This is a genomic window from Campylobacter portucalensis (assembly GCF_009690845.1).
Taxonomy (GTDB): Bacteria; Campylobacterota; Campylobacteria; order Campylobacterales; family Campylobacteraceae; genus Campylobacter_B; species Campylobacter_B portucalensis.
On the sequence record NZ_VWSJ01000001.1, the window covers coordinates 1 to 57,671 of the forward strand.

Here is a 57,671-nt window from a genome sequence, read left to right on the forward strand (position 1 = left end):
GATAAAAAGCAAGATAAAAAGCAAGATAACAACTAAAATTATAACGCCTAATTTACTGCGACTATAACCATAAAAGTTATAACAAAAGCTGATATTATTGGAAGTATCTCTTGAATTAAATTTGTAAATTTAGGTAAAAATTTATGAAACAACACACCTAAAATAATAGGCAAAATCACAACCCAAACTATGCTTAAAAACATATTTAATAAATTTATATCTATGCTTTTACTTATTAAAATTTTAGTTAAAAATGGCGATAAAAAAGTAGTACAACTTGTAATAGCAACCAAAAGCCGCATCGCCTCTATTTAAGTAAGTAATAGCATTTAAACTATTTTCAACCAAAATAACGCTAATTGCTAAAGCAAGGGGTAAATAAAAATTTCAATTAAAATAAAACCAAAAAAGGAATTATAATAAACTAATTCCCACAATAACAAATTTTGGTCTAATTAAAAACTCTTTAAAATCATCAATTTTTACAGTAAGCCCCATACCAAACATATAAGTTATGCACAAGGCTAAAAATATCTTTTGCTAAATTTGGATGATATAGAGCAAACAAAGTGCCGCAAATTACCAAAATAGCAATATATCTTACAAATATATCAACTACTTTTTAGCACTTATCTTCTTAAATTTAAATAGCTATTTAAAGCCCCTACATAAGCCTTAGCACTTGCTAACATAGTATCTACATCAAGACCGTGTCCAATAACAGTTTTTTGACCCTCAAATTCAACTTTAACAACAACTCTAGCAACAGCGTCTTTCCCTTTTGTAACAGCTCCAACTTGGTAATCTTTCAAAACACCAGTTATTTTTGTTATCCTGTCTATAGATTTAAAAATTCCATCAACCAAACCATTACCTAAAGCAGAATCACTAATAAATTCATCATTATATTTAATCGTCAAACTTGCACTTGCATGACCTTTATTGCAAGAATTAACGCTTAAAGTTACAATCTCATAAATTTCAGGTATTTTTACTAACTCATCTGAAATCAAAGCCCTAATATCATCATCATAGATATCTTTTTTCTTATCGGCTAAAATTTTAAATTTTTCAAAAGCTGAGTTTAACTCATCTTCGCTAGGCTCAAAACCTAAAAATTTTAACTTATCCTTAAAAGCGTGTCTGCCTGAATGTTTGCCTAAGACAATGTTATCATTTTCAAGCCCAATATCACAAGATTTTATAATCTCATAAGTCTCAGGATGTTTTAAAACACCATCTTGATGAATTCCGCTTTCATGTAAAAATGCATTTTTGCCAACTATTGCCTTATTTGCTTGTGGCTCCATTCCTGTTATATTAGCAACTAATCTTGAAGTAGGATAAATTTCTTTTGTATTTATATCGGTATATAAATTTTTAAAAATATCTTTTCTGGTTTTTATCGCCATTACAACCTCTTCAAGTGCTGCATTTCCAGCCCTTTCACCTATACCATTTATAGTGCATTCTACCTGTCTAGCACCTGCCATCACGCCAAATAAACTATTTGCCGTAGCCAATCCTAAATCGTTGTGATTATGTACAGATATAATCGCTCTATCTCCTACAAATTCCCTCATTTGTTTAATAAAATCATAAATTTCATTTGGAAGTCTATAGCCAACTGTATCTGGTAAATTTATCGTCGTTGCTCCTGCATTGATAGCTACATCAACTACCTCTTTTAAAAAACTTATCTCGCTTCTGCCCGCATCTTCACAGCTAAACTCAACATCATCAACAAAAGTTTTAGCATATTTCACCGCGTTTTCAGCTATTTTTATAACCTCGCTTGGGGATTTTTTAAGCTTAAATTCCATATGTATTGGACTTGTTGCAATAAAAGTGTGAATTCGTCTGTTTTTGGCTGGAGAAATGGCCTCTCCTGCTGCTTTTATATCTTTCTCGACCGCCCTTGCTAATGAACACACATTTATTTTTGAGCTTACCTTTGCTATCTCATTTATGGCCTCAAAATCTCCTGGACTTGCAGCTGCAAAACCTGCTTCTATAACATCAACGCCTAATTTTTCAAGTTGCAATGCAAGCCTTATTTTTTCCCCCGAATTCATAGAAGCTCCTGGGCTTTGCTCACCATCTCTTAATGTTGTATCAAATATTATTATCTTGTTATCCATTTTATATCCTTGTAATTTTGTTTTAAAAAGCTAAATTTAGCAACGAATTTTTAAAATAAACTTAGAATTTACAGCAGGTTTAGGAGAGATAGTTTGTATAATTTTATGTGGTTTTTTATTTTATTTTGCATATTTTCTCCTAAATAATAAATTTTATTGATTCTACTACCTTTTTTTAAATTTTGCAAGGTATATTGTATAAACTGCCCTAAAAATTCCATAAAATATATAAATTGTCGTCAAAACTACAAAAAATTCAATCGGTCTAATATATAAAATCGATAAAATCAAAATTGCAATCACTAAAATTTTACCGAATTTATTGCCCTTAAAATTTATCTTTTTAAAGCTTGGATAGCGTATATTACTAACCATCAAAATTCCTAAAATAAACATCAAAACTATCAAAATCCAATACATATTGATTTTGTGCTCGATATAAAAATTTATCCAAATACAAATAGATATCGCAGCTGTTGGTATGGGAAGTCCTATAAAAACATTTGGCTCATTTTGACTAGTAGTTATATTAAATCTTGCAAGTCTAATAGCTCCAAAAACTACAAAAATACCTGTAGCAAGAGAGCCGATTTTACCAAATTCATTTCCAACAAAAGTATAAAAAAGAACCGCTGGCGCAACCCCAAAAGCAACTATATCAGCAAAAGAGTCAAACTCTACTCCAAATTTAGATGTAGTATTGGTAAGTCTTGCAACCCTACCATCAAGACCATCTAAAAGTAAAGATATAAATACATATATAATCGCTTTTTGATAATTTCCATTCATAGAATTTATCACACTTAAAATTCCAAAAAAACAGCTAGAGGCTGTAAATAAATTAGGAATCACATACATAATGTGGGATTGCTTTTTTTCCATTTTTATGCCTTATGTTTTGCTTGCTCTAAATCTTCGTTCTCTTCTTCATTTATAACTAAACGACTTGTTAGGTTATTTTCAACCTCATACTCTGATATTATATTTCTAACTCTTTGACCATCTATCGTTTCTTCTTCGTAAAGTGCTTTTACCATATTTTCAATAGCACCTTTATAATCTTCAAGAGTTTTAACAACTACATCAAATCTCTCATCAAGTATAGTCTTTACGCTTTCATCTAATTTCTCAGCCATCTTTTCGCTATAATCTTTTATAGTTTGACCTGTCAAAAATGTATTTCTTTGTTTTTCTAAAACCATAAGTCCTGCAACATCACTCATTCCATACATTGAAATCATTGCTTTTATAATATCAGTTGCTCTTTCTAGATCATTGCTTGCACCTGTTGAAATCTCTTTTATAAAAACTTTTTCAGCAGCTCTTCCGCCCAAAAGCACATCAACTTCTGCAATTAATTCGTGATACTGCATTAAAAATTTATTTTCTTCAGGGGCATTAAGGGTATAGCCTAAAGCCGCTAAGCCTCGCGGTATTATAGAGACTTTTGTAACCTTTTTAGCGCCTTTTGTAACTTCAGCTATTAAAGCATGCCCGCACTCGTGATAAGCAACAATCCTCTTTTCTTTTGGATTAACGCGACGCGATTTCTTTTCAAGCCCTGCTATACTTCTTTCAACTGCTTCTATTAAATCTTCTTGCTCTACAAATTCCTTCTCGCCTCGTCCTGCAAGAAGGGCTGCTTCATTTACTACATTTTCTAAATCTGCTCCAGCAAGCCCTGTTGTAAGTCTTGCAATCTCTTCAATATCTACATTTTTTGAAATTTTAACACCCTTCATATGAATCTTTAAAATATCCATCCTGCCCTTAAAATCAGGTCTATCAACTAAAACTTGCCTATCAAAACGCCCTGGTCTTAAAAGTGCTGCATCTAAAATTTCAGGTCTATTAGTTGCTGCCATAACAATAACTGGCGATCTATCCGCATCAAATCCATCCATTTCTGATAAAAGCTGATTTAAGGTTTGTTCTCTCTCATCATTTCCACCCATTGGCGAGCTTGATCTGCTCTTTCCAATCGCATCAATCTCATCTATAAAAACAATGGATGGTGCTTCTTTTTTAGCGTTTTCAAACAAATCTCTAACCCTGCTAGCCCCAACTCCAACAAACATCTCTATAAAACTTGACGCTGCAATACTAAAAAACGGCACACTCGCCTCTCCTGCAACGGCTTTTGCAAGCAAGGTTTTACCAGTGCCTGGAGGTCCAACTAGTAAAATTCCTTTTGGAATTTTAGCTCCAAGACGAAGGTATTTTTCAGGATTTTTTAGATAATCAACTATTTCTTGTACCTCTTCTTTTGCTTCTTCCACACCTGCAACATCGCTAAATTTAACATTTGGTTTTTCGGAATTTACTAATTTTTTGCTACTGCCAATCCCTAAAATTCCACCGCCAACTTTTTTTTGCATTCTACTTACTAAAAGCATCCAAATTCCAAAAAAGATAAAAATTGGAATAACCCAAGTAAATAACATATCGGTTAAAAAATTCGTTTCACTATAAGAAGCATATGGAATTTTTGCCTCATCCAAAATAGCAACCAACCCTGGATCTTGCACCTTTCTAGCAACAAAAACACCATTATTGCTTTGTGCTTTAACTGTAGTTTGACCTATAAAAACTTTTGAGACTTGATTATTTTGCACCAAATTTTTAAATTCAGAATAAGCTATGTTTTTACTACTATTAAAATTACCAAAACTATCATTAGGAGATAACATCCTAAAAATAGCAACTGCTAAAACTACAAAAATAATAAACATCAATACTGGATTTTGATTAAAAAAATTGTTTTTGTTTTGATTTTGATTATTCAAATTTAGTCCTTTCTTTTAAATACAACACTTACCCACTCGTTTTGTTGCATAACTTCAAGTAAGGTAAGATCTTTAAATTCACTTTTTATCCTATCTAAATATTTATCTAAAATACCAGATAATATTAAAATTCCACCTAAATTTAGAGAATTTATCAGCTCCTTTTTTAGCATAAAAATAATATCTGCTATCAAATTTGCCACTACTAAATCATATTTTTTTTCTAATTTTGCTATACTTCCAACCCAAATTTCATCTAAATTTACATCGTTTTTTAGAGCGTTTTGTTTTGTTGAAGAAATCGCTATTTCATCGGTATCGCAAGCACTTACATTTAAGCCAAATTTAGCCATAGAAATACTTAAAATTCCACTTCCGCAACCAACATCAAGAGCTGTTTTGCAACCTTTTTTATGCTTTTGAATTAGCTCTAAACACATATTTGTGCTTTCATGATGACCTGAGCCAAAAGCAAGTCCTGGATCTATAATGATATTTAAAAATCCATCTTTTTTTTCTTGCCAGCTTGGATGTATATATAAATCACCTACATTTATAGGTTTCACTCCTTTTTTATACTCATCTATCCAATCGATATTTTTTTTAGTTTCTGAGTGTAAATTTAAATCGATATCTAAATTTAGTGTTTTTTGGAGAGCATTTTTATATTCTATTAATGCAAATTCTAAATTTTTTAAATCCTCACCATCTCTTACTATAAAAAATCCATCACCCATTTCAACTGCACTTACGCCAATTTCAAAAGCAAATTCTCTAAAAAATTCCAAAGCATTTTTGCTACTAACTTTTAACTCAAAATAAATATCATCCATAAAAATAATTTTACCTTTAAATTTTAAACAATAAAAATCTTATTTTACAAAAATTTTTATCAAATTTCAATTAGTTTAAAAACTTCTTGTAAATTTATATGACCCTCATAATACGCCTTGCCAATTATCACACCATAAATTTCATCTATTTTTTGCAAATTTATAATATCATTTATATCTTTTACTCCGCCACTTGCGATAGTTTTTTTACCGCTTTTTAAAGCTATATTTTTTGCAAACTCGCTATTTACGCCACTTAGCATTCCATCTTTTGAAATATCGGTACAAATTATCGCATCAACATCACTATCTTTATAAATTCTAGCCAATTCTAAAGCACTAATTTTACTTACATCTGCCCAACCCTGAACTGCAACAAATCCATCTCTTGCATCAATTCCAACAGCAATTTTATAAACTTTAGCTAAATTTTTAGTCAATTCAATATCATTTAAAGCAGTCGAGCCTAAAATAAAGCGTTTTACTCCTAAATTTTGATACTTCTTTATATCATTTTCATCTCTTATACCGCCGCCAACTTCTATTTTTAAATTTGTAGATTTTGCAATCTCTTCTATAACCTTAAAATTTACTGCCATACCTTTAAATGCACCATCTAAATCAACTATATGTAACCATTTAGCACCAAAATCTTCAAATTTTTTAGCCAAATCACTTGGGTTTTTTGAGTAAATTTTAGCCGTATTCATATCCCCTTTGCTAAGCCTAACAGCAAAACCATCTTTTAAATCAATTGCTGGTAAAATTTCCATTTAAATCTCCATAAAATTTTTAATAATCCTAAGCCCTGCTTCGTGGCTTTTTTCGGGATGAGGTTGAAAAGCAAAAACATTATCTTTACTGACTGCACTTACAAAATCATAACCATAAAAAGTAGTAGCTAAAATATCATTTTCATCACAATTTTTAACGTGAAATGAGTGAGTGAAATACAAATAAGTGGGTGATTTTATTTCGTTTAAAATATCAGAATTTTTCTTAAAATTTAAGGTATTCCAACCAACATGAGGAATTTTTAAATTTTGACAATCAAATTTCACGATATCACCTTTTAAAACTCCAAGCCCATCAACTACGCCAAATTCAAATCCTCTCTCAAATAAAAGCTGCATTCCTAAACATATCCCTAAAAATGGCTTTTTTTGAGATATAAACTCTTTAATAGCTAAATCTAAATCATCTTTTCTTAAAAGCTCTATAGCTTTTTTAAAAGCTCCAACACCTGGAAGAACGATTTTATCGCATTTTAACAACAAAGAGCCATCTTTTATAATCTCTACTTTTACGCCACAAAACTCAAAAGCATTTACCACGCTTTTTAAATTTCCAGCTCCATAATCAATAACTCCTATCTTCAAATAAAGCCTTTCTTGTAATATAAATATACCCACCAAGACATATCACTAAAAATGCCACAACAGCAATCAAAAGCACTGGATATACTATTTTTTCAGGTGAAGTCATAGCAAATTTAAACACAAGCATCAATGCTTCTATTGCAAGAGCAATTATGATTGATGAGAGAAATTTTATCATCGTTTTTGAATTTGTGCTATTTTTTTCATTTTTGCCTAAAATTTCCTCTTCAAAATACGCCTTTATTAGATCTAAAATGGCAAGAGATAGGGTTAAAAGTATGGTTGATTCAAAAATTTTAGATGTATCATTGAGATTAAAATTTGTAAAAATTATACTCTTAACACCAAAATAAAATAAAATTCCAGCAACAATAAAAAGAGTAAGGCTTATCAAAAAATAAGAAATTCTAGATACTTTTCCAAAAATACTATCCACAGAACTTGGATTGATAAGCTTTAATACATCTTCTAATAAAATATCACAACAAATAACAAACTTAAGCTCTTTTTTATCAGAATAAATAGGCATTGCCATACTCACACAAAGCTTGCTATCATAAGAATTTGGGTATGGTTGTGAAAGATAGGCTTTTTTTCTTTGGACTGATTTTTTATAGTAACTTTTATGGCTTTGATTTTCGCCCCTTTTGCTTAAATTTATATTTAAACTTCGAGAAGAAATTTCATCTGTGATTTGATATCCATTTTTATCTAATACATAAAGACAATGGCGACAAACTAGTTCATTTGATATATTTTTGCAAGAGTTTATAAGCATTTCTTCGCTAATATCTGCTTTTAAATTTACTAAATTTTGAGAAAATATATAACTCAAATAAGCTATAAGCTTAGATTTCATTATTTTAAATTCTTCTATCTCTTTTATTATCAACTTTTATCCTTTAGTAAAGCAACTATCTTTTTAATCTATAAATTTTGACATCATCATCGAGTATAACTGGTTCAAAAAGCTCACTATCATATCTTTCTAACATAAACATTTGAACGTATGATGAATTTAACGCCACATCATCACAAATAACAAAAACTCCGCTACCTTTCATATATATAATATTTATAACACCGCTATTATTAAAATTATATTCGCTAACTTTTAGCTTAGAATTCTCATATTCTGTAACAAATAAATTTTTAACAGCAATTTTTTGAGAGTTTATTTTTATATTTTTCATATCATAACTAATTCTAAAACCATTATTTAAAAGCACCTCATTGCCTTGTTTTTCTAAAGCATAAGCGTAACTAAAAAACGGTTCTGGGTATGATTTTCCAGTTTTTAAATCTATATTTGAAAAATATGTTATAACATTAAAAATATTCATCATTCTTTTTGGTAAATAATAATAAACTTCTCTTGTTTTTCTAGGTGGCTTAAAATCTTTTGAAGATACCATATTTAAAAAATCATCAATATTGCTTGCATTATAATCTTTCATCATCTTATCAATCAAAAGCCCTTTTCCAACCCAAGAGTAATCATCGTGAGAATTATACTCTCTTTCTGTATATTCAACAGCTAATCTTGCTAAATTTGCTGATGTGATTTGATCTTTAAATAAAGATGAGCTAACTAAAAAATTATAATCTCCTGGATGCTTTGAGCCATCTACTAAGGTTTTTACATCAGCATAGTATCTAATTGGATATCCATAATCCCACCAAGATACAAAATAATCCTCTACATTTGCCATTGTTTTAAATTTATCTAAAATTTTAACTTCATTATTAAAAAATACGCTATAAGTTTTATATTCGTAGATGTGTTTTAGTGATGGATATATAGCCAAAGCAGTAACAATACTCAAAAAAGCAAATTTAAACCACTTTTTGATATTAAAAAAATCACATAAATAAACGATAAAAAATCCAAATCCAAGTCCCATTATAGGAACAGCATAAATAGTAAATCTAAGTCCTGCAAATAACGAAATAAATCCAAGCCCTAAAAATGGAAGAGATAAAATGAAGGTTTTGTTTTTTATAAATACCCAAAAAACGCCGATTAAAGATAGAAAAAATACTATAGTATGAGAGCTAATCCTTGCCATAAAAAGATCAAAATCATCAATCAATTTACCAGCTTCTTGAATTGTGTTGCTTATATTAAAAAACATAAGTTGAGTGGTTGTAGCTACAACTGAATTTCTGGTTGCATAAAATTTTAACTCAGAAAGTACAGGGCTTAATCCACCATTGAAAGCAAAAATTAAAAAACAAATAGCAAATATAGAAGCGATAATTTTTTTGTTATCTGTTTTTAAAAATATATAAAAGCATAAAAATAATAGTATAAATTTTATATAAGCACTTAAAATCATAAGCGATATAAAAAGCAAAACAAAGGCTTTATAAAGAGTTAAATTTTTTCTATCAAATATAAAAATATATAGCAAAAACATAAATGTTAAGGCTAAATTTAAACTATAAGATGACCCATACCACCAAAAATATATAATCATAAAAATTGGAGCAATTAATGCAAATTTAAGCTCTTTTTTAATCACTGCTAAAATAAGACCATACAAAATAAAGCAAGGAAGAGTTATATTCAACATATCTGTATCATAATATCCAGCCATCGTTCTATTATAATAACTATGTGCAACTACGCTTATTAAAGCAGCAATAAATCCAGCTTCTGTTTTTTTAAATTCTTTTGCTATTAAAATTAAAGGTATAACAACTAAAGAGCTAAAAACAGAACTCATATGCAAAATGATAGTTTCTAATTTAAAAGGAGTTATAAAATATAATAAAGCCGTAACCTTAGATAATAACTGATCTACATAACTCAAATCATGTGGCTGATGAAAACCAGCTATTAGATCTCTAGCTCCTTCTGCAAAAACATAGCCATCATTTGTGTTTATCATAATTTGATCATTAAAAATCATCTCATCATATCCACCTGCCCAATATACCCAATAATACCTAGCCAAAATTCCAAATACAAAAGAAATAATCATAAAAATAATCGCCCATGATTTTGTATTAAAATCAATGCTATCTCTCATTTTAATCCTTTATAAATTTTCAAAGTTTATTTAAATTTTCAATTATACTAATTGAGATTTAAACAAACCTAAAACCATTATATTTTTTATGATTGTTTTAAATTTGTTCAAACTCTATAATATTAATGCCTAAATTTTTCATTATTTCGTATAGATTTTTAAAGCATCTAATCTCGCTTTGATTATCTATATAAATGGCATTTAAATTTAAACAATTCATATTTGACAAAATAAATAAAGACGTAGAAAAAAATCCATAAATTTCATATTTTATAGAACTATCTTTTTTAATTTCATTAATAATATAATCTTCTATAATCAAATCAGTTTTTATGTAATTTACATTTTTGATTTTATACTCTTCTCTAGGATGCGGCATATAAAAATCAATTTTAAATTTATCTATTAAATTCTCAATCAAAGCCTTATTTTTAGATAAATTTGATTCATAAATTGGCTGACCCAAAAAAATCTTTACAACTTTTTTATTTTTTGTATCGCTAAAATCATCAAAATCAAAAAGCTTTATAAATTTAGTATTATTAAAAACATTTTTTAAATTTTCAAATATCGTATAGTGCATTTTTGAGTTTTTTGTTATATATTCATTATCAAAATCGCTAAATTTAAAAACAAATTTTTTGATAACATAAACGATTTTTGCCTTGAAGCTTCTATTTTTAAAAGATGAAAAAATCTGATCGTAATTTGTTATATTTGCCGCACCATCATCAAATGTATAAAAATTTTGAAATTTAAGAGTATTTAATACAATCCAAAGTCCAATCGCCGTCCAATTTGCAAAAAAGATATTTTGATATTTTTTATTTTTAGCAAATTTATAAATAGAAAAATTAATTTTCATCCTTTCGATTATATTTGCAAATTGCTTAAATTCTATAACCTTTACGCTTTTTGGTTTTGGATGAAAATTTTTTATATAAAAATCCAACTTTTTGTTTTTATGATCTTTTAAAACCAAAAGTTCAAACTCATCGCTATGATAAGTTTTTATAATTTCTTGAGAGATTAAAATTTGAAGTGGTGTAAAACAGATAAATAAATTCAATTTCTCTCCTTGCAAATTCTAACTTGATAATATAAAAGTGGAAGTATAGCTAAATTTGATACAATCATAGCAAATGGAACAAATTTAATCCCAAATTTAGAAGCAATAAATAAAATTATTAAATAAATAACAGTTGAGATAACAGAACAAACTGAAATAATGCTATTTTTAGAGTAAAAAAACAAATAATTTACTAAAACTAAATACGCTGGAATAAATCCAATTCCTATTAAAAACATTAAAGCAAAATACTTAACACCATCAAACTCATCTCCTAAGAATAAGATAAAAACTGAATTTGGCACAAAACTAACTAAAAGTGCTGGAACAAAAAATAAAATAAAGCAAACAAAAGCTATTTTAATAACCAAATATTTATTTAACTTTTTATTCTTTAAGTTTTCAAAAAAATATGGAATAATTGCTTTATTTGCTGAGTTTATAACCATACTGAAAATAGAAGCTAGCATAAATCCAGCCGCGTAAATTCCAAGCTCTTTTGATGAAAAAAACTGATAAATAAATATCCTATCAAATTGCCCTTTTGTAAATCCACTTAAATGATGAAGCACTAAAGGAAGTCCAAAGCTAAAGATATAAATAAGATTTGATTTAAAAATTTTTTTACTTAGTTTTAATTTAAATCCTTTTTTTCTAAACATTGTATAAGCAAAAATAGCTGTTATAAATGAACCTAAAAAAATAGCAAAAAATCTATAAATTACTAAATTTTCGCTTGCTTTTTCTAAAATTAAAATAGTTAAAATCGTAACCAAAACTGATCCAAAAATTTGTATTTTGATATATTCAAATGGCTCTTTTTGACACTGACGAAGTGCTAATTGCACTGCTAAAAGTGCATTTACAAATGAAATCGTAGCAAGCAGCATAAAAATAATTGATGAATTAAATAAAGCTACTATAAATATAACTCCTGATATAAAAAAAGCATAAATATACCCACTTACTACTAAATTGTTTAAATTTCTTTTTCCATAAAAATAGTAATACCTTGCAACTGCCCCATCTTGACACATCCCAACAACTATGCCAAACAAAGTTAAAAATGCAGTGTAATAAGCCATCTCCCCATACCCACTAGCACCTAATTTTCTAGTTAAATAAGGCATCAATAAAAATGGTGGAATTTGAGCTATAATTTGTCCAAATAGATAGATAAAGCTATCTTTAAAAAGTCTATTCATAAAGGCTCTTTTTGTAAATTTTGCTTTTTAAATTTATACTCATAAAATGCCTTTTTTGTATCATAATTTTCAATTTTCTTGCTCGCATATATGGCTAAATTTGATTTGAGAATTTTTCGTTATATCATTCTTAGCAACTTTGCCTAATAATTTATAATAATCATCTGCATTAAAATCCCCATTTCCAGGGCGTTTTACCCATAAATTTTCTCTACTTAAAATCTCTCCTTTTTTTATATCTCTATCAGCCACAACTGAAGCAAAAGCAAAATCTTTTGTAGGCTTTTCATCCGCTATAATCTCATCTTTCTTGCCACCTCGCATCTGTTTTAAGGCTTTTGAGGCATAATTTAATTCTTTAAAAGCACTCTCATCCATCGAACAAACTATATCAGGACCAACTCTATCTACCGTATCAGTATAATGTCTCTCAACTATACTTGCGCCAATTGCTATCGCTCCAATGCAAGCAAGATTGTTTGTAGTATGATCGCTTAAGCCAATAACCGCATCTGGAAAATTAGCGGCTAACTCTTTCATCGCTCCAAGCCTAACATCTTTATATTTAGTTGGATAGACATTTGTGCAGTGAAGCAGGGCATATGGTACTTTTGCAGCTCTTATAATTTGGACTGATTTTTTGATACTTTCAATGCTATTCATTCCAGTTGATAAAATAATTGGCTTTTTAAACGAAGCAATTAATTCAATTAATGGATAGTTGTTACACTCACCTGAACCGATTTTATAAGCTGGGATATTCATTTTCTCTAACCTTAAAGCTGCAGCTCTTGAAAAAGGAGTTGAGATAAAAATCATTTTTTTACTTTCAACATATTTTTGAAGCTTTATCTCATCATCTTCATTTAAAGCACACCTTTTCATGATCTCATAAATACTAACATCTGCATTGCCTGGTATTACGTTTTTAGCTTCATCGCTCATCTCATCTTCTATGATATGAGTTTGGTGTTTTATGATTTTTGCTCCAGCCCTTGCTGCACTATCAACCATTTCAAAAGCTGTTTTTAAGCTTCCTTCGTGATTTATACCAATTTCACAAATAATTAATGGGTCGTGTTTATATCCAACTTTTAGTCCCGCTATTTCAAATTCGACATTTTCATTCATTTTATTAATCCTTTAATAACCTTTATGATTTTATTTTTTAAAAAAAGCTTTATTTCGCTAAGCCACGAAGATGTGCTGCTCCCCCCCCTCAATAGTTTTTAAGGTATGGATAAATTCTTTTTTATAGCCACTATAGTTTTTATTGAAATTTATAAATTCAAGTGGATCGCTCATTTTAATATCATATTTTTTAAAAATTTCATCAAGTAAAATCAATCTACTAAAAACTATAAATATCCAAGTTTTAGGATAATAATTTGAGTTTTTATTATTTTTAAAATCATAAACTCCAAATCCAAAATCCTTTTTTTGAAATTTCATATGATAATAAGCTGTTAGGCTATTATTTACTTTAAAATTTTCATCGCTATAAAAGGTGTATTTTTTTGGAAAATTTAAATACTCGCAAGTTTTGCCTTTTTTAAATTTTATCTCATCACTCATTTTAAATATGCATAAATCCCCATTAAGCCCACAAAAAATAGATTCACTTAGGCAATAAATTTTTGAATTTTGCATAATTATATTTATCCCGCTTAATTTTATAAACTCATTATCTTTCAATTTTGAAAAGCACTCTTTTATAAGCGGAATTTTTTCTTTATCTAAAATAATATCGCCATCAATCTTTAAAGCCCATTTTTTAGTTGTTTTACTCAGTGTAAAATTATAATAATTTACTAAGCTTTGATAATCATCTTCTTCTAACTCTTTAAAATTATCGCTTCCTTGAGAGAATACTTTTGGCAAATAGTGATAAGCTTTTAATTTTTGTGGATATTTTTTAAATGAATTTGTTAAAATTTCTTCCGTGTTATCGCTAGAGTCATTAAAAACTACTATTAATTCATCAACTAAATCTATCCAACTATCAATTACTTGCTCTAAAAACTCCCCTTCATTTTTGCACCGTATAAAGCCACTAAGCCCATCGCTTCTATCTTTGCAAGGCATAAATTTAACATCTGGATTTTGAATTTCTATAATCATTTTATATCCTTTAAAGCTAAATTTGCTCTTTTTAAATCCTCTAAATTATCAATATCAATGCTTGAGTTTTCATCCATTTCGTAAATATTAATCGGCTCGACAAAAAATCGTTTGTGTTTTAGCAAATCGCTCACCAAATTTATATAAATCGCTCCATTTGGCACAAAAGCAGGAGGTAAATTTTGCCTTGGAGACTCTAAATCTTTTAAATTTCTAATAGCTTTAAATTCGTTATCATCAAAAATTAAGCTTTTTAATGGATGATGAGAGGCTTTTTTAACTGAGATTAAAGAGCCTAATTTATTTTTTTTAAACTCATTAAAAGCTTCTTTTATGTGAAATTCGCTTCTTAAAGGGCTTGTTGGCTGAAGTAAGATACAAATTCCATCATTTAAATTTAACTCATTTAAAGCGTGTATTAAAGCGTCAATTGAAGTTACACTATCGCCTGCTAAATTTAAAGGTCTATTTATAACTTTTGCGCCAAATTTAAGGGCTTCATTTTTTAAATTTTCCCCATCAGTTGAAACTATAATCTCATCAAAAATTTCACTATTTTTTGCTCCTATTATCGCTCTAGCTAAAAGTGAAAACTCTCCAACCCTAGCTAAGTTTTTATCTTTTATCCCTTTTGATCCACTTCTTGCTAAGATAACTGCTATAACTTTACTCATAAAATCTCTTTTGGATATTAGTTTGCCAAATTTCATCATTATTTATAAATTTATCAAATTCACTAACACTGTTGCCGCTTCCAAATTCATTTGTAAATTTAGGATTAAACTTATCTAAACTTTTTATTGCTTTTAAAATCTCATCACTTTTATAGCTCACATTTAAAACTACTCCATCTTTGATTCTGCCATTTTGTCTAGTGCCTACATTTATCGTTTTAACCTTATAAAATGGTGCTTCTCTAATACCTGCACTTGAATTACCGATGATAAATTTAGCATTTTTCAGCAAAGTTAAAAAATATTCAAATCTAATTGAAGGAAAAATTTTAAAATTTGATAACTCTTTTAAATTTGAAATTTCATCTATAATAAATTTTGAACCGCTATCGTTATTTGGATAGATTATAATATAATTTAAATCGCTTTTTTTCAAAGCATCAAAGTAGTTTTTTGTATAAATTTCTAAATTTTTAGTTTCAGTTGTTACTGGATGGAACAAAGAAAGCGCGTAATCTTTAAAATTAATTTCATAATGATTTAGCGCCTCGCTTAAATTTGGCAAATCATCACTTGCCATCACATCTAAATCAGGTGAGCCTATGATAAAAATAGTTTTTTTATCTTCGCCCATTTTTATAAGGCGATTTTTAGCCTCTTTGTTTGCAACTAAATGAAGATGTGAAAACTTACTTACTGCATGGCGAATGCTCTCATCAATCGTTCCTGAAATTTCTCCACCTTCAATATGGCAAACTAAAGTATTAGAAAACGCCCCTGCAATGGCACCTGAGAGTGCTTCTAGCCTATCGCCGTGGATAAAAATCATATCAGGATTTATCTCATCAAAAAATCTTGAAAAAAGATTAATGGTATTAGCAGTAACTGAACTCATTGGCTCGTTTTTAAATTGATTGCTAGCTAGATAGATGTTTTTATAGTTGTGATTTAAAATTTCTCTAAAAGTTCCACCATAAATCTCCATCATATGCATACCAGTAACTATTAAGTAAAGCTCAAATTTAGAGCTTTTTTCAACATAATTTAATAATGGCTTAATCTTACCAAAATCAGCCCTAGTTCCAGTTATGAAAAGAAGTTTTTTCAAAATTTTCCTTTTTTTTGCATTGATTGTTTTTACTGAAATAACAAAAATTATGTTACCAAAAAAGCCCTTAAATAATCATTATCTATTAAACAAATTTACTTTTTTAAATATGTTTCTATAGTTAAAAGCAACAAAAACTAACAAAAATACTAAATTTAAAAATATAAATTTAAAATTTAAATTATAGCAAATATAAGAAGTAGTCAAAAATAATAAAAAATATAAAATATTTATAAATTTAATTTTTATTATAAACTCTTTTTTTATTAAAAACATAATCATTAAACAAGCGACTATATATTCTAAAATAAACCCAAAAATCACAGCCCAAATTCCTATCTTATCTATAAAAAAAGTTATAAAAAAAACATTTATAACAAGATAAATTATACAAATTTTAGGCAGATATTTATTATAATTAATTTTATTTATTATATTTGTTAGAAATTCATAAATTCCTATAAAAACATAAATCAATATGCAAAATGGTATATAAATAAAAGCTTCATAATATTTAATATCTATTAAATATGGAAATATAATTTTAATAGCAATTATTAAAAAACTAGAGCCTAAAAACAGAAATTTTATATATTCATTTATGGCTTTTGTGTAGTAATCACTCATCATATTTTTATCTAAAATTTTAGAAAAATTTACCTCTTGCCAAGCCATTTTAAAACATTGCACAAAAAGAAGAAGTAAGGCTGAAAATTTTAAAGCTATAGCGTAGTATCCATTTTGTGCTAAAGATATACTTTTAGAGATACAAAATTTGCCATAAAATTCAGCAAACCAGTAGCTAAATGCAAGACTAACTAAAGGTAGAGAGTAAAAAAACATCGGTTTTACAAAACTAAAATCTCCAAAACCAAGCCTAAATTTTGAAAAAATTTTTACATTAAAATCTATAATTAAAATAGCAAAAATAGTAGAAATTATAGAAGAATAAATCAAACTAACATATCCAAATTTAAAATATATTAAAAAAATTAAAGTCAAAATAGCACCAATTAAGGCTGAAAATAATCCACTAAAAACAAATACATAGCTAAAATTATAAGCTCTACAAATATATCCATAAATAGTGTGGATATATGTTATAACTCCTAAAAAAATGAGCAAGATTGCAAATTTAACATCAAAAATAGTTAAAAAAATATAAAAACCAAACACATAAAAAACTAAGCAAATTACAAATACAACAAAGCCAGCAAATATGATTTTTTCTTTATAATTTTTTATACTCTTATAACTATCATCAAGTAAAAATTTCATAATAGCCACATAAATATCTATAAAAAATATGCCTATAAAAAAATTTACATAAACTAAACTCAAATCATATTCGCCATAATCGCTTGGACTTAAATACTTAGTATAAAAAGGAAGCATAAAAAAAGCCAATAGCTTATTTAATGCAGTTCCTAAAAAATAAATTCCACTAGATTTTAATAATCTTTTTAGATCAGACATTTTAAATTACTTTATCTTCTCTTCCCATTTTAGTGCTGATTTTATGATTAATCCTAAATCATCATATTTTGGTGTCCAGTTTGTTAAATTTCTAAGCTTTGTTGAATTTGCCACTAAGCACGCAGGATCGCCCTCTCTTCTATCTGAAATTTCAACTTTAAAATCAACTCCGCTTACTTCTTTTGCCTTTTCAATTACTTCTTTTACGCTAAAACCTTTACCATATCCAACATTAAAAATTTCACTCTTTGCACCACTATTTAAATACTCAAGTGCCGATAAATGAGCACTTGCTAAATCTTCTACATGGATATAATCCCTTATGCAAGTGCCATCTTTAGTAGGATAATCATCACCAAAAATACTCATCTTATCTCTTTTTTTTGTAATTGTTTGAGTGGCGATTTTAACTAAATGAGTTGCATTTGGATAGTTTTGCCCTAAAAGCCCGTCCATACTAGCACCTGCAACGTTAAAATACCTTAAAATTACAAATTTAAACTCCTCATCACTGCTAGCTAAATCTCTTAAGAACCATTCACTCATCATTTTACTTCTTCCATATGGATTGATTGGATTAAGTAAGCTATCTTCTTTTATTTCGCCACTATCTGGTTCTCCATAAACAGCTGCAGTTGAACTAAATATAAATTTATTTACGCCATATTTTGCTGATAGAGTTATTAAATTTAAAGTATTTGTTGTGTTATTTAGATAGTATTTTAATGGGTTTTGAGTGCTTTCAAAAACCTCTATAAAAGCAGCAAAGTGGATGATTGCTTCAAATTTATGCTTTTTAAAAAGCTCTTCAAGCTTAGTGATTTCTTCTAAATCTAAATTTATAAACTCAAACTTTTTTATGCCCTTTAAACTCTCAATTGCCTTAAATGAGCCTTTTGAGAGATTATCAATCACAACAACCTCACACCCTTTTTCTAAAAGCTGCTTTACAACGTGACTTCCGATATATCCAGCCCCACCAGTTACTAAAATTTTCATAAATCTCCTTTTTAAAATATATTTTACTATAAACTTAATTTACCATCGCTTCTAACTCTTAAAAACACAGGAAATCTTGGCTTGTTATTATTTGTTAAATTTTGAAATTTATATGTGATAATTTCTCCTATTTTAGGAGGATTTTTACGTATTTCATCGCTAAAGCCTGAGCCTATTTTAAAAATTTCGCCTGTGTTTAAATCCTTACAAGTTAGCGATCCCATCATATTTTTATATTTTCCATTTCCTTTATTTATGGCTATTACTTCACACTCGCTATCTTTAAATTTTTTAAGTTTTAAGATTTTATCGCTTCTTTTATCTTCATAGATTAAATCAGGACTTCTTGCCACGACGCCCTCACCGCCGTTATTTACAACCTCATCTAAAAACTCAAAAACCTCATCATTGTCTTTAGCAATGGTTTGCTTTATGGCCTCTATATTTTTACAATTTTTAGAAATTTCTAACATTTTTTCATATTTAATGCTGAAATTCGCGTCCATTTTTGGTATATCAAAAATATAAAATTTAATCTCTTTCCATCCATCATTTGGGTTTATTTGTGAAGTTATGGATGAAATATTTTCAAAATCACCCCTTTTTGTAAAAAGCTCTCCATCTAAATCAAAATTTGGAAAACACTTTATAAATTCATCTGGATAGCTAAATTTATATCCATTTCTACTTTTTAGCTCCTCACCATCCCAAATTCCCCTAACTCCATCAAGTTTTTCGCTTATAAAATACCCGCTTAAATTTTCATCCCCGTACTCACTTAAAAGCATAACAGCGTTTAAATTTAAGCAAATTAGAAGTAGTAAATTAACTAATTTCAAGCTTTATTCTTTCTAGTTCTTCATCAATAAATTTAGAAAAAACAGGAGTATAGTTTAAATCACTCTTTTCTTTTTCTAAATACTCTTTTGTGTTTAAAAGATAAGAAGCATAATCTTGCAAATTTAAATTTCCTTTTAAAAGCTCATATTTTAAAAAAAGCCAATAAGTATTTAAAACATCACTTTGGCAATAACTTGAAATTTTTTCAAGCTTATTTTGATAGAAAAGCTCCATTACTTGATCTCCTTTTGTATCAAATTTACCTGGTAAATTTAAACTCGCACAAAGAGTATCTAATTTAAGCCCTCTAATAATCCCAAAATCACTAATATGATCCATTAAATCAAGATGAAATTTACCATCATACCTACTTCTATAATTCCCATCCCATTTGCTTTTATTTAAATTTTTATTATCCACTTCAAAATATGCCCGAATGCTTAAATTATATCTCATCGCTCTAGCCATAATCATCGGTAAATCAAAACCTCTTCCATTAAAACTAATCAAACGTATATTATTATTTATTACAGAAAAAAATTTATTAATTATCTCTTTTTCATCACCTAAAATATTTGAAACCCTTAAAAAACTACCAAATTCATCAGCCAACACTACACTTATACAGACTATTTTATGAAAATTTACAGGTAAAAAATTTGAATTTGTAGCTTCAAATTGTCTTTCTTGTGCAAAAACTGATAATTTATAGTCTGGATTATTTTTAAAATCGTCATCCCTAAAACCATCTTTAATAAAATTTTCATATTCATTTGGATAAATTCTTTTTAAACTCTCCACGCAAGGAATTGTTTCACAATCAAATATACAAATGGCTTCTTTCATTTTATTTTTTCCCATTCTAAAATAGTATTTCCATCGATATCTTTATCAATTTGTGCCATACCTAAAGTGTTATATCCACAATCTACATAGTGAATCTCGCCTGTAACCGCACTTGATAGATCACTCAATAGATAAAGTCCGCTTTTACCAACATCATCAATTGTTACATTTCTTTTTAGAGGTGCATTTGTTTCATTCCATTTTAAAATCATTTTAAAATCCCCTATTCCACTCGATGCAAGAGTTTTAATAGGTCCTGCTGAGATAGCATTTACTCTGATGTTTTTCTTTCCTAAATCATATGCTAAATATCTAACACTGCTTTCAAGTGCTGCTTTTGCAACGCCCATTACATTATAATGTGGTACAAATTTAACTCCGCCTAAATAAGAAAGAGTCAAAATAGAAGAGCCATCATTTAAAATCGGTAAAACAGCTTTTGTTAAAGCCAAAAACGAATAAACGCTAGTTTGCATAGCAGTATCAAATGCTTCTCTTGTAGTATCTATAAAATTTCCATCCAAAGCCTCTTTTGGCGCAAAAGCAACTGAATGCAAAACAAAATCAATCTTTCCAAAATCTTTTTCTAAAGAATTTTTTAAATTTGCTAACTCTTCGTCATTATTTACATCAAGTTTATAAATTTTATCGCTTCCAAGCTCAGTTGCTAATGGCTCAACTCTTTTTAATAAAGTATCATTTAAATATGTAAATGCCAGCTCTGCACCTGCTTCTTTGCAAGCTTTTGCAATCCCATAAGCAATTGACATCTTATTTGCAACTCCAACAATTAATCCTTTTTTACCCTCTAAAATCATTTTCTCTCCTTTAAATTTAACATCTTGCAAATTGCCATTTTAATGTGAGTTAGGAGCGAGCTTTGATCACTTTATATCTTTAAGTAAATTTATAAAGCCATCTACTTCATAGCTTGCACTTCCCACTAAAGCACCTCCACAATTTTTAATTTTTAAAATTTCATTAATATTGCTTTCATTAACGCTTCCACCATATAAAAGTGGGGCTTTTGTTAAGGTTCTTAGAAAATCTAAAATTTCATCAATATCGCCCAAATTTGCACTTTTTCCTGTTCCAATAGCCCAAACTGGCTCATAAGCAATAATTAAATTTTCATAGCTTAAATCAACTCCTTGAAGCTGTGCGGCTAAAAATTCCTTTGTTTTTCCGCTATTTTTAATCTCTAAATTTTCGCCAACACAAAAAACTATATTTAAACTCTTATCTTTTGCAAACTCAAATTTAGCCTTTAAAAGGTCATTATCTTCGCCTAAAATTCGCCTCTCGCTATGCCCTATTAAAATGCTATTTATATCAAATTCTTTTAGCATCTCAAAGCCAATTTCACCTGTGAAATTTCCATTTTCACAAGGATAGAAATTTTGAGCTCCTATTTTAAAGCTAAATTTATTTTCCATAAAAGCTGAAGCAGGCGCAAAAACTTTAACTTCTAAATTTGAATTTTTGCAAAATTTATCTAAATTTTTAGCATAATTTTCAAAGCTTTTTCTCGTATGATTACATTTTAAATTTGCATAAATTCTCAATACTCATCCTTTTTTAAAAGAACTTTTATACCAGGTAGCTCTTTGCCTTCAATTAACTCCAAACTAGCCCCTCCACCAGTTGATATAAAAGTCATCTCATCTTGATCACCAGCTCTTGCTACAACATCGGCAGTATCACCACCTCCTATTACAGTCATAGCGTTACTTTCAGCGACTGCGTGGCTTATCCTAAAACTTCCTCTTGCGAATTTATCCATCTCAAAAACACCCATTGGCCCATTCCACCAAATCGTCCCTGCACCATCAAGTGCTTCTTTAAAAAGTGTTACGCTAGCTGGCCCAATGTCAAGACCCATCCAATCTTTTGGAATTTCTTGAGTTGTGACATATTTCATAACCGAATCTTGTGAGAAATGAGGTGCTACGATAGCATCAACAGGTAGGTAAATTTTAACACCAAGTTCTTTACCTTTTTCTAAAATTTTGCTTGCTTCATCTAAAAGCTCTTCCTCTAAAAGAGAATTTCCTATCTCAAACCCTAAAGCTTTTAAAAAAGTAAATGCCATTCCGCCGCCAATTATAAGCTTATCAACTTTTGGTAATAAATTTTTTAGAGCCTGCAACTTTCCGCTAACTTTGCTTCCACCAACGATTGCAACAAAAGGACGAGTTGGACGCTTAATTAAATTTTGAGCAAAATTTATCTCTTTTTGCAGTAAAAATCCTGCCCCTTTGTGCCCATCATCAAAAAATTTAGTAATTGCATGAACAGAGGCATGAGCTCTATGACAAACCCCAAAAGCATCATTTATATAAAAATCAGCATAGCTAGCTAACTTTTTAGCAAATTCTTCGTCATTTTTTGTTTCGCCTTTTTCAAATCTTAAATTCTCTAATAGTAAAATTTCCTCGCCTTTTAGTGAATTTACAGCTTCTTTTGCTACTACTCCAGCAACATCTTTTACAAAAAGCACATCTTTATCTAAAAGGCGAGATAATCTTTTTGCAACAGGCTCTAGGCTAAATTTATCATCCACGCTTTTTGGTCGTCCTAAATGGCTTGCTAAAATAATTGCCATCCCTTCATCCAAACAATACTTTATCGTTGCAAGAGCTGAGCGAATTCTTCTATCGTCTGTTATGTTTTGATACTCATCCATTGGCACATTAAAATCACATCTTATAAAAACCTTTTTTCCTGGTTGAAATTTAATATCTTTTATAAATAAAAGCTCTCTCATCTCCTCGCTCCAAGTGCATAAGTAGCTAATTCAATAAGCCTTTTAGAATATCCCCATTCATTATCATACCAAGCTAATACTTTTACTAAATTTCCATCCACAACCTGAGTCATATCAGTTGCTACAATACTAGAATACTCACATCCTATAAAATCACTTGAAACTCTATACTCTTCATCTACAAGTAAAATTCCGCTCATTTTTGATTTTGAGTACTCTTTAAATTTTAAATTTATCTCATCTTTTGTAACATTTTTATTTAAAACCACACTTAAATCAACCATAGAAACATTAGCAATTGGCACTCTAAGGCTAAGTCCATTTAATTTACCATTTAACTTAGGAATAACCAACCCAATTGCCTTTGCAGCACCTGTTGTAGTCGGGATAATGTTTGAAGCTGCAGCTCTACTTTTTCTAAAATCTTTGCTTTTTACATCAAGTAAATTTTGACTACTCGTATAAGCGTGAGTTGTCGTCATAATGCCTTTTTGTATGCCAAACTCATCATCTAAAACTTTTACAACTGGTGCAAGAGCGTTTGTAGTGCAACTTGCATTAGAGATAATTTTTTCTTTTGCATAAGTTTCGTGATTTACGCCCATTACAAAAGTAGGTGTATCATCTTTAGCTGGAGCACTCATCACAACTAAATCAAGCCCTTTATCAAGATAAGGCTGACACTTTTCTTGAGTTAAGAATGCTCCTGTACATTCAAGCACAACCTCTGCTCCAAATGATTTAAAATCTAACTCATCTAAATTTCTTGTTGAAAAAACTCTAATTTTCTTGCCATTTATGGAGATATAATCATCATTTATAACCTCAACTTTTTGTTTAAATTCTCCATGAACTGAGTCGTATTGCAATAAATATCTTGTTATATCTCTTGAAGCTGTGTCGTTAATCGCAACTAATTGTGCATCATCCATATTTGATAAAATTCTAGTTGCACATCTACCAATCCTGCCAAAGCCGTTAATTGCAAATTTAAATGCCATATAATTTCCTTTTTGGTATAATAGTTGCTATTTTACTAAATTTAAGGTTAAAGTTAATTTAAATGGATATAGCACTATTTGGTGGCAGTTTTGATCCGCCACATATCGGACACGAAGAGATTGTAAGACTAGCTCTAAAAAATCTTGATATTTATAAGTTATTTATAATGCCAACTTTTTTAAATCCATTTAAAAATGAGTATTTTTTAGAGCCAAATTTAAGGCTAAATTTATGCAAAAAACTTTGGCAAAATTTAAATAAAGTTGAAATTTGCGACTATGAAATTTTACAAAACCGCCCAGTTCCTACAATTGAAAGCGTTAAATTTTTATATTCTAAATTTAATATAAAAAATTTTTATTTAATAATTGGGGCTGATAATTTAAATAATTTATATAAATGGTATGAATTTAATGAGTTAAAAAAAATAGTTAAATTTGTAGTTGCAACCAGAAATGATATAAAAATTCCTTCAAATTTGCAAAAATTAAATTTAAATGTTAAAATCTCATCTTCAAATTTGAGAAAAAATTTAGACTTAAATTTTGTGCCTGATTTGATAAAAGATGATGTGTTTAAAATTTATAAAAGGATAAATATGGAAAAAATTATAAAAAAAATAGCTACACTTTTAGATGAAAAAAAAGCTGAAAATATAGAAATAATCGATATGAGTGATAAGGACTATATAGCCAAATTCGTAGTGATTGCTACAACCCTAACTGGAAAACATAGTGCTTCTTTATTAGATGAATTATCAACAACGCTAAAACCAATGGGCGAAAAATTTCTCAATGTAGAAACTAGTGATGAGTGGAGCGTTATAGATATGGGCGATATTTTAATTCATTTAATGAGTGAAAAATATAGAGCAAAATACAATATCGAAGAATTTTTAGATAAATTAAAAAAAGGTGAAAATTAATCACCTTACAAAAAAATAAACTAAAATAAAACTAGCTAAAATCAACCAAATAGCAAGTATTATGGCTAACAAAAAAGGCTTTTTGCTAGAATGCTTTAATATATCTTTTCTAATGCCAAAACCAAGACAAAACATAGCAATACTAAGCAAAATCGTATCTATAAAATTAATAACGGGTATTAAATTTAGCCTTAAATTTTCAGGAATAAATGAGCCTATAACTATCATCAACAAAAACAAAAATGCAAAATATGGAATTTCAAATTTTGCACTATTTTGACCATTTGGTATAAAAAATTTTATAAAAATTCCAAGCATAATCAAAAACGGAACGAGCATTAAAACTCTAAGCATTTTTATAATAACACTAATATCTCCTGCGCCAACCCCTGCACCCGCTGCTACTGCATGAGCTACTTCGTGTATTGAAAGCCCTACCATATAGCCCATTTTTTCTTGACTTAAAGGAATTAAACCAGCATTAAAAAGAATAGGATAAGCAAACATAAAAATACTTCCAAAAACAACTACAGTGCAAATAGCAATTGCTATTTGCTCACTTTTTGCTTTTATAGTGCTACTTGTTGCTAAAACTGCCGCTGCTCCACAAATTGAACTTCCTGCACTAACTAAAACGGATGTTTTTTTATCAATACCCAATAATTTTCCAACAAAACATCCCAAGAAAAATGTCGAAAATACTATAAAAAATGCAAATAAAATTCCATTCAATCCAACAACGGCTATATCATTTAAAGTTATTTTAAAGCCATAAAGTATAATTCCAAGTCTTAAAATTTGTTTTGTTGAAAACGATAAAACACCTGTTTTTCCTAAAAACTTATGAGATTTTTTAAATAAATTTCCAATAATAACACCAATCACAACAGAAATAATCAAAGAGCTAATAGCAAAAGTTTTAAAAGGCTCTATTATAGAGATTAAATAAGCACAAAATGAGCTTAAAAAAACAAACATCCACGCCTTTATTTTTCTTTTTATATAAAGATTTTTATTATTTATTTCTCCAAAATCAACTATTTTTTTAAATTTATTTTTCATTTTATATATTTATCCTTTTAAATTAAAAAATGTATTTTATCAAATAAAATTAAATAATTGAAAAATATTTAATATTTTTGATTATAATATAAAAATTTATATATAAAGGATAAAAAAATGACCATTAAACAAGTTGAGTATTTTTTAAAAGTATGTGAATTAAAGCAAATAAGCGAGTGTTCAAAATTTTTTGGTATTTCACAATCTGCAATGTCAATTTCTATAAAAAATCTTGAGAATTCTTTAGGAGGAAATTTGTTTGATAGGCGTGGAAAAACCCTTATCATAAACGAACGCGGTAAATCTTTTGCTAAAGCTATAACGCCAATTTACAACAAAGTTTTAGAAATAGAAAAAAATATGAAAGATAAAAATATGTTTGAAATCAACATAATGTCTTCACAAAATATCGGAAACTATCTCTTGCCATATATTTTAACCAATCTTTTAGATAGCAATCAACAAAATATCCAAATAAAAACTGATATAGCAAACACAAGTGTGATTTTGGATAAAATTTTAAACAATGAGTGCGATTTGGCTGTAGTCGAGGGAGAATTTCGTAACAAGGATTTAAATTTAGTCAAAATTTGTGATGATGAGCTTATAGTAGTAACTGGGGATAAGACTTATTTAGATAGAATTTGTAATACAAATGAATTATCTAGCAAAGAGTGGATTATGAGAGAAAACGGCTCTGGTGCTAGAGATACTTTTTTCAAAAATTTACCTAAGAGTGTGGATATTAAAATTTTATTAGAATTAACTAGCACAGAAGCCATAAAAAGATGCATTATGAATAAAAATTATTTTGCTTGCGTGCCTAAAATTAGCGTTAAAAATGAACTTGGTAAAGGAATTTATGAGGTTAAATTTAAAACATTGAAATTTAAAAGAGTTCTAAATGTAGTGTATCTAAAAGACAAAGAAACTAGCGAAAATTTCATAAAAATAATAGAAAAAATCATAAATCAATTAATTATTTGTCATGAAAATTTAACTAAATAGCTTTTAAATATTTGCAGAAATTTGATCATAAAGGTGCATAATTTGAGTCTTGTTTGATATAAGGCTATTTTTATTCGCTATCAAATAAGCTGAGCTATGCATTATAACCTCAGCCACTTTTAATCCATTTTGTTTCATCGTAGTGCCAGTTTCTACATTATCAACTATGGCATCTGATAAATTTATTAAAGGTGCTAATTCAATCGAGCCGTAAAGCTTGATAATATTGACAGAAATTGCCTTTGATGCAAAATATTCTCTGGTTATGTTTGGCATTTTTGTAGCCACTCTTATGCTTGGTAAATTATAATTTAACTCATCTTCGCTTTTTATTCCAACACAAACCCTACACTTTCCAATACCTAAATCCAAAAGTCTAAAAACATTAGGCTTTCTCTCTTCTAAAACATCAAGTCCAACAACGCCCAAATCAGCTCCACCATTTTCTACATATGTTGGTATATCTTGATTTCTTACAGATAAAAATTTAAATCCATTAGAATGCATAATTAATTTTCTATCTTCAAAAACAAATTTATCATTAAAAATTTTTTCAAAAATTTTTAAAGTATCATCAGCAATCCTGCCCTTAGGAAGTGCTATTGTTATCATAATACCCCTTTTTGGATTAAGGCTTTTTTCATACCCTTAAAAATCAAATTTTTATCAAAAATTGAATTTTCAAAATATCTAGAAAAAATTTCACCATTACCGCCAGTAAAATATATTTTTTTATTTTTACTTAAATTTTTTATGTTTAAAATTATAGACGTAATTACGCCATAACTCATTGCATTTTGAGTATTCTTAGGAAGACTATCAAGATGAATATCAAAATTAAAAGAGAAATTCAAAGCGGGCGAAATATCTCTAAAAGCTTTTAAATAAGCACCTATGCCTGGTAAAATATACCCGCCCTTATGAATTTCATCTTCCATAATATCAACTGTAATTGCACTTCCAGCATCAACAACAATACCATTATCTATTCCATAACAACCTGCAATTCTATCGATGCCAAGACCTATATATTTGGTTTTAAATTCAAAAAATCCACTTATATCTATAAATTTAGAATTTTGTGGCTTAAATTTAGAATTAACACTTATATAATACGCATTTTGAGTCGGCTGATAATTTTTTAATTCATCAAAATTTAAGCTAAAAAATTTGCCATCTTCTAAAAATTTAGCACTAAAATTTCCTACATCGCAAAGCAACATTTAAATCCATTTTCCTCCATTAATTTTAGTGCTTTTGAGCAAATTTCACTATTGTAAAAAAATATTTTTTTTCTACTAATTATGTCTAAATCTTTTAAGATCATATTACTAAATTCTGCAACTTCTATGCCATTTTTTTGTAAAAACCTACTTTTAGCATCACGAAATACAAGCAATAAGTTATTGCTTTGCATATCTACACCAACAATAACCTTATAGCTCTTAGCTCTAGTATAGAGTTTTAAATTTATAGTTTTAGTTTTTTTTAGAAAAATCTTATGTTTTAATAAAATTTCTTCCATTATTTTAGCTCGAAAAATTTATTATCATAATAAAATTTATCAAATCCAATAAAACTTCTTTCGTCTAATTCATCGCTTAATCTATAAATTTGTGTATTTTTAAAATCTAAATCAATCTTAATTAAATAGCCTGTTTTTTCAAAAATATAAATATAATTATTATAAATTGTCATTGCACTAAAAATTGCAAATTTAAATTTGTTTTGAAAAATTTCATTTAAATTTAAATCAAAAACCTTAAATATCCCATCTTTTCTTAAAACATAAATTCTATCGCCATGAATTAATATATCTTTTATATTTTCGCTAAGTCTTTTGTTGCCATTTGGTGAGATTAATACCAAATTAGTATTTGTAGCAGCATATATATTTCCTCCTATGTTTTCTAAAAATATAATATTATTAAAGAAAAATTCCGTGCTAACAAACACATCTTGAGTAATTGAGTTTTTATTTACTATAACAACCCTGCCATCTAGCGTTGGATATACTATTGTATCATATAAAAATAAAGGAGTAGCAACTCTTGAGTCTATAGCATATATATTATCAAATTTTTGAGTTAAAAGAATTTGTTTTGAGTAAATGTCTATCAAAAATATAGAGTTATCGGCACTAACAAGAGCCAATAAATTTGACTTTAAGGCAGCACTTACTATTTGTGTTGGAAATTGTTGTGAAAAAATTTCATTAGAATTTTTATCTCTTATTTTTAAATTTCCATCAAAATTTGAAGATATAATAAATCCATCAAATTTACCTAGAAATTTTTCATTCTTATCAAGTTTTATACCGCTCAATAAACCATTTTTTGTTATAATCATACCATTTTTTAGAGTAGCACCACTAATAGTTGCATGAGTGATTTTATTTTCTAAACTACCACCAACTGAAATTTTACCTATAATTTCCTCGTCCGCAGGATTAAAATACTCCCTTTTTGTAGAGCAACCAACCAAAAACACAACACCTAAAAATATAAATAAAATTTTAATTTTTTTCATTTTTTATCCCATTATAATGTTTTAAATTTTTTACTATCTCAAAAAGCTCAGAATTTGAAGGAATTTTTAAAAATTCGTTATTTGCTTGATCGATTTTACCATCTTTTAATAATTTATAACCATTTAAAAAAGCTCTATAAGATTTCATTATATCGCTACTATCTTCATTAATATAAAATTTCATGATATTAATAAGATTTTTATCTATATTTTTCATTTGTGAAAGTTCTTTTATTTTTTGAGTATCATTTTTATCTAATGCTAGCCTAAATTCATAAAGAGCATATAAATTTATACTCTTATTTTTTAAATCATCTTTAGCTTTTTGATTATTTGGATTTTCAATGAGTTCGCTATATAGTAAATTTGCACTTTTAAAATTACTATGCTCTATATAGTTATTTGTAAAATATCCAAGAACCACAATAACAATCAAAACAGATAAAACAATCAACGGTTTTTTGTATTTTTTTACAAAAAGCTCACTTTTTATAATATTTTCCAACAAAGCCTCGTTAGAGTCAATACTTTCTTTTACGCCTTTTAAATCATCTTTTAATGCCAAAAATCATCCTTTTTTAAAAAATTCCCATAATTGTAGCATAAAATATTTTAAATCACGCCTAAATATAAGTTATTTTGTGTTATAATGTCGAAAATTTTATTTTAGGTTAAGGATTTACATGCAAATCAGTGATGAAATTTTAAAAAAGTTAGAGAAATTGAGTGCTTTTAAAATACCAGATGAAAAAAGAGAAGAGATAAAATCTCAATTAGGTGAAATAGTAAATTTTGTAGAAATTTTAAACGAATTAAATTTGGATAAAAACAGTGCAACTACAAATGTATTTGATAAAAAGACACCATTAAGAGAAGATATACCTTCTCAAAATCGTGAAGTTATTGATATAATCTTAAAAAACGCTCCAAAGAGTGAAAATGGATTTTTTGTCGTTCCAAAAATTATAGAATAAAGGTAATAACAATGCAAGAAGAAAGCAAATTAAACATTGACGTTCATGCACTTTTAAAAGTGGTTGTTCAACATAAAGCAAGTGATTTACATTTAGTTTCAAGAAGCGCGCCGCAAGTTAGAATAGATGGCAAATTAAGACCTTTGCAAATGCAGGCTTTAACAGGAAATGATATACAATATCTTTGTTACGCCATAATAACAGATGCTCAAAAAAGTGAACTCGAAGAAAATAAAGAACTAGATTTTGCTTATGAAGTTCCGAATTTAGGGCGTTTTAGAGGGAATTATTACTACACAATGAATGGGGACTTGGCAGCTGCTTTTCGTATAATTCCTACAACTATTCCATCTATTGATGATTTAAATGGACCAAAAATTTTTAAAAATATAGTAAAAAGAGAAAAAGGACTTATTTTAGTAACAGGACCAACAGGAAGTGGAAAATCAACCACATTAGCATCTTTGTTAAATGAAATTAACGAAAATGAAAGAAAACACATTATTACAGTCGAAGATCCTGTTGAATTCGTACATACCAATAAAAAAGCACTTTTTTCGCATAGAAATGTAGGAACCGATACTCATTCTTATGCAAATGCTCTAAAATATGCACTTCGTGAAGATCCAGATATTATACTCGTTGGAGAGCTTAGAGATAGAGAAACGATTTCTATCGCAATTACAGCAGCAGAAACTGGGCACTTAGTTTTTGGAACGCTTCATACAAACTCAGCTATGCAAACAATTAGCCGTATTATTGATAGTTTTGATGGAGGGGAACAAACTCAAATAAGAAATATGCTATCAGTTTCCTTAACTGCAATAATTTCACAATCACTTTTGCCAAAAATAGGCGGAGGAAGGGTTGCTATACATGAAATTTTAATCAACAATAGTGCTATTGCAAATTTAATTAGAGAAGATAAAAATCATCAAATTTACTCTCAAATGCAGTTAAATCAGCAACAAACAGGTATGCAAACACAAACGCAAACCTTAATCAAGTACATACAAGCAAGACAAATAACAAAAGATGATGCACTTAGATATTCAACAAATTTACAAGAATTAATTAGAGCAGTTGGCGAATAATGAGTGCTGGAAATTGGTTTGATGCTATAATTTTATTTTTAGTCTTAGTTTTTGCTTTAAAAGGTTTAAAAAGCGGAGTTATAAGAGAAATTTTTGGCATAATAGGAATGATAGGCGGTTTTTTAATTGCTTTAAAATTTAAAAATGAAGTTGGTGCTTGGATAAATTTAAATATATATGATATTAAAAAATTAGGAATTTTAGAAGGTAATGGCACTGAAATTTTGATAGGTTTTATAGCAACTATGTTTGGGATATGGATTATAGCTTTAATTATGGGGGAAATATTATCAAAACTATTAGGGCTTAGTGGTCTTGGATTTTTAGATAAAATAGGCGGATTTGCATTTGGTGGTGCTAAAGTTTTTTTAATATTTTCAATTCTAGCTACTTTTATACACTCATCCACAAGGTTAAATATGCAAGCTCAAAAATTTTTCTCTACAAGCTTAATATATGAATATCTAATAAATACAGGAGCATACCTGATGGGGATAAAAACAGCTAATATCCAACAACAAATTAAAAACTTAGAAAACAATAAAACAGATACAGAAGAAACGATTCGAAATTTAAACACAGAAGATAGAAATATTTCAATCATGCAAGGAGAAATAAATGAAACGACAATCAATTGAAAATTTAGAATTTGATGTACTTTTGGACGAATTTAAAAAAATTCTTAAAGATGGCGGACTTAAATACACTCAACAAAGAGAAGCCCTTTTAAGAACTCTATATAATAGCAATTGCCATTATACGCCTGAAAATTTATATTTAAAAATCAAAGAAAATTACCCTGAATTAAATGTAGGAATAGCAACAGTATATAGAACTCTAAATTTATTAGAAGATTCTGGAATGGCAACTTCAATATCTTTTGGTGCACAAGGTAAAAAATTTGAACTTGCAATCAAACCTCATCACGATCATTTAATTTGCAAAAACTGCGGAAAAATTGTAGAATTTCATGATCCAACTATAGAAAAAAAGCAGCTATCTATAGCAAAAGAAAATGGATTTATTTTAACAGGGCATTTAATGCAACTTTATGGAGTTTGTTCTGATTGTCGTAAAAAAGGAGCTAATTAAGTGATATTTGATAATCAACTAGAAATTCAAAGAATTGAAAAAGCAGATGAGCTTAGAAATTTAGGGATCAATCCATACCCTCATTTTTTAAAAAAAGATATGAGTATAAAAGAATTTAGGGATAAATTTGAAGATATAAAAAACAGCGAAATTAAAAAGTCAGATGAAGAAGTTATGATTGCAGGTAGGCTTATGCTAAAAAGAGTTGCTGGAAAATCAACTTTTGGAAATATTGAAGATGAAAGTGGCAATATCCAAATTTACTACTCAAGAGATAGTATAGGCGAAGAAAACTATACAAATTTTAAAAAGAATTTAGAAGTTGGCGATATTGTTTTAGTTAAAGGATATGCTTTTATAACTAAAACTGGAGAATTTTCTATCCACGTTTCTAAAATCACTTTAGCCACAAAATCCATATCTCCTCTGCCTGAAAAGTTTCACGGACTTACTGATAAAGAGATAAGATACCGCCAAAGATATCTTGATATGATAATGGATAAAAATGTTAGAGATGATTTTAAAAAACGCTCAATCATTATTTCAGAAATTAGAAATTTTTTTGAAGAGAGAGGGTTTTTAGAGGTTGAAACACCTATGATGCATCCAATACCTGGCGGTGCAAATGCAAAACCATTTATAACTCATCACAACGCTTTAAATGTTGATAGATATTTAAGAATCGCCCCTGAACTCTACCTAAAAAGGCTTATAGTTGGCGGTATGGAGGCTATTTTTGAAATAAATAGAAACTTTAGAAATGAAGGGATGGACTTAACTCATAATCCTGAATTTACCTCTATTGAGTTTTACTGGGCGTGGCATGACTATAATGACGCCATGGATTTAACCGAAGAGCTTTTTAAAGTTCTTTTAGAAAAATTAAATTTACCTAAAATTTTAACTTATGGTGAAAACGAAATTGACTTTTCAAAACCATTTACTAAAATTAAATATAAAGACGCTTTAATAAAAATTGGCAATATTGATGAAAAAATTATAAATGATAAAAATAAAATTTTAGAGAAATTAAAAAATGACGGATTTGAAGCAAATCAAAATTTAGACTTAGGGCATCTGCAAGCTGAACTTTTTGATAATTATGTTGAATCTAAATTAATAAATCCAACTTTTATAGTTGATTTTCCACTTTCAATAAGCCCCTTATCAAGAAAAAGCGATGAACATCCTAATATCGCCGAAAGATTTGAACTTTTTATAGCAGGAAAAGAGTTAGCAAATGCTTTTAATGAGCTAAATGATCCACTTGATCAATATGAAAGATTTAAAAACCAAATTGATGCAAAAAATGCAGGAAATGACGAAGCACATGAAATGGATGAAGATTTTATAAAAGCTCTAGGTTATGCTATGCCACCAACTGTAGGCTGGGGGCTTGGAATTGATAGACTTGTAATGCTTTTATTAGATAAAGAATCAATCAAAGATGTTATTTTATTTCCAGCTATGAAGCCTATAAAAAATTTAGAACAAGATAAAGACAAGGAGAAATAATGAGTTTAGAAAATTTTGATAAAGAGATATTTGATCTTACAAATAAAGAGTTAAAAAGACAGTGTGATTATTTAGAGATGATTGCGAGTGAAAATTTCACATATCCTGAAGTTATGGAAGTTATGGGATCAATCCTTACAAATAAATATGCAGAAGGTTACCCAAATAAAAGATATTATGGAGGATGTGAGTTTGTAGATGAGATAGAGCAAATCGCAATTAATAGGTGCAAAAAACTTTTTTCTTGTGAATTTGCAAATGTTCAGCCAAATTCAGGCTCTCAAGCAAATCAAGGTGTTTATGGAGCACTATTAAAACCAGGTGATAAAATTTTAGGTATGGATTTAAGTCATGGAGGGCACTTAACTCATGGTGCAAAGGTTTCAAGTAGTGGAAAATACTATGAAAGCTTTTTTTATGGAGTTGAGTTAGATGGCAGGATTAACTATGATAAAGTTTATGAAATAGCTCAAATTGTAAAGCCAAAGATGATAATTTGTGGAGCAAGTGCATATACAAGAGAGATTGATTTTGCTAAATTTAGAGAAATTGCTGATTCAGTGAAAGCTTATCTTTTTGCTGATGTGGCTCATATAGCAGGTCTTGTTGTAGCAGACGAACACAATAGCCCTTTTCCACATTGCCATATAGTTAGCTCAACCACTCATAAAACACTTCGTGGCCCAAGAGGTGGTATTATTATGACAAATGATGAAGATATCGCTAAAAAAATAAACTCAAGCATCTTTCCAGGCATTCAAGGCGGTCCATTGATGCATGTAATTGCAGCAAAAGCAGTTGGATTTAAATATAATCTATCGCCTGAATGGAAAATTTATGCAAAACAAGTTAAAGCAAACGCTAAAAAATTAGGTGAAATTTTAATGAGTAGAAATTTTGACTTAGTAAGTGGCGGAACGGACAACCACCTTGTTTTACTAAATTTATTAAATAAAGACTATAGTGGCAAAGATGCAAGTAATGCTTTAGAAAATGCTGGAATTACAACAAATAAAAACACAGTTCCTGGCGAAATCAGAAGTCCATTTATAACAAGTGGAGTTAGGATAGGAAGCCCAGCTTTAACAGCTAGAGGGATGAAAGAAGCTGAATTTGAGTTTATAGCAAATAAAATAGCTGATGTGCTTGATGATATAAATAATACCTCGCTCCAAGAAAAAGTTAAAGATGAGGTTAAAAATTTAGCTAGTAAATTTATAATCTATAATCAAGCTATGTATTAATTTAGGAGTTTTTATATGAGTGATAATAAATTTAATATAGACGATAGTATTTTATTAGATCCAAACTCAGAAAGAACGAGCAATATTAAAAAAATTTTAACTGGTATTGCTATTTTAGTGGTTTTGTTTTTGATTGTGCTTATTCTTATGAAATTTATAAATGATAGCGAACCTATACAAAATGAACCCCTTGTTATGCCTAGTGAAGAAATTATTTTTAAACCAAAAAATGAAGAAAAAGAAGAAGTCGCTGAATTTAAAAAAACAGATAGCATAAAACCAATAGAGCAACAAACGCCAAACACTCCTCAGTCAAGCGAGTCAGCAAAAATAGAAGTCATCCAACAAGAGCCTAGACAATTTATAGAAATAGTAAAAAATAATACAAAAATCGATAACGAAAAGCAAGAAGTAAAAAACGAAATTTTAACCACAAAAAACACCCTAAAGCCAAAACAAGAAAATGCCCCAAAATTTAAATCAAAGCCTCAGCCAAAACCAGAAAAACAAAAAAACATACAACAACCAAAAAAACAATCAGTAAATAAAATTCAAGAAGAATCAAAAAAACAATCAGTAAATAAAATTCAAGAAGAATCAAAAAAACAATCAGTAAATAAAATTCAAGAAGAATCAAAAAAACAAATAGTCAAAAAAAATAGTTTCTCTAATGAAAATTTACCAAAAGGAAACTATATCCAAGTTTTAGCTACTAGTGATTTTAATCCAAATGGAGATTATGCTAAAAAAATTGTTACAAAAGGTTATGATTATAAAATTTATAAAACTATAGTAAATAATAAAGAATTTACTAAAATTTTAATCGGTCCATTTGATGAATCAAGTCTTGAAAGAGAAATAGCTAAAATTCGTGCCACATTAAATAAAGATGCTTTTGTCTATAGGATAAAATGATGAAATTTGCAGTCATTGGAAATCCAATCTCTCACTCAATTTCACCAAGACTTCACAATTTTGCCATAAAAGAGCTAAATTTAAACGCCTTTTATGGTAGGATTTTGTTAGAAGATATCAATCAATTAAAAAAGCCTTTTGGCTATTTAAATGGTGCAAATATAACCGTTCCTTTTAAAGAAGAAGCAGTTCAAATTTGCGACTATCTGGATGTGCATTCTAAAAAAATCGGCTCAGTTAATACAATCATAAAAAACAAGGATGAATTTTACGGATATAATACAGATGCTTTGGGTTTTTTAAAATCAATCAATGAATTTAAAAATATAAAATCAGCCCTTATTATAGGAGCTGGTGGAACTGCTAGGGCTATGGCTTATACTTTAAATTTAAATAACATAAGAGTTGAGATAGTAAATAGAAGTCAAAAAAGAGCTGCAAATTTTAAAGATTTTGAATTTTTTACTTGGGAAAATTTTAAACCAAAAAGTTATGATTTAATCATAAATTCAACATCTGCAGGTTTAATTGATGATGAACTTCCTTTACCTTTTGATTTATTAAAAGAAACGTTTGAAAAGGCTAAATTTGCTTACGAAGTGATTTATAATAAACCTACAAATTTTTTAAATTTAGCTAAAAGTTTAGACTTAATCACAAAAAATGGTAAAGATATGCTAATTTTTCAAGCAGCCTTAGCGTTAAATTTATTTTTTTCAAATAAACTTGATGAAGAAAAAATTATCTCATATATGAAAAAAGCTATAAATTTAAGATAATTTCTGAGACTCCAAAAATCCAAACTCTAACAAATTAGCTTTTAAATTATGATTTTATTTATAAAAATAAGTATATTATCGCCATAAATTTATTTATAAACCACAAGAGTTACTAAAATTTAGAAAAACAAGTTTTAAATAAATTCAAATTCTAATACCAAAAGTGTGTGAAATTATTTATAAAAACATCTCTTTTTTTATTTTTTATGCAAAGGGTCGCAGTAAAGCTTAAGCGTTAAATTTAATAAAAGAATAGATTTTAACTCTAAAATCTCGCCATAAGCAATCTATTTTTGCAAACAGCGACTTTAGAAACAAAATAATATTAATGAATTTTATCCATATTATCATCCTAATTTTTAAAAATTTTAATCTGCTTGTATGTAATGCTAGAAAATTAAGCTAAATTTATATTTACTATTTAAAATTAAAAAATCGACAAGATTTTATAGGACTTAAAAGTTATTTACATATTTTATAAAAAAACATTTTGTGAAGTTGTCAAATAGATAAGTTTTGATTTTATTTGAGATTTAAACAAAAAGTAAGTTAAATTTGACTAAAATTGCACTTATAAATACAAATATACTACAAATTTAATATTCCAATATTAAGAGGACAGATGGAAAACGGAAAAAAGCAAAGAACACATGTTCCAGTTGATGGGCATAAGATAGAAGATTTAAGAATTTTAGATATCGACTCTTTAGTTGATATCGCAACTCAAATGGGTATAGAAAATCCGAGTGAATTTAGAAGACAAGAGCTAGTTTTTGAGATTTTAAAGACTCAAACAAAACAGGGTGGTTTTATACTTTTTACGGGAATTTTAGAAGTTACAAATGAAGGCTATGGTTTTTTAAGAGGGATTGATTCAAATTTAAGCGATAGTTTAAATGATGCTTATGTAAGTCTTTCTCAAATTCGTAAATTTGCACTTCGTGTTGGTGATATCGTAACAGGACAGGTAAGAGAGCCAAAAGATCAAGAGAAGTATTATGCGCTTTTAAAAATAGAGGCAATTAATTATAAAACTATTCAAGAAGCTCGTCAAAGACCTCTTTTTGATAATCTAACACCGCTTTTTCCAACAAAACAGTTAAAATTAGAATACGAATCCATAAAATTAACTGGTAGAATTTTAGATCTTTTTACTCCGATTGGCAAGGGTCAAAGAGGATTGATTGTTGCTCCGCCAAAAAGTGGTAAAACAGAGCTTATGAAAGAGTTAGCTCACGGAATAGCTAAAAATCATCCAGAAGTTGAACTTTTAGTTTTATTGGTAGATGAAAGACCTGAAGAAGTTACTGATATGCAACGCTCTGTTAAAGGTGAAGTTTTTAGCTCAACTTTTGACGAACCAGCGATCAATCATGTCAGAGTTTCGGAGCTTGTGATAGAAAAAGCAAAAAGAGCAGTTGAGATGAAAAAAGATGTTGTGATTTTATTAGATAGTATCACAAGACTTGCAAGAGCTTACAATACAGTTACGCCAAGTAGCGGTAAAGTTTTAAGTGGCGGGGTTGATGCAAATGCTCTTCATAAGCCAAAAAGATTTTTTGGTGCAGCAAGAAATATAGAAGAAGGCGGCAGTTTAACTATTATAGCAACAGCTTTAATTGATACAGGTTCAAAGATGGATGAAGTTATTTTTGAAGAGTTTAAAGGCACAGGAAATAGTGAGATTTTGCTTGATAGAAGCATTAGCGAAAGAAGAATTTATCCAGCTATAAATATCTTAAAAAGTAGCACTAGAAAAGAAGAGCTTTTACAAGAGCCTGATTTATTGCAAAAAGTTTGGGCGCTTAGATCTGCAATTGCGACAATGGACGATATAGAAGCACTTAAATTTTTATACTCAAAAATGCTAAAAACAAAAGATAACGAAGAGCTTTTATCTATAATGAATGAGTAGATGATGGGTAGAATTTTATATTTTTTTATTTTTATTTGTTTAAATTTATATGCTGAAGGGCTTTTAAGCGTTTATGGCAAAGGTAGTTTAAAAGTAGATCCAGATAGTTTGATAGTATCGATGCAAATTTTTACTCAAGGTAAAAATTTAGTTGATGCTAAAGATAAAAATGATGAAATTTCAAAAAAAGTAGAAGAAATTTTATATAAAAACGGTATTGAAAAAGATCAAATTCAAATAGAAAATTTAAATATCTACTCAAGACAAGATTATGAAAGCAAGGATTTAAATTCTAAATTTTATGAGGCTAGCAAAAACATAAATTTACACCTTAAAACTTTGCAAAATCACATCGATTTAATAAATTCTCTACTCAAAATAGGCATTAGTTCTATAAATTTAAACTATACGAGATCTGATTTTAACAACCAAAAAAATTTAGCCCTGCAAGAGGCTTTAAAAGAAGCAAAACAAAAAGCAGTTATGTTAGCAACAACAGCAAATAAAAATTTAGGAGATATTTTGGAAATAGAGGAGTTAATTAGCAATACTTTACCTTATTTTACTAAGTCTGCACAGGATTTTAGTGAAAATTTAAACGGAGTGATTATTGTTGATTCAAAAGTAAAAGTAAAATTTAAGCTAAATCCGTGAAACAAGTTTTATCATTAAAATATAGACCTAGAAAATTTTCTGAGCTAATTGGACAAATAAGCGTTTCTAAAAGTCTATCTTATGCACTTGATAGTAATAATTTAGGACATGCTTATTTATTTAGCGGGCTTAGAGGAAGTGGCAAAACTTCAAGTGCTAGAATTTTTGCAAAATCAATGCTTTGCGAAAAAGGTATAAGCTCAAATCCTTGCAATGAGTGCAGTAGCTGTTTGATGGCAAATTCATCAAATCATCCAGATATTATCGAGATTGATGCTGCAAGCCATAGAAAGATAGATGATATAAGAGATCTTATAGAGCAAACAAAATACGCTCCATCTATATCAAAATATAAAATTTTTATAATTGATGAGGTGCATATGCTTACAAAAGAGGCTTCAAATGCCTTTTTAAAAACGCTTGAAGAACCTCCTTATTATGTTAAATTTATCCTTGCCACAACAGATCCTTTAAAGCTTCCAGCTACGATATTGTCAAGAACTCAGCACTTTAGATTTAGAGCTATTTCTAAAAATTTAGTGATTGAACATTTAGAAAATATCTTAAAAAAAGAAAATGTTAATTATGAAAAAGAAGCACTGCAAATCATAGCTAGAACGGGCGAGGGATCTTTAAGGGATAGCATAACTTTGCTTGATCAAGGCATTAGTTTTAGTGGAGGAAATTTAACATCAAGTGCGGTTGCAAATATGCTAGGATTAATAGATCCAGCCAGGGTTGAAGAGATTTTAAATTTAATTATAAAAGGTGATAGAGAGCATTTAATAGAAGTGATTAAAGAGTTGCAAAATTACGATGCACAGACTATTTTGGATGAAATGATTTCAAATTTAAAAGAGAAATTTTTAAATAGAGATTCAAAATTTAGCATTTTGATGTATGAGAGATTTTTTAGAATTTTAAGTGGTGCAAAAGGATTTTTAAGTCAAGGCAGTGATGATGGATTTACTTTGATGATGAGTATATTTTTGATGATGGAGGCACTAAATTTTAGAAGTATAGATGATGAAATTATGAAAATAAAAGAACAAAATGAGTCTTCAAAATCTATTCAAAACATCATCTCAAAACCTATTTATACAGAAAAAAAAGATGAAATTTCACCAACTTATGATATGTTTTTAAAAAATATATATGATAGAAATTATGAGCTTGGCGAGTGTTTTGAAAAATCGGTTGAATTTGTTGATTTTAAGGATAATACTCTATTTTTAATAACACACGCTAAAGGTAAAGATCAAGAAATTTTAAGAAAATCTTCAAGGGCTATTATTGAGGTTTTGAAAAAAACATTTAGAGATGATACAAAAATCAACATCTCGGCTTCAAAAACTCAAAATAACAAGATAAATAATGAATTAGAAAATTTTGAGAAATTAAATGAAACAACTCATCAAAATATCCAAAATTTAAAAGAAAAAAATAGCGAAATCATAAGCCAGATGATAAGCTCAAATTCGTTTAAATTAAAAAGCGATGAGCAAAAATTTAATCAGTTTAAAAAGTATTTTGGCGAACCAAAAACTAGCGAGTAATTTTTGGATTTTTATTTTTATTGTAATAAATTTGTGATTTTTGTTTAACATAATGATAATATTTTTTTTAAAAATTAAAAGCGTGTTTAAATTTAAAAGATTTAAACCGCCACCCCTTTCTTTTTATATTTTTCATACTTTTAAATACTCTTAAAATGCGATTTAATTTAGATTAAATTTAACTTTTAACAAAAGATTTATAATTTTACCGATGAAAAATATATCATTTAAGAATTTTAAAGGTTAAATTTAGAAAAATATTAAGTATTTTTGCAAAGAAAAAGGAACCACAAAAATATTAAAACCAATAGTCGTTATAAATAACTTTATAGAAATTTATCAAAAAATAGAATTTAATGATAAATGAGTGTGAGAAAATTTCTAAATTTAGTGGCGAGATAGAAATAAATGAGAGTTTTTTAGAATTAAAAGAGTTCGTGGCAAAAGAGAAAAAACTCCTTTTTGGAATACTAAAAAAGTAATTAAAAACTGCTTTAGCGAAGAATTAATCTATTTTAAAGGGATTTATCTAATTAGACAATAGTGTAATTTATTGGATAGTTTATTGTATTATGGAATTAAAGAGTAAAGTAGTGTAAAGATGTTTTTGCAAATGACAAAAATCACATTAATGAAATAGAAAATTTCATAAACATAGATTAAGTAAATTTAAAGGTTTGCATTGAGATAATTTTATTCTACACTTAAAAGAGTGTGACTAGATACAATATAAAAAAGATGTAAAGATTCATATAAGATATTATAAAATTAATAAGAGAAAATCCAATTGAGCTAAAATTTTTATTTAGCAAACGATTGCAGTTGAAGAAAATCAAATTTTCATTTTATGCCCATAAATTATCTCTCTAAAAATAAAAAATGTTTGTTTAAATTATTATGATTGTTTTATTTGTAGCATTGATATGTAAAATAGTATTATAACCTTAGTTTAAGAATTATAAAGCCTAAGATTTAGGCTTTATAGAAGCTATTTTTAAATTTAGAAATAAAAAGAGTAGCCAAGGTATTGTTTAACCATCCTAAATTTAGCGTGATCGCCATTTTGGTCATAAATTTTTATAAGATCATACTTTAAACCAGTCTCGATACCATGGTGATCTGCTACGATATACTCTAAACCTAGTTTTGTGCCTACTAACCAAAGACTTTCACTATTCACAAGCCCTACTAAGGACTTATTATTTACAAATCCTTGTACTTTTGCTTTAGATTGACCATACCCCATATAAGAACCAAATACTGCTTTGAGATTATCTGCAATCTCTGGAGTAGTGTCAAGACCTATGTATAGGTTACGCGTTGTAGCTTTTACTTCTGTAGATATTTTATTGTTACTATAATCCTTTTCTTCAAATCTTGTATAATCATAAGCACCATAAACCCTAAAATCACCAAAGCTATAACCACCTTTTGCACCTAGTGCTGGACCTTGGTTAAAAAATTCATAGCCACCCTCAACGCCCACAAAAGCTCTTTCATGTGCATTTATCGATGAAGCAAACAATAAACTAGCAATAAAACTAATTTTGACTAAATTTTTCATTTTTTCTCTTTCATTAAAATAAATTTTAATTGTAATTTTACCCCCCCCCTAAAGTTAGCTAAAAAATGAGTGAAAATTAAAAATTTAGAGCGGAATTATGATAATTTTAATTTATAAGTTTTAAAATATTATAAAATTTTGTTGATATCTTGTGATAAAAACGATCAAACTAATTTATACGAAATATAAAAATAAAATTTCTAAAGTGCATATTAAATTAAACTAGCCAAAAATTATATTTCAAGCATATTATTTAGAAAAATTTATATATTTAAGCCATAACGCCATTAATTAATAAAATTTAGCATTTTATGGCTATTTTACTTACTCGCCAAATAAAGACTTAAGATCTTTTACAACTTGATTTTCGCTTGTGCTGTTTTCTATCAATTCTATTTCGTACCCACTTAACATAGAAGCAAGGCGTATATTCATCCCCTCTTTACCAATTGCTTTACTTTTTTGATCGCTATTTATATATACTTTTGCTTTTTTTTCATCTATTTTAACTGAATTTGCAATAGCTGGAGAAATGGCTCTTGATACTAAAATTTCAGGACTCGAAGAGTATTCAAAAACATCTATATTTTCTCCATTTAGTTCTTTGCTTACAGCATCTATCCTAACTCCTTTAACTCCTACACAAGCACCTATTGGATCGATATTTGGATTGATTGAAAGAAGAGATACTTTTGCTTTTCTTCCTGGAATTCTAGAGCATGATTTTATGATTACATTTTTATCTTTTATCTCTGGTACTTGAATTTCAAGCATAGCCTCTAAAAATCTTGGACTCGTCCTTGAAACTTCTATTTTTATACCTTGTTTTTTATCCACCCAAACACGCTTAATCACGGCTCTTACGATATCACCTACTTTAAAATTTTCGTTTTTGATTCTATTTTTTCTTGGCATAAAAACTTTTAAATCATCTATTTCTATAAAAGTTGTTTCATCTTTGTCTATATGAATTACGCTACCAAAAATCAAGCTTCCAACTTTATTACTCCAACTTTTTAAAATTTTTTCTTCTAGCAATCTTTGTATGTGATAATTTAATTCTTTTGATAGACATTCAGATGCTGTTCTTCCAAATTCATTTAAATTTATATCAAATTTTATCTCATCTAAATTTTCAACTTCAAGATCTATTTTTTTAGCATCATCTAGTGTAATTTGTTCGCCAACAATGGCCTTTTTAAATAGTTTAATATTTTTCGCATTTTCATCATAAAGAGCCTCGTATTCGTAATCTTGACCAAATAATCTTTTTGCAGTATTGATAAATGATATCAACACTTTTTGCTTAACATCTTCAAAATCTAAGCCTTTTTCATTTGCGATAGATTCTATTATGTCATTAATTTTTTCCATCTTTTTCCTTTAACAATAATATTTTTGAGATTAAAATTTTGCAAGGATTTGATTATACTACTTTTACCCTTTTATTTTCTTTAAAATTATAAATTTTTAAACTCATTTTTACATAAAATTTGATATACTTACAAATTTAAAAAAGCTAAAGGATAAAAAATGGAATTAAAATTAGCAAGAAAAGAGCCTGATAAATCTGGTGGAACAATAACATTAGAAAAAATAGAACAAGAAATTAAAAAAGCTGGTCAAAAGATTTTTTATTTTGATAGAGAAAATCAACACAAGGATCTTATTGCTTTAATTGAACATTTTGAAAGCAATGGAATGAGTGCTTATTTGCGTACCGTTAAATATGGGCTTGATGATAATGAATATATGTATGAGGTGCATATACTTTGAGTAAATTTTTGTTTATACAAACTTTGGGCTGTGCTATGAATGTTAGGGATTCTGAGCATATAATTGCTGAGCTTCAAAAATCGGCCGATTATAAGCTTACTGATGACTTAACAAAAGCGGATTTGATTTTAATCAACACTTGCTCTGTTCGAGAAAAACCAGTCCATAAACTTTTTAGTGAAATTGGAGCTTTTGAAAAAGCAAAAAAAAGCGGTGCTAAAATAGGAGTTTTGGGTTGTACTGCAAGCCATCTTGGTGCTGAAATTTTCAAACGTGCTCCATATGTGGATTTTGTTTTGGGTGCAAGAAATACATCAAAAATAGTTGCAGCTCTAAATTCGCCTAAATTTATAAGTACTGATATTAATTATGATGATAGCGAGTATGCTTTTGGGGATTTTAGAAGCAGTCCATATAAAGCCTATGTAAATATAATGATAGGATGTGATAAAAAATGCACTTATTGTATAGTGCCACAAACTAGAGGTGATGAAATTTCTATACCTTTAAATTTGATATTAAAAGAGGTAGAAAAAGCAGCAACTAATGGAGCAAAAGAGATATTTTTGCTAGGACAAAATGTAAATAATTATGGAAAAAGATTTTCAAATTCGCACAAAAAAGTTGATTTTAGTGATTTATTGAATGAGATTAGTCAAGTAAATGGGGTTGAGAGAATTCGATTTACAAGCCCACATCCGCTTCATATGGATGATAAATTTTTAGATGTTTTTGTAAATAATAATAAAATTTGCAAATCAATGCATATGCCTTTGCAGAGTGGCTCAACTAAAATTTTAAAAGATATGAAAAGAGGCTACACAAAAGAGTGGTTTTTAAATAGAGCTTTAAAACTTAGAAATATTTGTCCAGAAGTTTGTATAAGCACCGATATAATAGTGGCTTATCCAGGCGAAAGTAATGATGATTTTGAAGATACGATGGATGTTATAAATCAAGTTAAATTTGAACAAATTTTCTCTTTTAAATTTAGCCCTCGTCCGCTAACTCCAGCTGCAAATTTAATTCCAATTGAAGATAATATAGCAAGTATGCGTTTAAAAATGCTTCAAGATAGACATACTCAAATTTTAGATGAAATTATGCTAAAACAAAATGGTAAAAAATTTGAAGTATATTTTGAAGAGCTTAGAGAAAATAATCAAGTAGCGGGCAGGACTTTTTCTAATTTTAGCGTTTTAGTAAAGGGAAGTGAAGAGCTTTTAGGTAAAATTTTAGAAGTTGAGATTATCGAGCCAAAAAGAATGGTTTTATATGGAAAAGTCATCTCTTAAAAATAGAATTTTAATGTTTTTAACTAAATGGATTTTGTTTTGTGCTGTTTGGCTAATTTATCTAACCTGCAAAAAAACTTTCACAAAAACACAACTGCCACCAAATCCTTGTGTTGTTGTCTTTTGGCACGGTCGTTTAGCGATGATGAGTTTTGCATATAGGCATTGGTGGCTTAAGAAATTTAAGGGTAAAAAACAGGGTAAGGTTATAATTTCTGATCATAAAGATGGTGAAATTATAGCTCAAGTGATTGAAAAATTTCACATTAAAGCCATCAGAGGAAGCAGTTCAAAAGGTGCAATAAAGGCTTTAATAAACTCTTTCAAAGAGATAAAAAACGGCATTGATGTAATTATAACTCCAGATGGCCCACGGGGTCCTATATATAGCGTAGCAGACGGTGCTGTAATAATCGCCCAAAAGATGGAATTAGAAATTTATGCTTTAAATTATGAGGCTAGTAAATTTTGGAAGTTTAAAAGTTGGGATGAAATGATACTGCCAAAACCATTTTCAACAATAAATTTTAGCCTTAGCAAATCTTTTAGCGTTAAAAATTTAAGCATAAATGAAGCAAAAGCTAAAATTCAATCTCAACTTTTTATGGCAAAAGCAAATGATATGAAATTTAGCTTATAAAAATTAATGATTGTGATGATGCATCATCTTCTCTCTTTTTTGACTTAAATCATCGCTAAAAAGAGCTTTTGTTTCTAAATAAATTTCATCATAATTTAAAATTTTACCACCAAATTTATCTTTAAATTTCACTGCTTCATCTTTATGCAAAAAGCCGTATGAACTGATTTTTGTCATAGTTGCTGGCATTGTTGAACCATAAACATAAAATGCTTTTTGTGCATCTATAAAATTTAAATTTATAGTATCAACAACTAAAGGCTCTACTGGTTTTGAGCCATTTTGTAAAGCATCATAAACCATACATCTAATAGAACAGTACTGATGAATCTCTCCGTTAGCTTTTGCTGCATGATTTGTTTTATAAAATTTACTTAATTTCATACCGCATATATAGCAAAAATCTCTATTTTTTATTTTTTGTAAAATTTCTGCTTTTTCGGGCTCTACAGATCTAAAATCTATATTTTTTGCATGTGCAAATAGATTGGTATTTATCGCGCCAACAAAAATCAAAAGAGAGCTATTTTTTATAAAATCTCGTCTTTTCATAAACTATCCTTTATGTAAAAATTTCATTAATAATATCTAATTTTCATTAATTATTCCTAAAATTTTAAAAAAAAATTATATTTAAGTATAATTTTGATAGAATATAAAAAACATACGAGGAAGTAAAATGAACTTTTTAAAAAAGACACCAAAAGTTTTTTGTAGTGTGCTTTTAGATGGTAAGAGATGTAAAATTTTTATAAGAAAAATGGGTTCAAAAAAAAGTGTAGTAAGTGAGGAATTTGATGAGTTTTTATTAGAAGAAGATGAAAACCTTCAAAAGCTAGGTAAAATAGCAAAGGATCAAAGCTATATTAGTATTATGCATACTTCTGCAAATCAAGGAATAGAATTTAAAAAAGATAGCATAAATACCGATGAATACGCGTTTGAAGAGGTTGATAAAAAAGTTTTTTGCTATATGGATAAAACTAAAATTGATGATTTTGCAAAATCAAATAATTTTGTAGTTAATGAGTATATGAGTGCATTTAAAATTTTATATTTTTTATCAAAAAATCAAAACTTTAAAGGCACATCACTTTTTGTTTTAAGATTTAATGAATCCGCTGCTTTTATGATCGCAAATGAAGATAGAGTTTTTGTCACCAAAATGGTTGAGATTTATGATGAGATTTTAAACTATTTAGAAAGCGATTCTAATTTGAGCGATATAGATGAGTTTTTTTGTAATATTTTAGAAAATTTTATAAAACAATTTTACGAAAATAGCAATGAATTTATAAATGAAATTTATATTTATGATGAAAAAAGTAGCGAGGTTGGCTACTATATTTTTACAAAAATTTTTATAAAAACACAAATCGTGCCTTTAAATATTGTTGATTTTATGAATAAGATAAATTTAAAAGAGAAGTTGAAGTAAATTTTGATTTAAATAAATATATCCTCTAAGAAGTTTTGGGATCTTTTTTATTCTGCAAATTTCTTTAAATTTTTTATTCATAATTGGCGTTTTGTATGGTGCTATGAAAATTTTATCTTGATAGTGTGTTATGCTTATTTTAGATGAGATTACACAATCTTTTTCAAGCTCTTTTCTTTGATTTTGCGACATACAAACGCCTAAAATTTTAGCTGCTTTGTCTATTAAATTTATAGAATTTGAGCTATTTTTAATCACAAAAATTTCTTTATTTTCAAAAATAAAATCTCCTAGCAAAATATCCCTATCTTTTTTAAAAAATTCAAAACTTTTTTTGATCCCAGGAGCAAATTTTTGGATAAATTCATCACTAAAATTTTGTCTGATATAATTTCTTTGGAATTTGATATTAAAATTTGAGTCGTCTATAAAGTGTTTGATTTTATTATCTTTTAAATATTTTTCTATTTCAAATCGAGCGGTATAAAGCAAAGGTCTGATTAAAATATAATTTTGCTTTTTCTCGAAAATATCCATTCCAACGGCATTTACAAGCCCTGAACCTTTTGATATTCTCATTAAAAACCATTCAAAAAGATCATTTAGTTGATGGGCTGTTATTAAAATTTCATAACCAAATTTTAGACAAATTTCATTAAAAAACTCATATCTTAAATCTCTTGCTATTTTTTCAAAATTTGGTGTATTTAAATCCATTTTCACTCTTTTTATATGAGCTAATTTATCAAATTTTTTAGCTAAATTTAAAGTGGCTTTTTCTTCTGCTGGGCTATTTTTTCTCGTGTTATAATTAATAAAAGCGATATCAAAATTTATATTATTTTCTAACATCAAATAAAATAAAGCCGTGCTATCAACTCCATAAGAAAATGCTAAAAGAGATTTTTTGGATTTTAAAATTTCAACTATTTTTTCATCAAGCAACTATCTCTCCGATAAGTTTTTCGCCTGTAAATTCAGTGATTTTGCATCTATAAATTCCACCTACTTGCAGATTTTGTATTTGAGTATCGTTAATTAAAATCTCTCCATCTATATCTCTATCCCAAAGTATATTTTTAACCCCAAAAAACATCTCGCCTTCGCTACTAACTCCGTTGATTTCGCATAAAATTTCTTTTGAAATTTCATTTTTAAAGCTATTTTTTACTAAATTTTGAGTTATTTTTTCTAGTTTATTTAATCTTTTTGTGATGATTTTGGATGGAATTTGAGCCATATTAAAAGCTAAAGTATCCTCTTCTTTTGAGTATGCAAATACACTAACTCTATCAAATTTAAACTCTTCTAAAAATTTGCAAAGTTCATCAAAATCAGCCTCACTCTCTCCTGGATGCCCCACTATAAAACCACTTCTTAAAAATGAATTAGAAGAATTTCTCATTAAATTTAAAAGCTCTATAATTTTCTCTTTCTTAGCACCACGACGCATAATTTTGAGCATATTATTGCTAATGTGTTGTATTGGCATATCAAAATAATTTAAGAATTTATTTGAATTTACTATTTTCTCAATCAAATTTGGCGTTGTTGTTGTTGGGTATAGATATAAAATTCTAGCAAATTTAACCCCATCAATTTTCTCAACTTCACCTATCAACTCACAAAGACCATCTTTTAATCCTAAATCACGCCCAAAACTACTACTATCTTGAGATATAAAACTAAAATCATAAAATCCATCTTTTACTAAATTTTCAACCTCTTTACAGATATCTTTTATATTTCTGCTTTTTAAACGACCCTTAAAAGTTGGTATAGCACAAAAACTACAGTTTTGATTACAGCCTTCAGAAAGCTTTATATAAGCGTGATAATTTGAACCAGTTATTACTCTTTTTTCATTTTTTTGAAGATAAGTGCTAGGACTAAAAAGATTTTGCTTTTTTAAAATCATCTCATCTATTTTGTCATAATCACCAACACCGCTAAAAATATCAACTTCAGGAAGCTCTGCCATAAGCTCTTTTTTATAGCGTTGCATTAAACATCCAGTTACAACTAAGACTGAATTTTGTTTTTTAAAATTTGCAAGCTCAAGTATGGTTTTAATACTCTCTTCTTTTGCAGAAGCTATAAATCCGCAAGTATTTACTATCATCACATCTGCATCTTGTGGGGTTGAAGTAAGTTCGTAATTTTGCAACCTTCCTAACATTATTTCGCTATCAACTAAATTTTTATTACAACCCAAAGAACATAAATAAAGTTTTGCCATATTATATCCAGATATTATCTATTAATCTTGTAGTGCCGACAACTGCTGCTACTAAAATTATAGTGTTGTTGATTTCTATTTTGCTGATTTCTTGAAAATTTTTGTTTGTAAAAGCTATATAATCAATCTTTAATGGCTCTAATATGGTTTTCATTTCAGATTTTATCATTTGAGTATCAACTTGACCTTGATTAATTAAATTTTGAGCTTTTAAAAGTGAGCGTGATAGCTTTAAGGCATATAATTTTTGTTCTTCATCCAAATAAGAATTTCTTGAGCTAAGCGCTAACCCATCAGCTTCTCTTATGATTTCACAAGGGATTATTTCTATATTCATAAAAAATGTTTTTACTAAATTTTCAACTACAGCAATTTGTTGGGCGTCCTTTTTTCCAAAATAAGCCCTTTTTGGCTTAATAAGATTAAAAAATTTATTTAAAATCATACAAACACCATCAAAGTGTCCAGGTCTAACTGCTCCTTCTAGGATATTAGCCAAATTTTTTGGTGCTAAAATTTTAGGCTCATTTTCAAGGTAAATTTCATTTTTATCTGGCATAAAAAGTATATCAACTTCTAAATTTTTACAAATTTTTATATCATTTGACTCATTTTTTGGATATTTATCAAAATCTTCATTTGGTAAGAATTGAGTTGGATTTACAAAAACAGAAACAACGGTATAATCATTTTGTGTTTTTGATTTTTCAATTAAACTTATATGACCATTATGCAAAGCACCCATTGTAGGGACAAATCCTATTTCACCTTTTAAATTTGATAATTCTTTTTTGAGTTCGCAAACAGAACGAATTATAAGCATATTTTTCCTATTTTTTTAAATTTGAAAAAATTATAACTAAATTTTGCTTAATATAAATAGAACATTCTTTATTTTAATATAATTTTTGGTAAAATACTGTAAAAATTTATATTAAAAAGAAAGATAATATGCAAAAAATAGGAAAATTACTAAAGCATGAAGCAACTGGCGGAGTTTTGATAATAATTGCAAGCTTACTTGCACTTTTATTTCAAAATACTATTTTGACTGAATTTTATAATGAATTTTTAAGATTAAAATCTGGTATAGTTTTAGGTGAGTATAAAATTATAAAACCACTAATATTGTGGGTAAATGATGGCTTGATGGCTTTGTTTTTTTTCTATATCGGGCTTGAAGTAAAAAGAGAAATTTTAGTTGGAGAGCTAAGAACTCCAAGCAGAGTTGTTTTACCTGTTGTTGGTGGTATTGGCGGGGTTGTTGTTCCTGCACTTTGCTTTTTAGCTTTCACTTATGGTGATGATTTTGCTATGAGGGGTTGGGCGATACCAACTGTTAGCGATACTGCTTTTGCTGTTGGAATTTTGCTTTTACTTGGTTCAAAAGTTCCATCATCCTTAAAGCTTTTTTTACTTCTTTTAGCAATTATTGATGATATTTGTGCTGTTGTAATAGTAGCATTTTTTTACACTAGTGAGCTTTCAAATTTTGCTTTAATAATGGCAGGAGTGCTTATTTGCGTGCTTTTTATTTTAAATGTATTGAAAGTTAATAAATTTGGATTTTATGCAGCTGCAATGGCACTTTTATGGGTTAGTTTTTTAGAATCTGGTGTTCATTCAACTATAGCTGGAGTAATAGCTGCATTTTTTATACCTTTAAAACCAATAAAAGGTTATTCTATGCTTAGATATGTGGAAAATAGTTTAAAAAATTTTATAACATATATAGTTATGCCGCTTTTTGCTTTTGTAAATGCTGGAATTCCACTAACTAATGAAGCTTTTGGTGGTTTAATGCATCCTGCATCTTTAGGCATAATCTTTGGTCTTGTGCTTGCAAAACCTCTTGGAGTCTTTGCATTCTCATATGTTGTAATAAAACTAAAATTAGCAAATTTACCGATGGGTGCAAATTATAAACAATTTTTAGGGTTAGCATTTTTAACCGGCATTGGAGCAAGTATGAGTTTATTTATAGATTCAATCGCATATAATGATAGCAATCTTTTCTTCTATGCTGATAAATTAGCGATTTTAATAGCATCGTTTTTAGCAGCAATTATTGGATATCAAATTTTAAATAAAAACGCTACAAAGCAAGAGCCAGTAAAAGCTATTGTAAATGATGAAATAGGAGAAGATGAGCTTGGATAATTATGAATATACAGAGCTTTTAAAAAAGCTTAAAAATAAAGTTGAAAATGTAGCTTTAATTATTAAGCCTGATGAAATTCAAAAAAGGCTTGATGAAATAAGCGAGCTAGAAAAAAATCCAAATTTTTGGAGTGATGTAAAAACTGCTAGTGAAATTTCAAAAGAAAAGACTAAAATTTCAAATATGCTATTTAAATATGAAAAGGCTAAAAATCCATTAAACGATGCTATTGAGTTATACGATTTAGCTTTAAGTGAGGACGATGAAGAAACTATCTTATCTTTATTTGAAGATGCTTTAAATTTAGAAGATAGTATTACAAATTTAGAAATTTCGATGATGCTTAGCGGAAATGATGATTCTAAAAATGCAATTATTAGCATTCATCCTGGAGCTGGTGGAACAGAAAGCAATGATTGGGTCAGTATGCTTTATAGAATGTATTTGAGATTTTGCGAAAGAGAAGGTTATAAGATAGAGATTTTAGATTTTCAAGAGGGCGATGAGGCAGGGCTTAAAGATGTAAGTTTTATCGTAAAAGGAGAAAATGCTTATGGATATCTAAAAGCCGAGAATGGCATTCACCGTCTTGTTAGAGTTAGTCCATTTGATAGTGCAGGTAGGCGTCATACTAGTTTTTCAAGTGTTATGGTAAGTCCTGAGATTGATGATGATATAAATATTGAGATAGAAGAAAAAGATATTAGGGTGGATGTTTATAGGGCTAGTGGGGCAGGTGGTCAGCATGTAAATAAAACTGAAAGTGCTGTTAGGATAACACATTTAAAAACAGGTATTGTCGTGCAATGTCAAAATGATAGAAGCCAGCATAAAAATCGAGCCACTGCTATGAAAATGCTTAAATCAAGACTTTATGAGCTTGAGTTGGAAAAACAAAACGAGAGTGCAAATAGCATTGATAAAAGCGAAATAGGCTGGGGACATCAAGTAAGAAGTTATGTGCTTTTTCCTTATCAGCAAGTAAAAGATAATAGATCAAATTTAAGCTATTCAAATGTTGAAGCGGTTTTGGATGGTGATTTAAAAAAAGTTATAGAAGGGGTTTTGATATCTCAATCTAATAAAAATTAAAGGAGAAGAAATGAGTGAAGAGGGAATTTTGGTTTCGCTAGGCTATGTATTAAATGATGCTACATTATTACAGCTTAGAGGCATTTTATCAAAATGTGATTTTACCAACAGCGAGTTAGAAAGTATTATAAATTTAAATGATAAGTTAAAAATTCATGGAGCTTATATAGCTATGTCAAATTCAAATGATTATTTTAAGATAAAAAATCAGCCAGAAAATGATAGAGAAAAAGAGAGTGTTAGAGATATTATTTTTGCGTGGGCAAACAAGCATAAGATAAATTTAGAAAAAGTACAAAATAAAGAAACATATTATATTTTAGGTAGAAAATAAAGGAGATAGGATGAAGAAAAATATTTTAATTTTGGTATCAATTTTAGTTTTTGGTGGTTGTGCATCTTCAAAACAAGATGTTAAAAAACCAACCATTCAAACTAAACAAAATTTAGACTCTTTAAAAGAATTGATTATTAAATTAGACGAAATTTCTAGTGATGTTGAAATTATAAAAATAGCCGATACATACTACTCTAAAAAAGATTTTTTAAAAGCAATTACAGCTTATGATTTTGCGTGCGCGAAATTTCAATCCATACCATCTTGCAAAAAAATGGCTAAAATGTTTGAAGATGGCAAAGGGGTTTTAGTAAATAAGGCAAAAGCATTTGATATATATGAAAGATCTTGTTTTATGGGAGATACGCCAAGTTGTGAAGATATGAGGAGATTAGAAAAATAGCATTTTATAAAACTATTTTGAGCTAAATTTAATCAAAACGCCAACAAAAAGCTTTTTGTTATGATTTATCGTTTAAGAATTTTAAGGGCTAAATTTAGATATATCTTTGTATAGATATCAAAACTGCTAAAATATGAATTGGCGTAAATTTTAGAAGCAGTTCTATTAGATATCGAATTTAATAGTGAGCAAAATTATATCTAAATTTGGCATCTCGATAAATGGTAATTATATCTATTTTAAAATTTAATGATATTTTGCAAATGAGCTATAAATTTTAGGCTATTATCGAATTTAAATAACATTTTTGCAATGATAAAAAAAAAGGGGGGGGGTAAAAGCATAAATTTCTATCAACCTTTACTAAATTAAAATGCAAATAACTTGACGATTATAGCTAAAAGATTATGTTTATTAATATAAACAAATTTTTGCTTATAAAAATGTAACTAAATTTATAATCACATTAAAATACCTAAAATGATAAACTTTTTATATTTTTGACTTATTTACTTGTAAAAAATTTTCAATCTACCTATTGCTAGAAGGGCTCAACCAATTTTGCAATAAATGTTTATTTACCGTTTAATATCTCGTTGCATCACATTAAATTTAACTCAATCAACCTAAACTCCAGCAACTTTACAATTTGATTGTAAAGTTTAGAAGATTTTAAAGCATGCTTATCAAATAGATGAAATTTTAATGTTTTAAAGAGCCACAGATAAAAATCATAAAAAATTAATAATGATTAAAGAAGATATCTAATTTTAGCTGTAAAATAAAATTTTAGACTCAATAAATTTAATCAGTTTTAATAAATTTTAATATTTTTCTATTTAGCATATACCAAAACTAACACTTATAAATACAAAATAAAATTTCTCTAATCTTGAAATATCCCTAATTTTGATTTCATTGATATAATTTCAAAACATTGCATTAAATTTAACACTTAAACCTTAATCCACCAAGACCTTTTACGTAAAAGCAAAAAAGATGTTTTTGTAAAATAATTTTGCATTATTTTAGCATTGTTTTTATCTTATGGCTTAAATTAAGATAGAAAATTTTCTTATAAATTTAAGTAAATCATAGCTTAAGGCTAATTTGATGGAGTTTGGGTAATGTTGAGTCTAAAATTTATTTTATCTATCTTGTAATAAAAAGAGTTTGTAGCAAATATGATTTAGCGTAAAATGTTCAAATAAATAATATACAGATAGCTAAATTTGTTAAATTAATTTATAAAATTTGCACAAAATGGTAAATTTTAATTAAATTTAATAAATAAAATTATGAAGTTAAAATATTTTATAGCAAGGCATTATAATAATGATTTTAAATCATATAAATGAGAATTTTTAAAAATATATTTTAAATTTAAAGGCTTTTTAGTGCGATATAAATGACTGCAATTTTCTATCAAAAGTAAATCAAAAGTATGGGTCGAGTTCAAAAAAGATTATATTAAATTCTATTAAATCTATAAATAAGGATATTTGAGTTAATTTTAATCTAAAATTTTAAATTGCTAAATCATTGTCTATTTAAATTACTTATTTAAAAGTAAATATCATTTTTCCTGCACAAGTTAAAAACAATATATTCTCATCAACCACCGATCCTGCACTTAAAATACCAAAATTTACTATACCTTTTAAGCTATTTAATATGTAAATCAGGTATGTATCTACCTTATAGAGCTAATTAATGGCATTTTCATACACTTTACCAAAACAACATTTTCACTAAATAAGCCCTTTTTTCAAATAGCCAACGCAAAGCACCTTCTTTCTTTATCAAAATAACCGCCACAAACCCAACTATTTTTTTTTAAAAGCACAACTCTAAAAATATTTAGCAATTGCATGTATCAGTTATCGCTAACATAATTTTGTATATTTATTGCCCAAATGATTAAATTTAACAAAATTTTAATTATAATTTATACTTTTTATAAATTTCTTATGAAATTCTCTCATATAAGTCTTTGGCTAGTTATTGGCTCTATTATTGCTCGTCTTGTAAATAATCTTTAAAACACCATATAAATACAAAAGCCATTTATTTCTCACGATAGTTAGTTTGATTTATTTGTTTCTAAACGCCAACAATAAACGACATTATACAAAATCAGCATCCAAATATCTAAGTGAGTTTTTACTTATTTTTGGTTAATTAGCATTTCTACTGTGCTTTTAAAAAATTTCTGGATGCATAATGTTGCAACACTAGTCATAATTAGCCATAATTAACCTATCTACCACATAGCTCGCTAAAAAATTACCAAAAGTTGCAGTAACTCCCATAAAACTTCCAAGCTTTTTGCAATTAGGCACTTCTGTTGAATAAACTACATCAAAATCTTTCTTAAAACCACTTTTTTTGAGTTCATATCTAAATTTTTTAGCTAACGGATTAGTGTGAGTTTGCCAAATGTTAGTTATCTTTATAAGTGCTGGATTTAGGAGTTTTGCACCACCCATAGAACTAACAAATTTAGTTTTGTTAGTTGTGTTATTAACAATTTTATTAGCCAAAGCTACTTTTGCCCCAACATCATCTATCGCATCAATTACAAAATCAAATTTATTAAAATCGAAATTATCAATAAACTCATCATCAATCAAAGAATAAATTGGTTCTATACCGCTAAATTTATCAGCAAAAACTTCAACTTTTTTAGCTCCTAAATTTTCACTTCCAATTTGACGATTTTGATTTGTTATCTCAAAAATATCCTTATCCACAATACTTAAATTTATAATCCCACTTCTATACAAAACCTCAATGCAAGCCCCGCCAACACCGCCACAACCACAAACTAAAACTTTTGCGCTTTGTAATTTTTCAAAATTTTCTTCTCCCAAAAGCCACCTAAGGCGAGTAAATCTATCTATTCTATCCATTTTAAAACGCCTTGCATCGATGAATAATCGGTTAAATTTAAATTTAAAGGAGTTAGGCTTGCATAGCCGTTATAAATAGCCTCTAAATCTGTATTTTTGTTTTGATTTATATCAAAATTTATTTGCATTTTTCCTAGCCAAAAATACTCAACATCGCGCGGATTCTTACAAAACTGAGCTTGTGTATCATAATCTTTACAACCAGCTTCAACAACTTTTATGCCTTTAAAATCTTGCCTGCAAACTGCTGGAATATTTAAATTTAAAAATC

Annotated in this window: 59 protein-coding genes (1 of these 59 running past the window's edge); 22 read left to right on the forward strand and 37 right to left on the reverse strand. The window is 28.2% G+C overall.

The features are described from left to right. Positions 1-47: 47 nt before the first annotated feature. The 23 genes from F1B92_RS00005 to gap form a co-directional block, all read right to left on the reverse strand. A complete protein-coding gene (locus F1B92_RS00005) occupies positions 48-302 on the reverse strand; it encodes a bile acid:sodium symporter (protein ID WP_154569870.1) in 255 nt (84 codons plus the stop codon). Positions 303-629: 327 nt separating this feature from the next. Then, entirely contained in the window at positions 630-2,141 is a 1,512-nt protein-coding gene (locus F1B92_RS00010) for a 2-isopropylmalate synthase (protein ID WP_154569871.1), read from the reverse strand. 165 nt (positions 2,142-2,306) lie between these two features. After that, positions 2,307-3,023 (reverse strand): CDP-diacylglycerol--serine O-phosphatidyltransferase, encoded by a 717-nt coding sequence (gene pssA / locus F1B92_RS00015; protein ID WP_154569872.1) that lies wholly within the window; start codon positions 3,021-3,023, stop codon positions 2,307-2,309. Positions 3,024-3,025: 2 nt separating this feature from the next. Beyond that, on the reverse strand, positions 3,026-4,927 hold the full coding sequence (gene ftsH / locus F1B92_RS00020) for an ATP-dependent zinc metalloprotease FtsH (RefSeq protein WP_407643620.1): 1,902 nt from the start codon (positions 4,925-4,927) through the stop codon (positions 3,026-3,028). A gap of 2 nt (positions 4,928-4,929) precedes the next feature. Beyond that, positions 4,930-5,760, reverse strand: coding sequence for a 50S ribosomal protein L11 methyltransferase (locus F1B92_RS00025; protein WP_154569873.1), 831 nt, complete (start codon positions 5,758-5,760; stop codon positions 4,930-4,932). Between the two features lie 59 nt (positions 5,761-5,819). After that, entirely contained in the window at positions 5,820-6,533 is a 714-nt protein-coding gene (hisA, locus tag F1B92_RS00030; RefSeq protein WP_154569874.1) for a 1-(5-phosphoribosyl)-5-[(5-phosphoribosylamino)methylideneamino]imidazole-4-carboxamide isomerase, read from the reverse strand. Beyond that, a complete protein-coding gene (hisH, locus tag F1B92_RS00035) occupies positions 6,534-7,139 on the reverse strand; it encodes an imidazole glycerol phosphate synthase subunit HisH (protein WP_154569875.1) in 606 nt (201 codons plus the stop codon). It abuts the gene before it with no gap. After that, complete coding sequence (locus F1B92_RS00040; RefSeq protein WP_154569876.1) at positions 7,120-8,031, reverse strand: PDC sensor domain-containing protein; 912 nt, start codon at positions 8,029-8,031, stop codon at positions 7,120-7,122. The genes hisH and F1B92_RS00040 overlap by 20 nt, the downstream gene beginning before the upstream one ends. A gap of 22 nt (positions 8,032-8,053) precedes the next feature. Then, positions 8,054-10,174, reverse strand: coding sequence for an STT3 domain-containing protein (locus F1B92_RS00045; RefSeq protein ID WP_154569877.1), 2,121 nt, complete (start codon positions 10,172-10,174; stop codon positions 8,054-8,056). A 97-nt stretch (positions 10,175-10,271) separates the two neighbouring features. Further along, the gene (locus F1B92_RS00050; RefSeq protein WP_195836258.1) at positions 10,272-11,243 is read right to left on the reverse strand and encodes a glycosyltransferase family 52; all 972 of its coding nucleotides are present in this window, start codon (positions 11,241-11,243) and stop codon (positions 10,272-10,274) included. After that, the gene (locus F1B92_RS00055) at positions 11,240-12,448 is read right to left on the reverse strand and encodes an oligosaccharide flippase family protein (RefSeq protein WP_154569879.1); all 1,209 of its coding nucleotides are present in this window, start codon (positions 12,446-12,448) and stop codon (positions 11,240-11,242) included. The genes F1B92_RS00050 and F1B92_RS00055 overlap by 4 nt, the downstream gene beginning before the upstream one ends. A 69-nt stretch (positions 12,449-12,517) precedes the next feature. Continuing rightward, a complete protein-coding gene (locus F1B92_RS00060; RefSeq protein ID WP_154569880.1) occupies positions 12,518-13,579 on the reverse strand; it encodes an N-acetylneuraminate synthase family protein in 1,062 nt (353 codons plus the stop codon). Positions 13,580-13,636: 57 nt separating this feature from the next. Continuing rightward, positions 13,637-14,569 (reverse strand): glycosyltransferase, encoded by a 933-nt coding sequence (locus F1B92_RS00065; protein ID WP_154569881.1) that lies wholly within the window; start codon positions 14,567-14,569, stop codon positions 13,637-13,639. Then, the gene (locus tag F1B92_RS00070) at positions 14,566-15,243 is read right to left on the reverse strand and encodes an acylneuraminate cytidylyltransferase family protein (protein WP_195836259.1); all 678 of its coding nucleotides are present in this window, start codon (positions 15,241-15,243) and stop codon (positions 14,566-14,568) included. Before F1B92_RS00070 ends, F1B92_RS00065 begins: the two co-directional genes overlap by 4 nt. Further along, the gene (gene neuC, locus F1B92_RS00075) at positions 15,236-16,351 is read right to left on the reverse strand and encodes a UDP-N-acetylglucosamine 2-epimerase (RefSeq protein ID WP_154569883.1); all 1,116 of its coding nucleotides are present in this window, start codon (positions 16,349-16,351) and stop codon (positions 15,236-15,238) included. The genes F1B92_RS00070 and neuC overlap by 8 nt, the downstream gene beginning before the upstream one ends. Before the next feature lie 78 nt (positions 16,352-16,429). After that, positions 16,430-17,827, reverse strand: a complete 1,398-nt coding sequence (locus tag F1B92_RS00080; RefSeq protein ID WP_154569884.1) for a lipopolysaccharide biosynthesis protein — start codon at positions 17,825-17,827, stop codon at positions 16,430-16,432. A gap of 6 nt (positions 17,828-17,833) precedes the next feature. Beyond that, positions 17,834-18,826: a UDP-glucose 4-epimerase GalE gene (gene galE, locus F1B92_RS00085; protein WP_154569885.1), complete on the reverse strand. Its 993-nt coding sequence runs from the start codon at positions 18,824-18,826 to the stop codon at positions 17,834-17,836. Positions 18,827-18,852: 26 nt separating this feature from the next. Continuing rightward, positions 18,853-19,665: a DNA ligase gene (locus F1B92_RS00090; protein ID WP_154569886.1), complete on the reverse strand. Its 813-nt coding sequence runs from the start codon at positions 19,663-19,665 to the stop codon at positions 18,853-18,855. After that, complete coding sequence (locus tag F1B92_RS00095) at positions 19,652-20,527, reverse strand: 3'-5' exonuclease (protein ID WP_229770847.1); 876 nt, start codon at positions 20,525-20,527, stop codon at positions 19,652-19,654. Before F1B92_RS00095 ends, F1B92_RS00090 begins: the two co-directional genes overlap by 14 nt. After that, positions 20,509-21,330 carry an enoyl-ACP reductase FabI gene (gene fabI / locus F1B92_RS00100; RefSeq protein WP_154569887.1) on the reverse strand — a complete coding sequence of 274 codons (822 nt, stop codon included), beginning with the start codon at positions 21,328-21,330 and terminating at the stop codon, positions 20,509-20,511. The genes F1B92_RS00095 and fabI overlap by 19 nt, the downstream gene beginning before the upstream one ends. Before the next feature lie 66 nt (positions 21,331-21,396). Next, on the reverse strand, positions 21,397-22,077 hold the full coding sequence (locus F1B92_RS00105) for a triose-phosphate isomerase (RefSeq protein WP_154569888.1): 681 nt from the start codon (positions 22,075-22,077) through the stop codon (positions 21,397-21,399). Beyond that, complete coding sequence (locus tag F1B92_RS00110) at positions 22,074-23,279, reverse strand: phosphoglycerate kinase (RefSeq protein ID WP_154569889.1); 1,206 nt, start codon at positions 23,277-23,279, stop codon at positions 22,074-22,076. Before F1B92_RS00110 ends, F1B92_RS00105 begins: the two co-directional genes overlap by 4 nt. Then, positions 23,276-24,280 (reverse strand): type I glyceraldehyde-3-phosphate dehydrogenase, encoded by a 1,005-nt coding sequence (gap, locus tag F1B92_RS00115; RefSeq protein WP_154569890.1) that lies wholly within the window; start codon positions 24,278-24,280, stop codon positions 23,276-23,278. The genes F1B92_RS00110 and gap overlap by 4 nt, the downstream gene beginning before the upstream one ends. A gap of 62 nt (positions 24,281-24,342) precedes the next feature. On the opposite strand from gap, the gene nadD reads away from it, so the two are divergent. Then, positions 24,343-25,206: a nicotinate (nicotinamide) nucleotide adenylyltransferase gene (nadD, locus tag F1B92_RS00120; protein WP_154569891.1), complete on the forward strand. Its 864-nt coding sequence runs from the start codon at positions 24,343-24,345 to the stop codon at positions 25,204-25,206. Here nadD and F1B92_RS00125 read toward each other — a convergent pair whose 3' ends face one another. Then, the gene (locus F1B92_RS00125; RefSeq protein ID WP_154569892.1) at positions 25,207-26,268 is read right to left on the reverse strand and encodes a YeiH family protein; all 1,062 of its coding nucleotides are present in this window, start codon (positions 26,266-26,268) and stop codon (positions 25,207-25,209) included. A gap of 117 nt (positions 26,269-26,385) precedes the next feature. Between F1B92_RS00125 and F1B92_RS00130 the strand changes: the two genes are divergently transcribed. After that, positions 26,386-27,276 (forward strand): LysR family transcriptional regulator, encoded by an 891-nt coding sequence (locus F1B92_RS00130; RefSeq protein WP_154569893.1) that lies wholly within the window; start codon positions 26,386-26,388, stop codon positions 27,274-27,276. Between the two features lie 3 nt (positions 27,277-27,279). Here the strand turns inward: F1B92_RS00130 and hisG are convergent, their stop codons facing one another. From hisG to F1B92_RS00155, 5 genes are read right to left on the reverse strand one after another with little or no spacing between them, the layout of a single operon-like run. Further along, positions 27,280-27,888: an ATP phosphoribosyltransferase gene (gene hisG, locus F1B92_RS00135; RefSeq protein WP_154569894.1), complete on the reverse strand. Its 609-nt coding sequence runs from the start codon at positions 27,886-27,888 to the stop codon at positions 27,280-27,282. Further along, the gene (locus F1B92_RS00140) at positions 27,885-28,499 is read right to left on the reverse strand and encodes a type III pantothenate kinase (RefSeq protein WP_154569895.1); all 615 of its coding nucleotides are present in this window, start codon (positions 28,497-28,499) and stop codon (positions 27,885-27,887) included. The genes hisG and F1B92_RS00140 overlap by 4 nt, the downstream gene beginning before the upstream one ends. Continuing rightward, a complete protein-coding gene (locus F1B92_RS00145; RefSeq protein ID WP_154569896.1) occupies positions 28,481-28,801 on the reverse strand; it encodes a hypothetical protein in 321 nt (106 codons plus the stop codon). The genes F1B92_RS00140 and F1B92_RS00145 overlap by 19 nt, the downstream gene beginning before the upstream one ends. Beyond that, positions 28,801-29,805, reverse strand: coding sequence for a hypothetical protein (locus F1B92_RS00150; protein WP_154569897.1), 1,005 nt, complete (start codon positions 29,803-29,805; stop codon positions 28,801-28,803). Before F1B92_RS00150 ends, F1B92_RS00145 begins: the two co-directional genes overlap by 1 nt. After that, positions 29,792-30,370 carry a hypothetical protein gene (locus F1B92_RS00155; RefSeq protein WP_154569898.1) on the reverse strand — a complete coding sequence of 193 codons (579 nt, stop codon included), beginning with the start codon at positions 30,368-30,370 and terminating at the stop codon, positions 29,792-29,794. Before F1B92_RS00155 ends, F1B92_RS00150 begins: the two co-directional genes overlap by 14 nt. A 118-nt stretch (positions 30,371-30,488) precedes the next feature. Here F1B92_RS00155 and gatC point away from each other — a divergent pair, with 118 nt between their 5' ends. The 12 genes from gatC (at position 30,489) to F1B92_RS09280 (ending at position 42,025) form a co-directional block, all read left to right on the forward strand. Next, positions 30,489-30,779, forward strand: a complete 291-nt coding sequence (gene gatC / locus F1B92_RS00160) for an Asp-tRNA(Asn)/Glu-tRNA(Gln) amidotransferase subunit GatC (RefSeq protein WP_154569899.1) — start codon at positions 30,489-30,491, stop codon at positions 30,777-30,779. A gap of 11 nt (positions 30,780-30,790) precedes the next feature. Continuing rightward, positions 30,791-31,873 (forward strand): type IV pilus twitching motility protein PilT, encoded by a 1,083-nt coding sequence (locus F1B92_RS00165; RefSeq protein ID WP_154569900.1) that lies wholly within the window; start codon positions 30,791-30,793, stop codon positions 31,871-31,873. Then, positions 31,873-32,511, forward strand: a complete 639-nt coding sequence (locus F1B92_RS00170; protein WP_154569901.1) for a CvpA family protein — start codon at positions 31,873-31,875, stop codon at positions 32,509-32,511. Before F1B92_RS00165 ends, F1B92_RS00170 begins: the two co-directional genes overlap by 1 nt. After that, entirely contained in the window at positions 32,492-32,965 is a 474-nt protein-coding gene (locus tag F1B92_RS00175) for a Fur family transcriptional regulator (protein ID WP_154569902.1), read from the forward strand. The genes F1B92_RS00170 and F1B92_RS00175 overlap by 20 nt, the downstream gene beginning before the upstream one ends. Then, positions 32,966-34,480 (forward strand): lysine--tRNA ligase, encoded by a 1,515-nt coding sequence (lysS, locus tag F1B92_RS00180; RefSeq protein ID WP_326833048.1) that lies wholly within the window; start codon positions 32,966-32,968, stop codon positions 34,478-34,480. Then, on the forward strand, positions 34,480-35,724 hold the full coding sequence (locus tag F1B92_RS00185; protein ID WP_154569903.1) for a serine hydroxymethyltransferase: 1,245 nt from the start codon (positions 34,480-34,482) through the stop codon (positions 35,722-35,724). The genes lysS and F1B92_RS00185 overlap by 1 nt, the downstream gene beginning before the upstream one ends. Positions 35,725-35,739: 15 nt before the next feature. Beyond that, positions 35,740-36,639 (forward strand): SPOR domain-containing protein, encoded by a 900-nt coding sequence (locus tag F1B92_RS00190; RefSeq protein ID WP_154569904.1) that lies wholly within the window; start codon positions 35,740-35,742, stop codon positions 36,637-36,639. Continuing rightward, positions 36,636-37,418: a shikimate dehydrogenase gene (locus F1B92_RS00195; protein ID WP_154569905.1), complete on the forward strand. Its 783-nt coding sequence runs from the start codon at positions 36,636-36,638 to the stop codon at positions 37,416-37,418. Before F1B92_RS00190 ends, F1B92_RS00195 begins: the two co-directional genes overlap by 4 nt. Before the next feature lie 622 nt (positions 37,419-38,040). Then, positions 38,041-39,333: a transcription termination factor Rho gene (gene rho, locus F1B92_RS00200; protein WP_154569906.1), complete on the forward strand. Its 1,293-nt coding sequence runs from the start codon at positions 38,041-38,043 to the stop codon at positions 39,331-39,333. A gap of 3 nt (positions 39,334-39,336) precedes the next feature. Next, positions 39,337-39,987: an SIMPL domain-containing protein gene (locus F1B92_RS00205; RefSeq protein WP_195836260.1), complete on the forward strand. Its 651-nt coding sequence runs from the start codon at positions 39,337-39,339 to the stop codon at positions 39,985-39,987. Continuing rightward, positions 39,984-41,543, forward strand: coding sequence for a DNA polymerase III subunit gamma/tau (locus F1B92_RS00210; RefSeq protein ID WP_326833049.1), 1,560 nt, complete (start codon positions 39,984-39,986; stop codon positions 41,541-41,543). Before F1B92_RS00205 ends, F1B92_RS00210 begins: the two co-directional genes overlap by 4 nt. Before the next feature lie 356 nt (positions 41,544-41,899). Beyond that, the gene (locus F1B92_RS09280; protein WP_268233910.1) at positions 41,900-42,025 is read left to right on the forward strand and encodes a hypothetical protein; all 126 of its coding nucleotides are present in this window, start codon (positions 41,900-41,902) and stop codon (positions 42,023-42,025) included. A 518-nt stretch (positions 42,026-42,543) separates the two neighbouring features. On the opposite strand, the gene F1B92_RS00220 is transcribed toward F1B92_RS09280, so the two are convergent. Next, positions 42,544-43,107: an outer membrane beta-barrel protein gene (locus tag F1B92_RS00220; RefSeq protein WP_154569908.1), complete on the reverse strand. Its 564-nt coding sequence runs from the start codon at positions 43,105-43,107 to the stop codon at positions 42,544-42,546. Positions 43,108-43,431: 324 nt separating this feature from the next. Continuing rightward, positions 43,432-44,481 carry a transcription termination factor NusA gene (gene nusA, locus F1B92_RS00225; RefSeq protein WP_154569909.1) on the reverse strand — a complete coding sequence of 350 codons (1,050 nt, stop codon included), beginning with the start codon at positions 44,479-44,481 and terminating at the stop codon, positions 43,432-43,434. Between the two features lie 159 nt (positions 44,482-44,640). Here nusA and F1B92_RS00230 point away from each other — a divergent pair, with 159 nt between their 5' ends. Genes F1B92_RS00230 through F1B92_RS00240 form a run of 3 tightly spaced genes read left to right on the forward strand, consistent with a single transcriptional unit; the run spans position 44,641 to position 46,818 of the window. Then, a complete protein-coding gene (locus F1B92_RS00230) occupies positions 44,641-44,883 on the forward strand; it encodes an HP0268 family nuclease (RefSeq protein WP_154569910.1) in 243 nt (80 codons plus the stop codon). Next, positions 44,880-46,178 carry a tRNA (N6-isopentenyl adenosine(37)-C2)-methylthiotransferase MiaB gene (gene miaB / locus F1B92_RS00235; RefSeq protein ID WP_154569911.1) on the forward strand — a complete coding sequence of 433 codons (1,299 nt, stop codon included), beginning with the start codon at positions 44,880-44,882 and terminating at the stop codon, positions 46,176-46,178. Before F1B92_RS00230 ends, miaB begins: the two co-directional genes overlap by 4 nt. Further along, a complete protein-coding gene (locus F1B92_RS00240) occupies positions 46,159-46,818 on the forward strand; it encodes a lysophospholipid acyltransferase family protein (RefSeq protein WP_154569912.1) in 660 nt (219 codons plus the stop codon). Before miaB ends, F1B92_RS00240 begins: the two co-directional genes overlap by 20 nt. A 3-nt stretch (positions 46,819-46,821) precedes the next feature. On the opposite strand, the gene F1B92_RS00245 is transcribed toward F1B92_RS00240, so the two are convergent. Then, a complete protein-coding gene (locus tag F1B92_RS00245) occupies positions 46,822-47,370 on the reverse strand; it encodes a nitrous oxide reductase accessory protein NosL (RefSeq protein WP_154569913.1) in 549 nt (182 codons plus the stop codon). 127 nt (positions 47,371-47,497) lie between these two features. Between F1B92_RS00245 and F1B92_RS00250 the strand changes: the two genes are divergently transcribed. Then, positions 47,498-48,256 (forward strand): hypothetical protein, encoded by a 759-nt coding sequence (locus tag F1B92_RS00250; RefSeq protein WP_154569914.1) that lies wholly within the window; start codon positions 47,498-47,500, stop codon positions 48,254-48,256. Here F1B92_RS00250 and tilS read toward each other — a convergent pair. Genes tilS through panC form a run of 3 tightly spaced genes read right to left on the reverse strand, consistent with a single transcriptional unit; the run spans position 48,236 to position 51,318 of the window. Further along, positions 48,236-49,201 (reverse strand): tRNA lysidine(34) synthetase TilS, encoded by a 966-nt coding sequence (gene tilS / locus F1B92_RS00255; RefSeq protein ID WP_154569915.1) that lies wholly within the window; start codon positions 49,199-49,201, stop codon positions 48,236-48,238. The two genes, F1B92_RS00250 and tilS, sit on opposite strands and share 21 nt — an antisense overlap. Further along, positions 49,194-50,495: a 30S ribosomal protein S12 methylthiotransferase RimO gene (gene rimO, locus F1B92_RS00260; protein WP_154569916.1), complete on the reverse strand. Its 1,302-nt coding sequence runs from the start codon at positions 50,493-50,495 to the stop codon at positions 49,194-49,196. The genes tilS and rimO overlap by 8 nt, the downstream gene beginning before the upstream one ends. Before the next feature lies 1 nt (position 50,496). Continuing rightward, entirely contained in the window at positions 50,497-51,318 is an 822-nt protein-coding gene (panC, locus tag F1B92_RS00265; protein WP_154569917.1) for a pantoate--beta-alanine ligase, read from the reverse strand. A gap of 128 nt (positions 51,319-51,446) precedes the next feature. Between panC and nhaA the strand changes: the two genes are divergently transcribed. Genes nhaA through F1B92_RS00285 form a run of 4 tightly spaced genes read left to right on the forward strand, consistent with a single transcriptional unit; the run spans position 51,447 to position 54,488 of the window. Further along, positions 51,447-52,655 carry a Na+/H+ antiporter NhaA gene (gene nhaA, locus F1B92_RS00270; RefSeq protein WP_154569918.1) on the forward strand — a complete coding sequence of 403 codons (1,209 nt, stop codon included), beginning with the start codon at positions 51,447-51,449 and terminating at the stop codon, positions 52,653-52,655. Continuing rightward, positions 52,648-53,748, forward strand: a complete 1,101-nt coding sequence (prfB, locus tag F1B92_RS00275) for a peptide chain release factor 2 (RefSeq protein WP_154569919.1) — start codon at positions 52,648-52,650, stop codon at positions 53,746-53,748. The genes nhaA and prfB overlap by 8 nt, the downstream gene beginning before the upstream one ends. 10 nt (positions 53,749-53,758) lie before the next feature. After that, entirely contained in the window at positions 53,759-54,082 is a 324-nt protein-coding gene (locus tag F1B92_RS00280) for a type II secretion system protein (protein ID WP_154569920.1), read from the forward strand. Positions 54,083-54,092: 10 nt separating this feature from the next. Then, positions 54,093-54,488 carry an SEL1-like repeat protein gene (locus F1B92_RS00285; RefSeq protein ID WP_154569921.1) on the forward strand — a complete coding sequence of 132 codons (396 nt, stop codon included), beginning with the start codon at positions 54,093-54,095 and terminating at the stop codon, positions 54,486-54,488. A gap of 2,234 nt (positions 54,489-56,722) precedes the next feature. On the opposite strand, the gene F1B92_RS00290 is transcribed toward F1B92_RS00285, so the two are convergent. Next, positions 56,723-57,400: a tRNA threonylcarbamoyladenosine dehydratase gene (locus F1B92_RS00290; protein WP_154569922.1), complete on the reverse strand. Its 678-nt coding sequence runs from the start codon at positions 57,398-57,400 to the stop codon at positions 56,723-56,725. Next, positions 57,388-57,671: the 3' end of a 5'/3'-nucleotidase SurE gene (gene surE / locus F1B92_RS00295; RefSeq protein WP_154569923.1), read on the reverse strand. It continues 490 nt past the right edge of the window; only the last 284 of its 774 coding nucleotides appear in the window; its start codon lies beyond the right edge, outside the window; its stop codon occupies positions 57,388-57,390. The genes F1B92_RS00290 and surE overlap by 13 nt, the downstream gene beginning before the upstream one ends.

Excerpts from the sequence above, each read along its gene's own strand:
- F1B92_RS00070 (WP_195836259.1), bottom strand. The coding sequence starts at position 15,243 with ATGAGTAAAGTTATAGCAGTTATCTTAGCAAGAAGTGGATCAAAAGGG.
- F1B92_RS00230 (WP_154569910.1), top strand. The coding sequence starts at position 44,641 with ATGGAATTAAAATTAGCAAGAAAAGAGCCTGATAAATCTGGTGGAACA.
- F1B92_RS00285 (WP_154569921.1), top strand. The coding sequence starts at position 54,093 with ATGAAGAAAAATATTTTAATTTTGGTATCAATTTTAGTTTTTGGTGGT.
- F1B92_RS00080 (WP_154569884.1), bottom strand. The coding sequence starts at position 17,827 with ATGTCTGATCTAAAAAGATTATTAAAATCTAGTGGAATTTATTTTTTA.
- F1B92_RS00190 (WP_154569904.1), top strand. The coding sequence starts at position 35,740 with ATGAGTGATAATAAATTTAATATAGACGATAGTATTTTATTAGATCCA.
- rimO (WP_154569916.1), bottom strand. The coding sequence starts at position 50,495 with ATGGCAAAACTTTATTTATGTTCTTTGGGTTGTAATAAAAATTTAGTT.
- F1B92_RS00145 (WP_154569896.1), bottom strand. The coding sequence starts at position 28,801 with ATGGAAGAAATTTTATTAAAACATAAGATTTTTCTAAAAAAAACTAAA.
- F1B92_RS09280 (WP_268233910.1), top strand. The coding sequence starts at position 41,900 with ATGATAAATGAGTGTGAGAAAATTTCTAAATTTAGTGGCGAGATAGAA.
- hisG (WP_154569894.1), bottom strand. The coding sequence starts at position 27,888 with ATGATAACAATAGCACTTCCTAAGGGCAGGATTGCTGATGATACTTTA.
- F1B92_RS00170 (WP_154569901.1), top strand. The coding sequence starts at position 31,873 with ATGAGTGCTGGAAATTGGTTTGATGCTATAATTTTATTTTTAGTCTTA.
- F1B92_RS00185 (WP_154569903.1), top strand. The coding sequence starts at position 34,480 with ATGAGTTTAGAAAATTTTGATAAAGAGATATTTGATCTTACAAATAAA.
- gap (WP_154569890.1), bottom strand. The coding sequence starts at position 24,280 with ATGGCATTTAAATTTGCAATTAACGGCTTTGGCAGGATTGGTAGATGT.
- galE (WP_154569885.1), bottom strand. The coding sequence starts at position 18,826 with ATGAAAATTTTAGTAACTGGTGGGGCTGGATATATCGGAAGTCACGTT.
- F1B92_RS00005 (WP_154569870.1), bottom strand. The coding sequence starts at position 302 with ATGCGGCTTTTGGTTGCTATTACAAGTTGTACTACTTTTTTATCGCCA.
- F1B92_RS00175 (WP_154569902.1), top strand. The coding sequence starts at position 32,492 with ATGAAACGACAATCAATTGAAAATTTAGAATTTGATGTACTTTTGGAC.
- F1B92_RS00060 (WP_154569880.1), bottom strand. The coding sequence starts at position 13,579 with ATGAATGAAAATGTCGAATTTGAAATAGCGGGACTAAAAGTTGGATAT.
- F1B92_RS00220 (WP_154569908.1), bottom strand. The coding sequence starts at position 43,107 with ATGAAAAATTTAGTCAAAATTAGTTTTATTGCTAGTTTATTGTTTGCT.
- fabI (WP_154569887.1), bottom strand. The coding sequence starts at position 21,330 with ATGATTTTAGAGGGTAAAAAAGGATTAATTGTTGGAGTTGCAAATAAG.
- F1B92_RS00045 (WP_154569877.1), bottom strand. The coding sequence starts at position 10,174 with ATGAGAGATAGCATTGATTTTAATACAAAATCATGGGCGATTATTTTT.
- gatC (WP_154569899.1), top strand. The coding sequence starts at position 30,489 with ATGCAAATCAGTGATGAAATTTTAAAAAAGTTAGAGAAATTGAGTGCT.
- F1B92_RS00290 (WP_154569922.1), bottom strand. The coding sequence starts at position 57,400 with ATGGATAGAATAGATAGATTTACTCGCCTTAGGTGGCTTTTGGGAGAA.
- F1B92_RS00055 (WP_154569879.1), bottom strand. The coding sequence starts at position 12,448 with ATGAATAGACTTTTTAAAGATAGCTTTATCTATCTATTTGGACAAATT.
- F1B92_RS00010 (WP_154569871.1), bottom strand. The coding sequence starts at position 2,141 with ATGGATAACAAGATAATAATATTTGATACAACATTAAGAGATGGTGAG.
- F1B92_RS00165 (WP_154569900.1), top strand. The coding sequence starts at position 30,791 with ATGCAAGAAGAAAGCAAATTAAACATTGACGTTCATGCACTTTTAAAA.
- F1B92_RS00245 (WP_154569913.1), bottom strand. The coding sequence starts at position 47,370 with ATGAAAAGACGAGATTTTATAAAAAATAGCTCTCTTTTGATTTTTGTT.
- F1B92_RS00240 (WP_154569912.1), top strand. The coding sequence starts at position 46,159 with ATGGAAAAGTCATCTCTTAAAAATAGAATTTTAATGTTTTTAACTAAA.
- rho (WP_154569906.1), top strand. The coding sequence starts at position 38,041 with ATGGAAAACGGAAAAAAGCAAAGAACACATGTTCCAGTTGATGGGCAT.
- F1B92_RS00205 (WP_195836260.1), top strand. The coding sequence starts at position 39,337 with ATGGGTAGAATTTTATATTTTTTTATTTTTATTTGTTTAAATTTATAT.
- nadD (WP_154569891.1), top strand. The coding sequence starts at position 24,343 with ATGGATATAGCACTATTTGGTGGCAGTTTTGATCCGCCACATATCGGA.
- F1B92_RS00280 (WP_154569920.1), top strand. The coding sequence starts at position 53,759 with ATGAGTGAAGAGGGAATTTTGGTTTCGCTAGGCTATGTATTAAATGAT.
- F1B92_RS00095 (WP_229770847.1), bottom strand. The coding sequence starts at position 20,527 with ATGGGAAAAAATAAAATGAAAGAAGCCATTTGTATATTTGATTGTGAA.
- F1B92_RS00150 (WP_154569897.1), bottom strand. The coding sequence starts at position 29,805 with ATGAAAAAAATTAAAATTTTATTTATATTTTTAGGTGTTGTGTTTTTG.
- nhaA (WP_154569918.1), top strand. The coding sequence starts at position 51,447 with ATGCAAAAAATAGGAAAATTACTAAAGCATGAAGCAACTGGCGGAGTT.
- panC (WP_154569917.1), bottom strand. The coding sequence starts at position 51,318 with ATGCTTATAATTCGTTCTGTTTGCGAACTCAAAAAAGAATTATCAAAT.
- F1B92_RS00130 (WP_154569893.1), top strand. The coding sequence starts at position 26,386 with ATGACCATTAAACAAGTTGAGTATTTTTTAAAAGTATGTGAATTAAAG.
- F1B92_RS00125 (WP_154569892.1), bottom strand. The coding sequence starts at position 26,268 with ATGAAAAATAAATTTAAAAAAATAGTTGATTTTGGAGAAATAAATAAT.
- hisA (WP_154569874.1), bottom strand. The coding sequence starts at position 6,533 with ATGGAAATTTTACCAGCAATTGATTTAAAAGATGGTTTTGCTGTTAGG.
- nusA (WP_154569909.1), bottom strand. The coding sequence starts at position 44,481 with ATGGAAAAAATTAATGACATAATAGAATCTATCGCAAATGAAAAAGGC.
- F1B92_RS00025 (WP_154569873.1), bottom strand. The coding sequence starts at position 5,760 with ATGGATGATATTTATTTTGAGTTAAAAGTTAGTAGCAAAAATGCTTTG.
- pssA (WP_154569872.1), bottom strand. The coding sequence starts at position 3,023 with ATGGAAAAAAAGCAATCCCACATTATGTATGTGATTCCTAATTTATTT.
- F1B92_RS00140 (WP_154569895.1), bottom strand. The coding sequence starts at position 28,499 with ATGTTGCTTTGCGATGTAGGAAATTTTAGTGCTAAATTTTTAGAAGAT.
- F1B92_RS00065 (WP_154569881.1), bottom strand. The coding sequence starts at position 14,569 with ATGATTATAGAAATTCAAAATCCAGATGTTAAATTTATGCCTTGCAAA.
- F1B92_RS00110 (WP_154569889.1), bottom strand. The coding sequence starts at position 23,279 with ATGAGAGAGCTTTTATTTATAAAAGATATTAAATTTCAACCAGGAAAA.
- F1B92_RS00195 (WP_154569905.1), top strand. The coding sequence starts at position 36,636 with ATGATGAAATTTGCAGTCATTGGAAATCCAATCTCTCACTCAATTTCA.
- F1B92_RS00250 (WP_154569914.1), top strand. The coding sequence starts at position 47,498 with ATGAACTTTTTAAAAAAGACACCAAAAGTTTTTTGTAGTGTGCTTTTA.